Consider the following 56686-nt stretch of genomic DNA (forward strand, 5'->3'; position numbering starts at 1 on the left):
CACTGGTTGCGTATGTTCACGTGTGTGCCTTGTCGTCGGTTCTCGAGAACACCCGGAGCATGTCCCTGGCTCCGGGGCACGGCTCCCCGGCGGCCGCGGTCACAGGCCCCGGGGTTCCAGCGGGTACGTCAGCCGCTCACGCCCCGCCCGAGCTCCCACAGCTGGAGCGTCGACGCGGAGTTGAGCGCGTAGGCGGTACCCGTGATGTCGTCGCGCGCGGCGACGTACTGCTTGCCCTGCCACAGCGGCAGCACCGGCACGTCGGAGGCGACGATGTCCTGAATGTCCGTCAGGCTGGTGGAGGCGGACAACCGGTCCGCCTCGCGGCGGGACTCCGGGATGAGGGTGTTGCGGATCTGCCTGTTGTCATAGGGCGAGCCAAGGGTGTTGTCCCGGTCGAGGAACGGCGCGAGGAAGTTGTCGGCGTCCGGGAAGTCCGGGAACCAGCCCATGCCGTAGACGTCGTACTCACCCTTCTTCTCGGCCGGGCGGAAGGTGTCCCACGGCGTTCCCTTGATAGCTACGTCGAACAGGCCGCTGGAGTTCAGCTGGTCGCGCAGGACCTCGAACTCCTTCTTGGTGGCCGGACCGTAGTGGTCGGTCGTGTAGTGCAGCGTCAGCTTCACCGGCGTGGTGATGTTCGCCTGGTTCAGCAGGGAGCGGGCCTTGGTGACGTTCGCGTCGCCGTACTTGTTGAAGAACGAGTTGGAGTGGCCCGTGACGCTGGCCGGGACCAGCGAGTACAGCGGCTCGGCCTGGGAGCCGTAGACCTTGGAGACCAGCGCGCTGCGGTTGACGACCTGGGCCATCGCCTGGCGCACGGCCTTGGACTCGACGGTCGGGGCATCGGTGTTGAAGCCCAGGTAGCGGATTTCCAGGCCGGGCATCTCGACGAGGTCGATGCCGGTGTCCGCGTCGCCCGAGAGCTTGCGGATCTGGTCCGGCGACATGGCGCGGGTCATCAGGTCGATGTCGCCCTTGTCGAGCGCCTCGCCCATGGCGTCGGCGTCCTTGAAGGACACCATGTCGATCTTGTCGTTGTTCACCTTCAGGTTCCCCTGGTAGTCGGGGTTCCGGGTGAACTCGGCCCTGACCAGTTCGTTGTTCTCGACGTCGGCCTTGAGGGTGTACGGGCCGGAGCCTTCGAGGTCGAAGCCGTCGCGCAGCTTGTTCTTCGGGTAGTCGTCGGGGTCGACGATGCCGGCGACCGGGGTCGACAGCTTGTACGGGAAGGTGGCGTCGGCGGTCTTCAGGTGGAAGACGACGTCGTGTTCGCCCTGCGTCTCGACGGTGTCGATGGTGGACAGCAGCGCGAACACGCCGCTGTCGGCCTTGAGGGAGCGGGCGCGGTCGATGGAGTACTTCACGTCGGACGCGGTGACGGGGTCGCCGTTCGCGAACTTCAGGCCGTCGCGCAGGGTGCAGGCGTAGCGCTCGTTGCCGGTGTCGGTGAAGCCGCACCTCTCGGCGGCCTCCGGTACCGGCTCGCCCTCGCCGCGCGGCTGGATCATCAGGGTCTGCACGGTCTGACGCAGGATGTTCCAGGTGCCGACGTCGTAGGCGTACGCGGGGTCCAGGGGCGCGGGGGCGTCCTTCGAGGCGGTGAACCGGTCCGTGGTGCCGACGACGATCGCGCCGCCGTCGTCGCTCCCGCTGTCGGACCCGCCACAGGCGGCGAGCACCGGCGCGAGCAGGCCGATGACGGCCGGCAGCACCAAAGTCTTGCGGTTCATGCTCGAGTTTCTCCAGAGCTGTCTACTCCGTGTACCCGGCATGCAGGGGTGGCGCAGCGGATCACGGGGGTGGGGCGATGTTCTCGCGACGAGGTTAGTCGGGGCCGACAGGAAGGTTCGCAGCGACCGGAGTTGAGCCCTCATCACGCTGCGGAACCGGGCGTGGACACACCGAAAACCCGATGGCGGAAGCTTTGGTACAGCGGTTCATCAATCAGGACACAAGGGCACGTCAGCAGCCCCTCAAAGCACACGCGGGAGCCGCTGTCGACCCCCGGCTGCGTGGGGAACGTCACACTGCAAATGGGTTCCGGAGTACGGTAATTCGACGGACCGGAGAACGCCCGGAGATCATCCGGGAGGTGGTCGAATTCAGCTGTGGAATTACCGCCTTAACCGCACTGCACGCTGGGTGAACAGCTAGCGCATTTCCGTCATCAGCCCGTGCAGAAATGTCAGGTCGACCTCTTCGAGGGAGGTGACGACCGTCCGGCGGAGGGCCGGGGTGATGGGGGCGACGGAGGGCACCGCCACGACGTGGCAGCCCGCGGCCTCGGCAGCGGCGACCCCGGTCGCGGTGTCCTCGATGACGGCGCACCGGGCCGGTTCCGCGCCGAGTCCGGCGGCGGCAGCCAGGTACGGGTCGGGGTGGGGCTTGGTGCGCGGCACCTCGTCCCCGGCCACCGTCAGCCGGAAGTGGTGCGCGCCCAGCGAGGTCAGCACCCGGTCGATGATGCGCCGGTGCGAGGCGGAGACCAGGGCCGTCGGGATCTCGTACTCGTACAACTCGGCCAGCAGCCGGCCGGCGCCCGGCATCAGCGGCAGGGCGCGGTCGATGCGGTCCTCGAAGCCGTCGTTGAGCAGGACGGTGAGCTCGTCGAGGGTGATGTCGGCGCCGGTGGCCTCGATCAGGAAGCCCGCGCTGCGGGTCATGGGGCCGCCGACCACGACATGGCGCCAGGTCTCGTCGAGGGTGTGGCCGAGGGAGGCGAAGACCTCGCACTCGACGTCCCACCAGAAGCCCTCGGTGTCCACCAGGGTGCCGTCCATGTCGAGGAGCACGGCCTGCAGGGCCGATCCGTCGGCCGTGCGGGCGCCGAGTGCGGGGACCGTACTGGTCATCCACGTACCTCCTTGAGGGACGATCAGGCCGGCTCCCACGAGGGAGCCGGCCTGCGGTGGACCGACCAGTCTACGTCGTGCGTGGTGGAAACGCTCGTTGAACCGGTGTGACCCGGCTCATCGGGCGTTGAAGTACTTCGCCTCCGGGTGGTGGATCACGATGGCGTCCGTGGACTGCTCGGGGTGCAGCTGGAACTCCTCGGACAGGTGGACGCCGATGCGCTCCGGCTGGAGCAGTTCGGCGATCTTGGCGCGGTCCTCCAGGTTGGGGCAGGCGCCGTAGCCGAGGGAGAAGCGGGCGCCCCGGTACTTCAGCTCGAACATGCCCTGCATCTCGTCCGGGTCCTCGCCGGCGTAGCCGAGTTCGGAACGCACGCGCGCGTGCCAGTACTCGGCCAGGGCCTCGGCCAGCTGCACGGACAGCCCGTGCAGTTCGAGGTAGTCGCGGTAGGCGTTGGCCTCGAACATCCGGGCGGTCTCCTCGCCGATGCGCGAGCCGACGGTGACGATCTGAAGGCCCACGACGTCGGTCTCGCCGGACTCCTCCGGGCGGAAGAAGTCGGCCAGGCACAGGCGGCGGCCCCGGCGCTGGCGGGGGAAGGTGAAGCGGGTGCGCTCGTTGCCCCGGTCGTCCAGGAGGATCAGGTCGTCGTCCTTGGAGACGCACGGGAAGTAGCCGTACACCACGGCCGCCTCCAGCAGGTTCTCCGTCTGGAGCCGGTCCAGCAGGCCGCGCAGCCGGGGCCGGCCCTCGGTCTCGACGAGTTCCTCGTACGAGGGGCCGTCGCCGGCGCGGTTCTGCTTCAGGCCCCACTGGCCCTTGAACAGGGCGCCCTCGTCGAGCCAGCTCGCGTACTCCTTGAGCTGGATGCCCTTGATCACGCGGGTGCCCCGGAAGGGCGGCTCGGGGACGGGGTTGTCGGTGGCGACGTCGGAGCGGACGTGCCCCTCCTCCGGGCGCTCCTCGACCACGGCCGCGGCGCCGGCCCGGACGCGGCGTTGCTTGAGTTCGGGCAGCTTCGCCCCGGGTACGCCTCGTTTGACGCCGATCAGGGCGTCCATCAGGCGCAGGCCCTCGAAGGCGTCGCGGGCGTAGCGGACCTCGCCCTGGTAGATCTCGTGCAGGTCCTGCTCGACGTAGGCGCGGGTGAGGGCGGCGCCGCCGAGGATGACGGGGTAGTCGGCCGCCATGCCGCGCGTGTTCAGCTCCTCCAGGTTCTCCTTCATGATCACGGTGGATTTGACCAGGAGGCCGGACATGCCGATGACGTCGGCCTTGTGCTCCTCGGCGGCGTCCAGGATCGCGGAGACCGGCTGCTTGATGCCGAGGTTGACGACGTTGTAGCCGTTGTTGGACAGGATGATGTCGACGAGGTTCTTGCCGATGTCGTGCACGTCGCCGCGCACGGTGGCCAGGACGATGGTGCCCTTGCCTGCCTCGTCGCTCTTCTCCATGTGCGGTTCGAGGTGGGCGACGGCCGTCTTCATCACCTCGGCCGACTGCAGGACGAAAGGCAGCTGCATCTGCCCGGAGCCGAACAGCTCACCGACGACCTTCATGCCGTCCAGCAGGGTCGCGTTGACGATGTCGAGCGCGGAGCGCTCCTGGAGAGCGTCGTCCAGGTCCGCTTCCAGGCCGTTGCGCTCGCCGTCGATGATGCGCCGCTTGAGGCGCTCGTCCAGCGGCAGGGCCGCCAGCTCCTCGGCCTTGCCGGCCTTGAGGGACTTGGCGGTGGCGCCCTCGAAGAGCTGCATGAGCTTCTGGAGGGGGTCGTAGCCCTCGGCGCGGCGGTCGTGGATGAGGTCCAGGGCCGTGGCGACCTCTTCCTCGCTGAAGCGGGCGATCGGCAGAATCTTCGAGGCGTGCACGATCGCCGAGTCCAGGCCGGCCTTGACGCACTCGTCGAGGAAGACGGAGTTGAGCAGGATCCGGGCGGCCGGGTTGAGACCGAAGGAGATGTTGGACAGGCCCAGGGTGGTCTGCACCTTCGGGTGGCGCCGCTTCAGCTCGCGGATGCCCTCGATGGTGGCGATACCGTCCTTGCGGGACTCCTCCTGGCCGGTGCAGATGGTGAAGGTCAGGCAGTCGACGAGGATGTCCTCCTCGTGGATGCCCCAGTTCCCGGTCAGGTCGTCGATGAGCCGTTCGGCGATCTCGACCTTCTTCTCCGCGGTGCGGGCCTGGCCCTCCTCGTCGATGGTCAGCGCGATGAGGGCGGCCCCGTGCTCCTTGGCAAGGGCCGTGACCTTCGCGAAGCGGGACTCGGGGCCGTCGCCGTCCTCGTAGTTCACCGAGTTGATCACCGCGCGGCCGCCGAGCTTCTCCAGGCCGGCCTGGATGACGTCGATCTCGGTGGAGTCCAGCACGATCGGCAGGGTGGAGGCGGTGGCGAAGCGGCCGGCCAGTTCCTCCATGTCGGCGGCGCCGTCCCGGCCGACGTAGTCGACGCACAGGTCGAGCATGTGCGCGCCCTCGCGGATCTGCTCCCGGGCGATCTCCACGCAGTCGTCCCAGCGGGCGTCCAGCATGGCCTCGCGGAACTTCTTCGACCCGTTGGCGTTGGTGCGCTCGCCGATGGCCAGGTAGGAGGTGTCCTGCCGGAACGGCACACTCTGGTAGAGGGAGGCGGCGCCCGGCTCGGGCTGCGGGCTGCGCTCGCCCGGGGTGATGTCGCGGACGCGCTCCACCAGCTGGCGCAGGTGCTCGGGGGTGGTGCCGCAGCAGCCACCCACCAGGGACAGCCCGTAGTCCTGGACGAAGTTCTGCTGGGCGTCGGCCAGGCCCTCGGCGTCGAGCGGGAAGTGCGCGCCGTCCTTGGTCAGGATCGGCAGACCCGCGTTCGGCATGCACAACAGCGGAATGCGCGAGTGGCGCGTCAGATAGCGCAGATGCTCGCTCATCTCGGCCGGACCGGTCGAGCAGTTCAGCCCGATCATGTCGATACCCAGGGGCTCCAGCGCGGTCAGCGCCGCGCCGATCTCGGAGCCGAGCAGCATGGTGCCGGTCGTCTCGAAGGCCATCGAACACAGCAGGGGCACATCGACGCCGGTGGCCTCCATGGCCCGGCGGGCGCCCAGGATGGACGCCTTCGTCTGGAGCAGGTCCTGCGTGGTCTCCACCAGCAGCGCGTCCGCGCCGCCGGCGAGCATGCCCTCGGCGTTGGCCTGGTAGCCGTCGCGGATGGTGGCGTAGGCGACGTGACCGAGCGTGGGCAGCTTGGTGCCGGGGCCGACGGAGCCGAGCACCCAGCGCGGCCGGCCGTCCCGGGCCGCGTACTCGTCGGCCACCTCGCGGGCGATCCGGGCACCCGCCTCGGACAGCTCGTGCACACGGTCGGAGATCTCGTACTCCGCCGCGGCCGTGTGGTTGGCGCCGAAGGTATTGGTCTCGACGCAGTCCACACCCACCGCGAAGTACGCGTCATGGACCGAACGGACGATGTCCGGCCGCGTCAGGTTCAGGATCTCGTTGCAGCCCTCGAGATTCTCGAAGTCCTCAAGGGTCGGGTCCTGCGCCTGGAGCATGGTGCCCATGGCTCCGTCGGCCACCACCACTCGGGTGGCCAGGGCCTCTCGGAGCGCGGACACACGGGTCCGGCTGTCTGCGGAAGGGGTCAGCGGCAACGAGGCCATGTAAAGGGCTCCCTCGGATGCGACGGCTGTCGGCTTTGCGGCTTCCCGGACATCCGGAGGGCATCCGGGGAAGGGCGCACCGCGCCAGCGTAACCGGGAGTCGGGATGGATGGGCAGCGCGTCCACGGGCCGGACGCCGATGGCGCCGGGGCGGCCGTCGCCCGTCCCATGAACCTGAGCCCGAGCCGCCTGTGATCGCCCGTGACGCAACAAATGGCGTCCGGCCATTAGCGAGAGGTCGGCAACGACCGGTAGTGTTCGACATTGCCGAACAAGGGCTGTGGTGCCGCTTGTCGGCGGTCGAAGGGGACGGAGGCAGTACGGCGATGGCACGGAACATCCAGTCGCTCGAGCGGGCGGCCGCGATGCTGCGGCTGCTCGGGGGCGGCGAGCGACGGCTCGGCCTGTCGGACATCGCCTCGTCGCTGGGCCTGGCCAAAGGCACCGCCCACGGCATACTGCGGACCCTCCAGCAGGAGGGGTTCGTGGAGCAGGACGACACCTCCGGGCGCTATCAGCTGGGCGCGGAGCTGCTGCGCCTGGGCACCACCTACCTCGATGTGCACGAGCTGCGGGCGCGTGCCCTGGTGTGGGCCGACGACCTGGCCCGCTCCAGCGGCGAGAGCGTCTACCTGGGCGTCCTGCACCAGCAGGGCGTGCTGATCGTTCACCACGTCTTCCGGCCCGACGACAGCCGGCAGGTCCTGGAGATCGGGGCCATGCAGCCGCTGCACTCCACGGCCCTGGGCAAGGTGCTGTCCGCCTACGACCCGGTGGCGCACAGCGAGGCCCTGGAGAACGACCGCAAGGCCTTCACCGACCGGACCGTGTGCGAGCCGGAGGACTTCGAGCATCTCCTCGACCTCACGCGCGCGCGGGGCTACGCGGCGGACGTCGAGGAGACCTGGGAGGGCGTCGCCTCCCTGGCCGCGCCCATCCACGACCGGCGGCGCATGCCCGTCGGCGCGGTCGGCATCACCGGCGCCGTGGAGCGGCTGTGCCGGCCCGACGAGGAGGGCGTGGTGCGGCCGGAGCTGATCGCGGCCGTCCGGGACTGTGCCCGGGCGGTGTCGCGGGACCTGGGCGCCGGGCGGTTCTGACGGGACACAGCGGGACCGGGGCGTCGTAAGGCGTTCCGGTCCTCGGCATGTCCGCGATCACGGGCGTCGGAGATCCGCGGAACGGGCAGCGATCAGTAACGATCGTATTTTCGACAACAGAGCCCTTGACGTGCTCGTAACCCCGAAGCAAGACTCCCGTCCATCGGTCGACATTGTCGAACAGCTACCGGCAATACGCGCTAGAGTGGGACAACGCCAGGCCGGTATCGAACTTCACCCCTGGACGAAGGACAAAGGAGTCGCGGGTGTCCAGCTCCGACATCTTCATCGGCGAGACCATCGGTACCGCCATACTCATCCTCCTCGGCGGCGGCGTCTGCGCCGCCGTCACACTGAAGGCTTCCAAGGCCCGCAACGCCGGCTGGCTCGCCATCACCTTCGGGTGGGGCTTCGCGGTGCTCACGGCGGTCTACACCACGGCGCCGCTCTCCGGCGCCCATCTGAACCCGGCCGTGACGCTGGCCATCGCCATCAAGGACGGCGACTGGAAGAACGTCCCGGTCTACTGGGCCGGACAGGTGCTCGGCGCCATGATCGGCGCGGGCCTGGTCTGGATCGCCTACTACGGTCAGTTCCACGCCCACCTCACCGACCGCGAGATCGTCGGCGGTCCGGGTGCGCAGGACACCGCCACGGCCAAGGCCGTCGAGGCGCGGGAGAAGGGCGCCGGCCCCGTGCTGGGCGTCTTCTCCACCGGGCCCGAGGTCCGGGTCGCCTGGCAGAACCTGGCCACGGAGATCATCGGCACGATCGTGCTGGTGCTCGCCGTGCTCACCCAGGGCCTGAACGACAAGGGCAACGGACTGGGCACCCTGGGTGCCCTGATCACCGCGCTCGTGGTGGTCTCCATCGGCCTGTCCCTGGGCGGCCCGACGGGGTACGCGATCAACCCGGCCCGTGACCTCGGTCCGCGTATCGTGCACGCCCTGCTGCCGCTGCCCAACAAGGGCGGCTCCGACTGGGGCTACGCCTGGATCCCGGTGGCCGGTCCGCTCATCGGCGGGGCCATCGCCGCAGGCATCTACAACGTCGCATTCGCCTAGAGCTCTCCTCCTCGCGAAACTCTCAGCAAGCGCCGTACGTAAAGCCCCATAAACACGGAACTTCCAGGAGCACACAGTGACCGACGCGCACACCGCCGGCCCCTTCATCGCCGCCATCGACCAGGGCACGACCTCCTCCCGCTGCATCGTCTTCGACCGCGACGGCCGGATCGTCTCCGTCGACCAGAAGGAGCACGAGCAGATCTTCCCGAAGCCGGGCTGGGTCGAGCACAACGCGACCGAGATCTGGACCAACGTCCAGGAGGTCGTCGCCGGGGCCGTCGCGAAGGCCGGCATCACCCGCGACGACATCAAGGCCATCGGCATCACCAACCAGCGCGAGACCACTCTGCTCTGGGACAAGAACACCGGTGAGCCCGTCCACAACGCCATCGTCTGGCAGGACACCCGCACCGACGCCCTCTGCAAGGAGCTCGGCCGCAACGTCGGCCAGGACCGCTTCCGCCGCGAGACCGGCCTTCCGCTGGCCTCGTACTTCGCCGGCCCCAAGGCCCGCTGGCTCCTCGACAACGTCGAGGGCCTGCGCGAGCGCGCCGAGGCGGGCGACATCCTCTTCGGCACCATGGACAGCTGGGTCATCTGGAACCTGACCGGCGGTGTCAACGGCGGCAAGCACGTCACCGACGTGACCAACGCGTCCCGCACCATGCTGATGAACCTGCACACCATGCAGTGGGACGAGAAGATCGCCGAGTCCATCGGCGTCCCGCTGGCCATGCTGCCCGAGATCCGCTCCTCCGCCGAGGTCTACGGCGCGATCACCGGCGGCAAGCTCGGTGACCTGCTCGGCGGCATCCCGGTCGCCTCCGCGCTCGGCGACCAGCAGGCGGCCCTGTTCGGCCAGACCTGTTTCGCCGAGGGCGAGGCCAAGTCGACGTACGGCACCGGCACCTTCCTGCTGATGAACACCGGTGAGAAGCCGGTCAACTCGTACAACGGGCTGCTGACCACGGTCGGCTACCGGATCGGCGACGAGAAGGCGGTCTACGCCCTGGAGGGCTCGATCGCCGTCACCGGTTCGCTGGTGCAGTGGATGCGCGACCAGATGGGCCTGATCTCCACCGCCGCCGAGATCGAGACGCTCGCGCTCTCGGTCGAGGACAACGGCGGCGCCTACTTCGTGCCGGCCTTCTCCGGCCTGTTCGCCCCGTACTGGCGCTCCGACGCCCGCGGTGTGATCGCCGGCCTCACCCGGTACGTCACCAAGGCGCACCTCGCGCGCGCCGTCCTGGAGGCCACGGCCTGGCAGACCCGTGAGATCACCGACGCCATGACGAAGGACTCCGGCGTCGAGCTCGCGGCGATCAAGGTCGACGGCGGCATGACCTCCAACAACCTGCTGATGCAGACGCTCTCGGACTTCGCGGACGCCCCCGTGGTGCGCCCGATGGTCGCCGAGACCACCTGCCTCGGCGCCGCCTACGCCGCCGGCCTCGCCGTCGGCTTCTGGAACAGCACCGACGACCTGCGCGCCAACTGGCGCCGGGCCGCCGAGTGGACCCCCCGCATGGACGCGGAGCACCGCGACCGTGAGTACAAGAGCTGGCTCAAGGCCGTCGAGCGGACCATGGGCTGGCTCGAGGACGAGGAGTAAGAAACAGCATGACCACTCAGTCCACCCTGCAGTCCGTGCCTGCCCTGGGGACGCACCCGGCCTCCGGCTCGAACCCGAGCCGAGCCGAGACCAGGGAGCAGCTCGCCAAGGCGTCGTACGACCTTCTCGTGATCGGCGGCGGCATCCTGGGCATCTCCACCGCCTGGCACGCCGCGCAGTCCGGCCTCAGGGTGGCTCTGGTCGACGCCGGCGACTTCGCCGGTGCCACGTCCTCCGCCTCCTCCAAGCTGCTCCACGGCGGTCTGCGCTACCTGCAGACCGGCGCGGTGAAGCTGGTGGCGGAGAACCACTTCGAGCGCCGTGCGGTCTCCCGCCAGGTGGCCCCTCACCTGGCGAACCCGCTCACCTTCTACCTCCCGGTGTACAAGGGCGGACCGCACGGCGCGGCGAAGCTCGGGGCGGGCGTCTTCGCCTACTCCGCGCTCTCCGCGTTCGGTGACGGCGTCGGGCACCTCCTGTCCCCCGCCAAGGCGGCGCAGGACGTGCCCGAGCTGCGCACCGAGAACCTCAAGGCCGTGGCCGTCTACGGCGACGACCAGATGAACGACGCGCGCATGGCGCTGATGACGGTCCGCGGCGCCGTGGAGGCGGGCGCGGTCGTCCTCAACCACGCCGAGGTGACGGGCCTGCGCTTCACCCAGGGCCGGGTCACGGGCGCCGAGCTGAAGGACCGGCTGTCCGGCGACGAGTTCGGCGTCAGCGCCCGGCTGGTGCTCAACGCGACCGGCCCGTGGGTCGACCACCTGCGGAAGATGGAGGACGCGAACGCGGCGCCGTCCATCCGCCTTTCGAAGGGCGCGCACCTGGTCCTGAAGCGCACCTCCCCCTGGAAGGCCGCGCTCGCCACCCCGATCGACAAGTACCGCATCACGTTCGCCCTCCCCTGGGAGGACATGCTGCTGCTCGGCACCACCGACGAGGAGTTCGAGGGTGACCCGGCGGATGTCTCGGTCACCGAGAAGGACATATCCCAGATCCTCGACGAGGCCGCCTTCTCTGTCCGCGACCAGCAGCTGAGCCGCGACCTCATCACCTACTCCTTCGCCGGCCTGCGGGTGCTGCCGGGCGGCCCCGGCGACACCTCCAAGGCCAAGCGCGAGACGGTCGTGACCGAGGGCAGGGGCGGCATGCTGTCCGTCGCCGGCGGCAAGTGGACCACCTTCCGGCACATCGGCCGGACGATCATGCAGAAGCTGGAGTCGCTGCCGGGCCACCCCCTGGGCGACGACTTCGAGCCGATCAGCTCGCTGCCGAAGAAGCTGCCGCTGCCCGGCATCGCCAACCCGCGCGCGGTCGCCCACCGGCTGCTCACCGACCGCCCGGCGCCCGGCCCCCGCATGGGAGCCGACACCGCCAAGCACCTGGCCACCCACTACGGCTCGCTGGCGTTCGACATCGCCCGCATGGCCAACGACAACCCGGAGCTCGCCGAGCGCGTGCACCCGGACGCCCCGGAGATCTGGGCGCAGGTCGCCTGGGCCCGGGACCACGAGTGGGCCGAGACGCAGGACGACGTGCTGCGCCGCCGGACGACGCTGACGATCCGCGGCCTGGCCACGGACGACGTCCGCGCCAAGGTCCAGGACCTGCTCGACAAGAAGTAGGCGCGATACGGGCCCCGTGCACGAAGGGGCGGCTCCCCGCCGACGGAGCCGCCCCTTCCTCGTGTCCGTGGCCGCATAATGACGTGATACGTCGGAGGTCTTAAGCGACAGGAGGCCGGCCATGGCAGTCACCGACGAGGCGATCGAGAAGATCAAGGGAATGATCGTCTCCGGCGCGCTGCGCCCGGGCGACCGGCTGCCCAAGGAGAGCGAACTCGCCGCCGACCTCGGCCTGTCCCGCAACTCCCTGCGGGAGGCCGTGCGCGCGCTGTCCCTCATCCGCATCCTGGACGTCCGGCAGGGCGACGGCACCTATGTGACGAGCCTCGACCCGCAACTCCTGCTGGAGGCGATGAGCTTCGTCGTGGACTTCCACCGCGACGACACGGTCCTGGAGTTCCTCGCCGTACGCCGCATCCTGGAGCCGGCCGCGACGGCCATGGCGGCGCTGCGGATCAGCGAACAGCAGCTGGACGCGCTCACCGCCCAGCTGGACAGGCTCGGCGACACCCCGTCCGTGGAGGATCTCGTCGCCTGCGACCTGGAGTTCCACCGGGGCATCGTGCACAGCTCGGGCAACTCCGTGCTGTGCTCGCTGCTCGACGGCCTGTCCGGCCCCACCACCCGGGCGCGGATCTGGCGCGGCCTGACCCAGGAGGACGCCGTCGCACGCACCCTGCGCGAGCACCGGGCGATCCTCGCCGCCCTGCGCGACCGGGACGCCGAGGCGGCGCGCTCGTGGGCGACCGTGCACATCGCGAGCGTGGAGCAGTGGCTGCGCTCCACGCTGTGACCGTGGCCTCACGGACAGCTCGGATGAATCCGGGGTGTTCAGGGGCGGATCGCGGGGCAGTGATGGGGTCACTCCCTCTCAGAGGGGGCTGCGGGCGCCCCCTTGGCACGCCGTAAGGTTGGGACGTTCGCGAGGGTACGTCGGAAGGAGGCACTGGGTGATCGAGCTCGAGGGGGTTCCCGAGCTGGTCGACCCGGTCATGGTGGCCGCGTTCGAGGGCTGGAACGATGCCGGCGACGCCGCCTCCACCGCGGTCGCGCATCTGGACAGGGAGTGGAAGGGCGAGGTGTTCGCGGCGCTGGACGCCGAGGACTACTACGACTTCCAGGTGAACCGCCCCACGGTGTTCATGGAAGCGGGCGTCCGCAAGATCACCTGGCCGACGACACGGCTGTCGGTGGTCCGGGTCGGCGGGGACAAGCCGCGCGATCTCGTCCTCGTCCGGGGCATCGAACCGTCCATGCGGTGGCGCTCGTTCTGCAACGAACTGCTGGGCTTCGCGCACGAACTGGGCGTGGAGCTGGTGGTCGTCCTGGGCGCCCTGCTCGGCGACACCCCGCACACCCGGCCGGTCCCGATCAGCGGGACGACGTCCGACGCGGACCTGGCCCGCCGGATGGACCTGGAGGAGACCAAGTACGAGGGCCCCACGGGCATCGTGGGCGTCCTCCAGGAGGCCTGCACACACGCGGGCGTACCCGCCGTCTCGCTGTGGGCGGCGGTACCGCACTACGTGTCGCAGCCGCCCAACCCGAAGGCCACACTGGCTCTCCTGAACCGCCTGGAGGACCTGATCGACGTGCGCATCCCGCTGGGCGAGCTGCCCGAGGACGCGCGCGCCTGGCAGGTGGGCGTGGACCAGCTGGCCGCCGAGGACAGCGAGGTCGCCGAATACGTCCAGTCGCTGGAGGAGGCCCGGGACACCGCCGAGCTGCCGGAGGCCTCGGGCGAGGCCATCGCGCGCGAGTTCGAGCGCTATCTGAGACGCCGGGACGGCGGCGGACCGACCGCCGCCGGCGGACACGCGACGGCCGACGGCAGCGACAGCACGTCGTACCTGCGCGACAGCCCCAGCGGGCGCACCCGACCGCCGAAGCCGCCCAGGGCGGGCACGGACGACGGGGAGTCCTCGGCCCAGCCCAAGCCGGGCACGGACGACGAGGAGTCGTCGGAGGACTGAGGCACAGCACGAAGGGGCGCTTCCCGGCCGGGAAGCGCCCCTTCTTCTCGATCTGCGGGTTACAGCGCTACACCCAGCAGCGCGTCCACCGCTCGGGAGACGACACCGGGCGCGCCGATGTCCGTACCGCCGCTCTCCTCCTGGAGGGCGGCCCAGCGGTCGACCGCGGCGAGCGCGGCCGGGGCGTCCAGATCGTTCGCGAGGGCCTCGCGGATCTCCTCCACGAGCGCCTCCGCGGGCGGGCCGTCGGGCCGGGACACGGCGGCACGCCAGCGGCCGAGCCGGGCGACGGCGTCCTGGAGGACCTGGTCGGTCCACTCCCAGTCGGCGCGGTAGTGGTGGGCGAGCAGCGCGAGCCGGATGGCGGCCGGGTCGACGCCGTCGTGCCGGAGCTTGGAGACGAAGACCAGGTTGCCCTTGGACTTGGACATCTTCTCGCCGTCGAGGGCGACCATGCCGGCGTGCACATACGCCTTGGCCATGGGGAACTCGCCGGTGAGGGTCTGGGCGTGCGAGGCGCCCATCTCGTGGTGCGGGAAGGCGAGGTCGGAGCCGCCGCCCTGGATGTCGAAGCCCATGCCGAGGTGGTCGAGGGCGATGGCCACGCACTCGATGTGCCAGCCGGGGCGTCCGCGCCCGAGCGATCCGCCGTCCCAGCTGGGCTCGCCCTCGCGGGCCGCCATCCAGAGCATCGGGTCGAGGGGGTTCTTCTTGCCCGGCCGGTCGGGGTCGCCGCCGCGCTCGGCGGACAGCAGCCGCATCGCCTCGGCGTCGAGGTTGGAGACCTTGCCGAAGTGCGGGTCGGACTCGACGGAGAAGTAGACGTCCCCTTCGAGTTCGTACGCGGCGCCCGCGTCCCGCAGCCGCTCGACGAGCGGGACGATGCCCGGTATCGCCTCGACGGCGCCTATGTACTGCCGCGGCGGCAGCATCCGCAGGGCCGTCATGTCCTCGCGGAAGAGGACCGTCTCCTTCTCGGCGAGGGCGGCCCAGTCGATGCCGTCGCGCTGCGCCCGCTCCAGGAGCGGGTCGTCGACGTCGGTGACGTTCTGGACGTAGTGAACCTGCCGCTTGGTGTCGAGCCACACGCGCTGCACGAGGTCGAACGCGTTGTACGTCGCCGCGTGTCCCAGGTGGGTGGCGTCGTACGGGGTGATGCCGCAGACGTAGATACGGGCGACGGGACCGGGGTCGAGGGTGACGAGGCCGCCGGTCGCGGTGTCGTGGATCCTCAGGTCGCGGCCCTGACCAGGCAGGGCGGGGACCTCGGAAGCGGGCCAGGCATGCATGTCATGAGCGTAACCGGACTGAAGTTCCAGATACGAATGGGAGCGGTCCGGACGGCCGAGAAGGCGTTCTTGCGCGATCTCGGCCTCTGTGCTCCTACACGGGCGGCCAGGGAATCGCCGGCCACTCGCCGCTCGGCTCGGGATGCTTCCCCGAGGCGAGCAGCGCACCGACACGCGCGCGTACGGCGTCGATCTCGGCGGCGGTGATCAGCGGTTCGAGCCGGGCGGTGAGGGCGCCGCCCTCGGCCAGCCCCTTCCTGAGCCCTTCGAGGACGTCGGCGGCCTCCGGCGTGAAGGGCTCCCCCGCCCAGCCCCACAGCAGGGTCCGCAGCTTGTTCTCCGCGTTGAAGGTCACCCCGTGGTCGATCCCGTACAACCGCCCCTCGCCGGTGGGCAGCAGGTGCCCGCCCTTGCGGTCGGCGTTGTTGATCACGGCGTCCAGCACCGCGAGCCGCCGCAGCCGCTCGTCGTCGGCGTGCACGAGCAGCGCGGTCCGTCCCTCCCCGACCTCGGCGAACCCGATCGCCTTCCAGCCCGGTTCGGGTTCCTCCCCGTCGACCAGCGCGAGCAGCTCGGCGTCCGGCGCCGCCTCGATCCACAGCTGGCACATGCCCTCGCCGTAGGGGCCGTCGCGCAGCACGGTGGGCGGGACGAGGCCCCAGCCGGTGGCCTCGGAGACCTCGTACGCGGCGACCTCGCGCTGGGCGAGCGTCCCGTCGGGGAAGTCCCACAGGGGCCGCTCCCCGGCGACCGGCTTGTAGACGCAGGCCGCCTCCTGGCCGTCGTACGACACCGTGCAGTACAGGGCGGCGTTGGAGGCGTCACGGATGCGTCCGCGTACGGTGAGTTCGCCCCGGGCGAGCAGCTCGGCGGGGTCCTCGGGAGGTGTCACGCTCCGCGGCGGTATCCGTTCTGGCGCGGACATACGTGTCCTTCCGGGTCGAGCGGGAGGCTGCACAGCGGGCACGGCGGCCGCCCGGCGTTGACGACGTCGAGGGCGCGCTTGGCGAAGGCCCTCGCCTGCGCGCCGGTGAGCCGCACCCTCAGCATCGGCGGCCCGTTCTCCTCGTCCTGGAGCAGCCGCTCCTCGGCCTCGGCGAGGTCCTCCTCGGAGTCGGCGTCGAGCTCGACGAGCGCCTGCGCCTCGACGATCATGAGCTGCTCGTCGCCGTCCCAGGCGAGCGCCATGGTGCCGACCCGGAACTCCTCCTCGACGGGGGTCTCCAGCGGAGCGCTGTCGTTGATCTCCGTCGGTGCGACGGCGGGGACGGAGGCGCTGCCACCGCTACGGCGTACGACCTCGTCGAGCAGTTCGTCCATGCGCTCGGCGAGCGCCGCGACCTGGGTCTTCTCCAGGGCCACGCTGGTCACCCGGGAGCCGGCGGTGGCCTGGAGGAAGAACGAACGACGCCCGGGCAGCCCGACCGTACCGGCCACGAAACGCTCCGGATGGTCGTAGAGGAACACCTGACGGGACACGTCCTGTCTCCATTGGAATCGTGGGGGCCGTGTGACCACGGCACTGCTGCGACCGCTTCACCCTACTGCGGCCGACGATCACGGTGCGCCCGCACCACCCCCGACTTGGGCCTCGTCGCCCGGCGGTTCCTCGCGCGGCACCAGGGACGTGAGGTCACCGGTGTCGCCGAGGCGGACGAGAAACGGTCGCAGTCGGGTGTAACGGATCGCGGTGATGGAACACGGTTCAACGGAAATCCGCTGGAAGAGGTCCAGATGAAGTCCGAGTGCCTCGGCGACGAGCGACTTGATGATGTCGCCGTGCGAGCACATGAGGTAGACGGCGTCGGCGCCGTGGTCGCGCTCCACGCGCGCGTTCCACTCGCGCACGGCCTCGGCGGCACGCGTCTGCATGGCCCGCATCGACTCGCCGCCGGGGAAGGCCGCCGCCGACGGGTGCGCCTGCACCACCTCCATCAGGGGCTCGTCCTTGAGCTCGGCGAGCTTGCGCCCGGACCAGTCGCCGTAATGGCACTCGCCGATGCGCTCGTCGGTGTGCGGGCTCAGTTCCGGCCGGGCCTCCAGCAGGGGCCTGATCGTCTCCTGGCAGCGCTGGAGCGGGCTGGCGACGATCTCGGCGAGGGGCAGTTCGGCGAGCCGTCCGGGCAGCGCGGCGGCCTGCGCGGCACCGCGTTCGTCGAGGGCGACACCGGGCGTCCAGCCGGCGAGCAGCCCCTCGGTGTTGGCGGTGGATCGTCCGTGCCTGACGAGGATCAACGTGGGCATGCGATCCAGCGTAGGCGCACGCGCGCGTACGGTGTCGTTCGAGTGACGGGAGACTCGCTTCGTGATCGTCGACTGTGCCGTCTACCGCGACGGACACCGCAGGGAGGGGCCGGAGGACTTCTCCGACGCCCTGGATGAGGCCCGCACGGCGGGAGGTTTCGTCTGGATCGGGCTGCATGAGCCGACGGAGCGCGAATTCGACCATGTCGCCCGGGAGTTCGGCCTGCACCCGCTGGCCGTCGAGGACGCCCTCAAAGCCCATCAGCGGCCCAAGCTGGAGGTGTACGACGACTCGCTCTTCGTGGTCCTGAAGCCGGTGGTGTACGAGCCGCGGAGCGACACCGTCTCCACGGGCGAGATCATGATCTTCCTGGGCGACTCGTTCGCGGTCACCGTACGGCACGGCGAGGGCGCCCCGCTCAAGGCCGTGCGCAACCGGCTGGAGCAGGAGCCGGAGCTGCTGGGCAACGGCCCCACGTCCGTGCTGTACGCGATCGCGGACGCCACCGTCGACCACTATCTGGACGTCGCGATCGAGCTGCAGGCCGACCTGGAGGGGCTGGAGACGGAGGTGTTCTCGCCGCTGGACGGCGGCTCACGGAACACCGCGTCCCGGATCTACGCCTTCAAGCGCCAGGTCCTGGAGTTCCGCCGGGCGACCGGGCCGCTGGCCCTGCCGGTGAGCCGGCTGGCGGGCACGGCGCAGTCCGGTGCGACGGTGCCGTTCGTGGACGACCGGGCCCGGCCCTTCTTCCGGGACGTCGGCGACCACCTCACGCGGGTGAACGAGTCGGTGGAGAACCTGGACCGGCTGGTGTCGGACATCCTCTCGGCGCATCTGGCGCAGATGAGCGTCCGGCAGAACGACGACATGCGGAAGATCTCCGCCTGGGCGGCCATGGCCGCGATCCCCACGATGGTCGCGGGGATCTACGGCATGAACTTCGAGCACATGCCCGAGCTGCGCTGGGAGTGGTCCTACCCGGTTCTCATCGTGCTGATGGTCGTCCTGGAGGTGCTGGTGTTCCGCCTGTTCAAGCGCCGGGGATGGCTGTAGACCGGGCGGGCTCAGGCGAACTCGGGTGCCGTGGAGGCCGGACCGCCGAGCGCGTCGCGGCGCTCGGGCATCTCCAGGGACACCATCCGGCGCCAGCCGCCCAGCCGTTCGTAGGCGTACATCGCGTGGATGCCCGCCGCGAGCACCGCCGACTTGGCCTTCGACCAGCCCAGGATGCGGCCCATGTTCGCCATGACCGCGAGGCTGACGTCCCGGTAGACGCGGATCTCGGCGAGCGCGCACTCGCGCAGGGTCCGCTGGATGGCACGGCCGTGCCCGGCGTAGGCGAGGCGCAGCAGTTCCTCGTGGCAGTAGGCGAGGTGGTTGTCCTCGTCGTTGGAGATCTGCTTGACCGCGCGGCCGATGTCCGGGTCGTCCGCGAAGTGCTTGCGGAGCAGGTCCATCTGCTCGGAGGCGCGCTGTTCGGTGACCCTGCTGTGCGAGAGGTAGGTGACGATGTCCTGGACCGCCAGCCGCTCGTCGCGCCCCAGTTGCTCGTGCGCGAGGCCGATGCCGTTCTTCTCCAGGAGCATCGTGTAGTCGGTCTCCGGCGGGACCGGGACGGGGTCGAGGCCGCGCTTCTTCAGCAGGGCGTTGAAGATCCGCCCGTGCTTGTCCTCGTCGGCACCGTGGCGGGTGATCTTGGGGGCGAGTTCCCGCTCGCTCTCCGGGACGAGCGCGGCGATCCGGGCGTTCTCCCAGCCGCCCTGGGACTCGCCGCTCGCGGCGATGGAGCAGAACAGGGCGAAGGACTCGTCGTTGGCGAGGATCTCCTGGAACAGACTCTTGGCCGAAAGCATCGTGGGCACCTCTCCCGCGCGCGAGCGCGTGCTGCAGGATTCCGCAGTTTCCGCAAAGAACGAGTCAAGTGCGGGCGGGGCGGTGCTGCAACAGGTGCGACGGACAACTCCGCCAAATGGAGGACGTAACCGTCGGCGGCTTCCGGCGTTGTTCTGCGTGACGGCCGTGGCGGGGAAGACCCCCGAGCCCCCACCACGGCCGCAGAACCTCCGTCGGGCTCAGCCGTGTCAGGCGAGCCCGGCGCGCTCCAGGGCCTCCGTGCCGGCGCGGAGGGAGGCGAGCCGCTCGTCGAGCGTGAAGCCCGCCGGGGCCAGGGTCAGGGTGGTGACGCCGGCCTCCGCGTAGGCCTTCATCCGGTCCGCGATGCGCTCCACGGAACCGAGCAGGGTCGTCTTGTCGATCAGGTCGTGCGGGACGGCGGCCGCGGCGCCCTGCTTGTCGCCGGACAGGTACTTGTCCTGGATCTCGGCGGCTTCCTTCTCGTAGCCCATGCGCTGGGCGAGCTGGTTGTAGAAGTTCTGCTTGCGGCTGCCCATGCCGCCGACGTACAGCGCGGTGTAGGGGCGGAAGGTGTCGGCGAGCGTGGTCACGTCCTTGTCGTCGCCGACGGCCAGAGGGAGGGTCGGGCAGATGTCGAAGCCGTCGAGGGTCTTGCCCGCCTTCTCCCGGCCGGCCCGCAGGTACTGGATCGCCGTGTCCTCCAGGTGGTCGGCGGAGGGGAAGATCAGCAGGGCGCCGTCGGCGATCTCGCCGGTCTGTTCGAGGTTCTTCGGGCCGATCGCGGCGATGTAGAGCGGGATGTGCTCGCGCTGCGGGTGCACGGTCAGCTTGATGGGCTTGCCGGGACCGCCGGGCAGCGGCAGCGTCCAGTGCTGACCCTCGTACGACAGGCGCTCGCGCGTCATGGCCTTGCGGATGATCTCGACGTACTCACGCGTGCGTGCCAGCGGCTTGTCGAACTTGACGCCGTACCAGCCCTCGGAGACCTGGGGGCCGGAGACGCCGAGACCCAGCCGGAAGCGGCCGCCGGAGAGCGAGTCGAGGGTGGCGGCCGTCATGGCGGTCATCGCGGGCTGGCGGGCCGGGATCTGGAAGATGGCGGAGCCGACGTCGATCCGTTCGGTCTGGGCGGCGACCCAGGTCAGTACGGTGGCGGCGTCGGATCCATAGGCTTCGGCGGCCCAGCAGACGGCGTATCCGAGCCGGTCGGCCTCCTGGGCGACGGCCAGATTGTCCGCGTCCATGCCGGCACCCCAGTAGCCGAGGTTGATACCGAGCTGCATCCCGATTCCCCTTACCCATCAGTAACGTGCCTTGTCCGCAGACCATAGCGCGCGGAAATCGGTCGTCCACAGCCCCCCACACCGTAGGTCATGGCCAGTAATCTCGGCGTTCATGGAGCAGAGGCATCTCGGCCGCACCGGCCTTCGTGTGTCCCGGATCGGGCTCGGCACCCTGACCTGGGGGCGGGACACCGACGAGCACGACGCCGCGGACCTGATGAAGACGTTCTGGGAAGCGGGCGGGACCCTCGTCGACACCGCGGACGTGTACGGCGACGGAGAGGCCGAGTACCTGCTCGGCAGGCTCATAGACGGCCTGGTGCCCCGCCGGGACCTGGTCATCTCGACCAAGGCCGGCAGCGTACCGGACCCCGACCGCCGCTTCGACGGCTCCCGTGGCCATCTGCTCTCCGCGCTGGACGCCTCGCTCGCCCGGCTCGGCACCGACCACGTCGACCTGTGGCACGTACACGCCTTCGACCCGGACACCCCGTTGGAGGAGACCCTCCAGGCCCTGGATCTCGCGGTCGCGAGCGGCCGTGCCCGCTACGCCGCCGTCTCCAACTTCTGCGGCTGGCAGCTGGCCAAGGCCGCCACCTGGCAGCTCGCCTCTCCCGGCACCCGGACCCGGCTGGCGGGCACGCAGCTGGAGTACTCGCTGCTCCAGCGCGGCGTCGAGCGCGAGGTGCTGCCGGCCGCGCTGGACCTGGGCATCGGGCTGCTGCCGTCCTCGCCGCTGGGGCGTGGGGTGCTGACGGGCAAGTACCGGGGCGACACGACTCCGTCGGACTCACGCGGCGCCTCGGAGCACCTCGCCCCGTTCGTCGCGCCGTACCTCGACGACACGGCGAGCCGCATCGTGGACGCCGTGACGACCGCCGCCGACGGCCTCGCGGTGACGCCGCTCCAGGTGGCCCTGGCATGGGTCCGCGACCGGCCGGGAGTGGCCGCTCCCGTCGTCGGCGCGCGCAACGCGCAGCAGCTCACGGCCGCGTTGTCAGTGGAGGCCCTTAGTCTTCCTGACGAGATCTGCCGGGCGCTCGACGATGTTTCGGCGCCCGTGCACCGCTATCCCGATCACGACTGGAGCACGCTGTGAGCACGGAGCCGGAGACCACGGAGGACGCCGAGCCGGGGAAGCCGACCGGTGGTGCGGAGACCGAGGAGGCCCAGGGGGACGCGGCCGATGCCGGTCAGGTGTCCGAGGCCGAGGCCGAGCTGCGGGCCCAGCAGGCCGAGCGGGAGCGCATCGAGCAGCGGAAGGCCGAGAAGAAGGCGCCGATCGAGAGCGGCACCAAGCTGAGCGGCAAGGCCGCCGATCTGCTCGCCGCCGTACGGGCCGTGGAGGGCGGTGAGAAGCCGGCCGCCACGGTGTTCGAAGAGCCCGCGCCCGCACCCCGCCGCTCCGCTCCGGAACCGGAGCGGCGACCGCGGCCGGTGCCGGCCGAGACCGTCGCCGCGTCGTCGGCTCCCACGTCGTCGGCTCCCGCACCGGAGGCGGTGCGGGCCGTACTGCGGGTGCTCGGCGAGGGCGGCGCCCCCGAGACGCTCGCGCCGCAGGTGGCCGAGGCACTCGGCGACGGCGCGGACGAGCGGCTGCGCGCGGACCCCTGGCAGTTGCTGCGGGTCCCCGGTGTGCGGCCCGAGCAGGCCGACGGATTCGCGCAGGCGCTGCTCGGCGCCGAGTGCGGCCCGGACGACGAGCGACGGGGCCGGGCCGTCACCGTCTGGCTCCTGGAGCAGGCCGCCCTGGCCGGGCACACCGCCCTGGAGATGCCGGCGCTTCTCGCGGCCCTGGCGCAGCGGGGCGTGCCGGAGCCCGACAGCGCGGTGCAGGACGCGATCGCGGAGGGCGACGCGCTGGTCTTCCAGGACGCCCTGGAGGAGACCGGTGCCCCGGCCCGGGCGAAGCAGGATGACGCGGCGGAGGACGGCTCGGCGGAGGACGAGGAGCGGCCGGTCCGGGTGCTGGTCGGACTCGAGCGGTACGCCCTCGCGGAGGAGAGCCTGGCCGACGGTCTGGCCCGGCTGGTCAACTCGGCACCCAAGCAGGACGGTTCGGCCGAGGAGTGGGAGCGGGTCGCCGCCGCGGCCCAGGGGTCGGCGGGTGAGCTGCTCCGCGCGGTCGCCGCTCATGGCCTCGTCCTGCACACCGGCGGAGAGGCGTCCCTGGCCGAACCGGCCGCGCTGCTGACCGCCGCGCACTCCCTCGGGCTGCGCGCCTGGGCCGCCACGCACGGCCCGATCGGCCGCGGCCGCTTCGCCACCCTGCTGCGCTCCGGCCCGGACGGCCCGGCGGATCGGGACCACTCCCCCGTCGCCACCGTCTCCGGGCTGCTCGCCGGCCTCGAAGGGCCCGGCCGGGATGCCGAGGGGGCGCTGGATCTCGATCTGCTCGTCGTGCTCGACGCGCCGCAGCTGGACGTCGAGACGGCGGCGCTGCTGACTGAGTCGCTGCCCGACGGGGCGCGTCTGGTGCTGGCCGGGGACCCGGCGGTGCTGTGGTCCGTGGGGCCGGGGCGGGTGTTCGCGGATCTGCTCGCGGCGCGGATCTGCCCGCAGATCGCCTCGCGGCGGCCCGATCCCGGGCCGCTCGGCGAGCTGGTCTCGGGTATCGGCATCGGCGAGCTGAACCAGGTCGAGGCGCCCGGCAAGGAGGTCGTGATCGTCCCCGTGCGGGACGCGGGCGAGGCGGTGCACCGTGCGGTGCAGCTCGTCGTCGACTCGGTGCCGCGAGCGATCGGCGTACCGGCCGAGGAGACGCAGGTGATCACACCGGGCCACGGCGGCGCCGTCGGCACCCGCGCGCTCAACACCGCGTTGAAGGAGCGGCTCAACCCGGGCCCGGGCCGCTTCGGCGGCTTCGACCCCGGTGACCGGATCGCCTACTCCCCCGTGCCGGGCCGCGTGCTGCCGGGCCGTGTGGTGAAGGCGGACGCCGAGGGGCTCCACCTCGCGTGCGAGGGCGAGGCCGTCGTCGTGCCGAAGGAGCGGGTGGAGCAGTCCGTACGGCACGGGTGGGCGCTGACCGCGCACCAGGCGGCGGGAAGCCGGTGGCCCGCGGTGGTCGTGGTGCTGCCCGGCGACGCGGCGCAGGCGCTCAGCCGGCCGTGGGTGTACACGGCGTTCGGGCGGGCCGACCGCCATCTGTCCGTGGTGCACGGCGTGGAACAGGCGTTGCCCAGGGCCGTGGCCGAGGTTCCGGCGAAGCCCCGGACGACCCGGCTTCCGGTGCTGCTCGCGCCGCAGGTCGACGGAAGCTGACGACGGCGGTGGTCACGGGGCCGTCCCCGTGACCACCGCCGTCGGGTGGCCGGCGTGTCCGCTCAGCGGCGGTCCGCTTCCAGGCGCTCCAGGTCCTCGTCATCGTCCAGGTCGGTGTCGAGGACCTCCTCCAGGTCCTCCCCGTCGTCGTCTTCCTCGTCGTCGTCCTCGACGTCGTCGAAGACGGCGCTGACGTCGAAGCGGCAGACCACCTGCTGCGGATCGACCTGCTCGAACGGGGCCTCCAGCCACTCTCCGGGGTCGGCCGGTTCGTCCGCCGCCATCACCCAGAGTGTGGAGTCGCCCTCCTCGAGCCCGAACTCCTTGTGCCGGGAGGCGATCTCGTCGGGCTCGAACTCGCCGAACAGCAGGCCGAGCGCGCCATGGGTCGTCCCGGAGGCGGCTGGGCCGTCCTCGCCTTCGGCGGCCTCGATCCGCTGTGCCTGCGCCAGGAGACGCTGCGGTTCCGCCACCGCGTAGTCACGGCGGATCAGTACGCTCAGCGCGTGCGGTTCCTCGGGGCCCGCGTACGGGGGCAGCGCGTCCTCCGCACCGGGGATCTCGAAGGGAGTGACCTCGTCGTATCGGTCGTAGAGCAGTTCGTCGTACACCTCTGCGGCCGCGGCCAGCTGGTTGAACGCCTCGTAGACGGCCGGGTCGTCCTCTCCCGACCTGCCTTCGACCGCGGCCAGGTGGCGGTCGAGCGCGGTCTTGACCGCCTCGGCGGCGGCGCGTACCTCGGCAGCGGTGGGCTGCGCAGCATCAGACATAGTGCAGACGCTATCCGTACCAGGCCCCAGCCCGCACAATAGATGCGATGCCGGAATACGAATTTGTCGACGTGTACGTACCGCGCGGGGTCTCCCGCAAGGAAACGGCACGTCTGCTGACGGACCACGCCGAGTACGGACACTGGGAGTTGCACCGTCTGAGCCTGCTGCGCGACGGCAGCCGCAAGGTGCGGTTGCGCCGGCGGATCATCCGCCAGGTGCGGGCCACGTGGTGAGCTGGGACGGCGCACCGGGAGAAGGCATACACGGGAGCGGGCCCCGCATCGGCGGGGCCCGCTCCGTCTGCCGTGGGGGTCAGGCCGAGGCGCGCGCCTTGCGGTAGAGGACCGCGCCCGCCAGCAGCGCGCCCGCGCCGGCCGGCAGGGTGAGGCCGAGCGGCAGGCCGCTGCCGGTCTCCGCGAGCTGGGCGTCGCCCTCGGGCTGGGTGACGAACTGACCGCCCGGCTTGTTTCCGGGGTTCTCGGGGTTGCCCGGGTTACCGGGTTCACCGGGGTTGCCGGGCTCACCCGGGTTACCGGGCTGGCCAGGTTCCCCGGGGTTACCGGGCTCACCCGGTTCGCCGGGATTTCCGGGCTCACCCGGCTCGCCGGGCTCCCCCGGGTTGCCGGGCTCACCCGGTTCGCCGGGGTTACCGGGCTCACCCGGCTCACCCGGCTGCCCGGGCGGCGTCTCGTATCCGCCGCCGGGCGGGTCGGTGTGACGCCCGCCGGAGCCGTTCGCGCAGTTGTTGCCCGTGGTGGAGTTGCCGACGCCGATGACATCGACGCTGTTGCCGCAGGCGTTCACCGGCACGTGGACCGGCACCTGAACGTGGTTGCCCGAGCCGACGCCGGGCGAGTCACTGGCACGGCCGCCGGCGTGCGAGCCGCCGTGGCCGCCCGAAGCGGATCCACCGCCCTTGTTGGCACACGAGTTGCCCACCGACGGGTTGAGGACGCCGATGACGTTGACCGTGTTCCCGCAGACGTTGACCGGCACGTGCACCGGCGCCTGCACCGTGTTCCCGGAGAGCACACCGGGTGAGCCCGAACTGGAGCCCTGCGCGCCCGAGTCGGCGTAGGCGGAGCCGCCCGCGGCGGCGATCACACCGGTCGCGGCCGCCACGGTCATCAGACCCTTGCGGGTGACCTGTCGCATTGCTGAATACCTACCTTCGGCCCTGTCTCGAATTCTTCTCGAATTACTCGAAAGAAGCGTTCGGTCCCGGAGCGCATGGCACGCGCTCCGGGACCGATGGCTTTTGAGGTCCCCTCAGAGAGGGGAGAGCATCACTTGTTGATGCAGGTGTTGCCGAAGGCGGGGTTCAGCAGTCCGATCACGGAGACCGTGTTGCCGCAGGCGTTCACCGGGACGTGAACGGGCACCTGAACAACGTTGCCGGACAGGACACCCGGGGAGTGCACGGCGGCACCCTGGGCACCCGAGTCGGCGACGGCCAGGCCCGCGCCCGCGAGAACCAGCCCACCGGTGGCAGCCGCAGCAGCGACGACCTTCTTGATCATTATTCCTCCTAGTTGGCAAAGCGATCCATCTTGCGATCGCATTACCTGTAACGAGGAGGGAGTAATGAGGCTACGAGCTTATGGTCGCATTCACTCTTCCCAGTCAGTTCCGTACGGGCGAGCGAATATCTCCGTATCGGAGGGCGGATTCAGGACGCGTCGATGAACCGGTCGAGCACCCGCACTCCGAACTTCAGGCCGTCCACCGGCACTCGCTCGTCGACACCGTGGAACATGCCCGCGAAGTCCAGCTCCGGGGGCAGCTTCAGCGGCACGAAGCCGAAGCCCCGGATGCCCAGGTCGTCGAAGGACTTCGCGTCCGTCCCGCCGGAGAGCATGTAGGGGACGGCCTTGGCCGTCGGGTCCTCGGCGAGCAGCGAGGACTGCATCGCCTCCACGAGCGCCCCGTCGAAGGTGGTCTCGACGGCCTTGTCGGCGTGGACGTCCTCGCGCCGCACCTTCGGGCCGAGGATCCGGTCGAGGTCGGCGAGGAACTCCTCCTCGTGCCCGGGCAGGAACCGTCCGTCGACATGGGCGGTCGCCTCGCCCGGGATGACGTTGACCTTGTAGCCCGCACCGAGCTGCGTCGGGTTGGCCGTGTTGCTCAGGGTCGCGCCGATGAGCTTGGCGATGCCGCCGAGCCTGGCGAGGGTCGACTCCATGTCCTCCGGGTCGAGCTCGGTTCCGAACGCGTCGCCGAGTTCGTCGAGGAAGGCGCGGGTGGTCTTGGTGACCCGCACCGGGAACTTGTGCCGGCCCAGCCGCGCGACGGCCTCCGACAGCTCGGTGATCGCGTTGTCCTTGTGGATCATCGACCCGTGCCCGGCGGTGCCGGCCACGGTGAGCTTCATCCAGTGCATGCCCTTCTCGGCCGTCTGGATCAGGTACAGCCGCCGCTGCTCGCTCACGGTGAAGGAGAATCCGCCCACCTCGCTGATCGCCTCGGTGACGCCCTCGAACAGGTCGGGGTGGTTGCGCACGAGGTGCTTGGCGCCGTACGTGCCGCCCGCCTCCTCGTCCGCGAGGAACGCGAGGACGATGTCGCGCGGCGGCTTACGGCCGCTGCGCAGCCGGTCGCGGACGACCGCGAGGGTCATCGCGTCCATGTCCTTCATGTCGACGGCGCCACGCCCCCACACACAGCCGTCGGCGACCTCGCCGGAGAAGGGGTGGTGGGTCCAGTCGTCCGCGTTGGCCGGTACGACGTCGGTGTGGCCGTGGATGAGGAGCGCGGGCCGGGAGGGGTCCTCGCCCTCGATCCGGGCCACCGTGGAGGCGCGGCCCGGGTGCGACTCGAAGATCTGCGGTTCGAGCCCGACCTCCGCGAGCTTCTCGGCGACGTACTCGGCCGCCTTGCGCTCGCCCGGACCCGAGTGGTCGCCGTAGTTGCTGGTGTCGATCTGGATCAGCTCGCGGCAGAGGTCCACGACCTCGTCCTCGCCGGTGACGCTCCTGGCCGTGTCCGTCTCGCTCACGTGCTTCCTCCCGCTGTCACTGCTGGTGGGTCCCTCTCATCCTCTCTCTCCGCGGCCCGCTCCCCAAGACCGCTCGCGGCCCGTCACGCGCCGTTCACACCTCGCCGGGCCCGGGGCGGGGGTGATCGGCCACCCCTGAAAGCCTGGTAATGTTTACGTCGTCGCCGCGGGGAGAACCCACGCGACAGACACCTTGTCCGGGTGGCGGAATGGCAGACGCGCTAGCTTGAGGTGCTAGTGCCCTTTATCGGGCGTGGGGGTTCAAGTCCCCCCTCGGACACAGATCGAAAGGCCCCTCTTCCCGAGGGGCCTTTCGTCGTTTTCCCCCGGGATGCGAGGAATGTGGGCGACATCTCGCCCTGCCGGAAGAAGCCCAGGTGGGAGGGGGCGGCGACGCGCCGAAGCGGTGCCTCGCGTTTGCCTCCGAGTGGCGGACATGACAGGACGAAGTAACCCGACCACTAGAGTATTGGGCTTGTTCGCGCCGGATCGGAACATCCCCAGGCAGACCTGCGGGCCCGTCGGCGCCCCGGACCGTCCGGGCTGGAGACGCGAGGATCCGATGGCCGCCCTGCACGAAAGCCCCGACCTCACTCTGCTGGACCGGGAGCTGAGCCCAGGACTCCACGACGTGGCCCGCTTCTCAGCGGGTCCCGCGGCCCCGCCCCGCACCCTCGTCGACATCTTCGAGGCGTCCGTACGGTCGTATCCCGACGAGCCCGCGCTCGACGACGGCCATCGGCTGCTCAGCTACCGCGCGCTGGCCGTCGAGGTGGAGCACCTGCGGCGGAAGCTGGCCGCCGCGAAGGTCGGGCTCGGGGACCGCGTCGGGGTGCGGGTCCCGTCGGGCACCAACGACCTGTACGTGGCGATCCTCGCCGTGCTGGCCGCGGGTGCCGCGTACGTGCCCGTGGACGCCGAGGATCCCGACGAGCGGGCCGCGCTGGTCTTCGGCGAGGCCGGGGTGCGGGCGGTCATCGGGGCCGGTCACGAGCTGACCGTGGGCGATGCCGCCGGGCATTCCGCCGCCCGGCCCGGTACCGACCATGACGCGTGGATCATCTTCACCTCCGGCTCCACCGGGAAGCCCAAGGGGGTGGCCGTGAGCCACCGCAGCGCCGCCGCCTTCGTGGACGCGGAGGCCTCGCTGTTCCTGGCCGACGAGCCGATCGGGCCCGGTGACCGGGTCATGGCGGGGCTGTCCGTCGCGTTCGACGCGTCCTGTGAGGAGATGTGGCTGGCGTGGCGGCACGGGGCCTGTCTGGTGCCGGTGCCGCGCTCACAGGTCAGGAGCGGTGCCGATCTCGGGCCCTGGCTGGTCGAGCAGGAGATCACCGTCGTGTCCACCGTGCCGACGCTGGCCGCGCTCTGGGAGCCCGAGACGCTCAACGACGTACGTCTCCTGATCTTCGGCGGCGAGGCGTGCCCTCCCGAGCTGGCGCAGCGTCTGGTGACCGAGGGGCGCGAGGTGTGGAACACCTACGGGCCGACCGAGGCGACCGTCGTGGCGTGCGCGTCGCTGATGAGCGGCGCGGAGCCGATCCGGATCGGGCTGCCGCTGGACGGCTGGGAGCTGGCCGTCGTGGACGAGGCCGGGGAGCCGGTGCCGATGGGCGACAGCGGTCAGCTGGTGATCGGCGGGGTCGGACTCGCCCGGTATCTCGACGCCGGGAAGGACGCGGAGAAGTACGCGCCACTCGAGTCGCTGGGCTGGGAGCGGGCGTACCGCAGTGGTGACCTGGTGCGGGCCGAGCCGGAAGGGCTGGTCTTCCTCGGGCGGGCCGACGAGCAGATCAAGCTCGGCGGGCGCCGTATCGAACTCGGTGAGGTGGACGCGGCGCTCCAGGCGCTGCCCGGGGTGGCCGGCGCCGCCGCCGCGGTGCGCACGGCCCGCAGCGGCAACCAGCTCCTCGTGGGCTACGTCGTCATCCAGGACGGGTGGGACCACTCGGCCGCCGTCGAGCGGCTGCGTGCCGAGCTGCCCGCGGCCCTGGTGCCGTTGCTCGCGCCGGTCGACGAGCTGCCGACTCGTACGTCGGGCAAGGTGGACCGCAACGCGCTGCCCTGGCCGCTGGAGGGGCTGGAGACGGGCGGCCCGGCCGAGCCGCTGTACGGCACCGAGGCCTGGCTCGCCGAGCAGTGGACGGACGTGCTCGGCATTCCGGTGACGTCGGCCTCCGACGACTTCTTCGCGATAGGCGGCGGCAGTCTGGCCGCCGCCCAGCTGACGACGAGGCTGCGCACGCGCTACCCGAGCGCCGCCGTCCTCGACATCTACCAGCGGCCCGTCCTGCGGAAGCTGGCCCGGCATCTGGAGGAGTCGGCACAGGACGACAACGCCCGGCGGGTCGTGGCACCGGTGTCGAGGCGGGCCCAGCTCGTCCAGCTCCTGCTGCTGGTTCCCCTGTTCACCCTGCTGGGGCTGCGCTGGACCGTGCTGCTCGCCGTGCTCGGAAACGTGCTGCCCGCCTACTCCTGGCTGCCGACCGCACCCTGGTGGCTGGTCGCGGCCGGCGTCGTGCTGCTCTTCAGCCCGCCCGGGCGCCTGGCGGTCGCCGCGGGCGGGGCCCGGTTGCTGCTGCGGGGGGTGCGGCCGGGCCGTTACCCGCGCGGGGGGAGCGTCCATCTGCGGCTGTGGGCGGCCGAGCGGCTGGCCGAGTTCAGCGGGGCGACCTCACTGACCGGCTCCTGGCTGGAACGGTACGCGCGAGCGCTGGGCGCCAAGGTCGGGCAGGACGTGGACCTGCACTCGCTGCCGCCGGTCACCGGCATGCTCAAGCTGGGCCGGGGCGCGGCCGTCGAGTCCGAGGTGGACCTGTCCGGGTACTGGCTGGACGGCGACCGGCTGGAGGTCGGGACGGTGAAGGTGGGCGCGCACGCCGTCGTCGGCACGCGCAGTCTGCTCTTCCCGGGCGCGCGGGTGGGCAAGCGGGCCGAGGTGGCGCCGGGGTCGGCGGTCTCCGGACAGGTTCCCACCGGGCAGCGGTGGGCGGGCGCGCCCGCGGTCAAGCTGGGCCGGGCCAAGCGCAACTGGCCGAAGGACCGGCCCGGGCGGGGCGCGTTCTGGCGGGTGATGTACGGCGTGACGGGTTTCGGGCTGACCGCGTTGCCGGTGGTCGCGGCGGCTGCCGCGCTGCTGGTCGCGGGGCTGTTCGTCGCTCCGGACGCCGGGCTCGGCACGGCCCTGCGGGGTGCCGTGCTCGCGCTGGTGCCGGCGACGCTCGCGTTCGGTCTCGCGTACGCGCTGCTGATCGTGATCGCCGTACGGCTGCTGAGCCTCGGGCTGCGGGAGGGCACGCACGCCACGCACAGCCGGGTGGGCTGGCAGGCCTGGACCGTGACGCAGCTGATGGACCGGGCGCGGGACGTGCTGTTCCCCCTGTACGCGGGGCTGGTCACGCCGGTGTGGCTGCGGCTGCTCGGGATGCGGATCGGGCGGCGGGCCGAGGTGTCCACCGTGCTGGCCCTGCCCAGTCTGACCACGGTCGGCGAGGGCGCGTTCCTGGCGGACGACACCCTGACCGCGCCCTACGAGCTCGGCGGCGGCTGGCTGCGCATCGGGCGGGCGGAGATCGGCCGGCGCGCGTTCCTCGGCAACTCGGGGATGACCGGGCCGGGGCGCAGCGTGCCGGACGGCGGTCTGGTGGGTGTGCTGTCGGCGACGCCGAAGAAGGCCAAGAAGGGCAGCTCGTATCTGGGGCTGCCGCCGGTGAAGCTGCCTCGGGCCGCGTCCGACGGCGACCAGAGCCGGACGTACGAGCCGCCCGCGCGGCTGCTGTGGGCGCGCGGTCTCGTGGAGCTCTGCCGGATCGTGCCGGTGTTCTGCTCGGCGGCGGTGGCGGTGGCCACGGGAGCGGCGCTGTGCGCGCTCGGCGTGTGGGCTCCCCTGCTGTCCGGTCTGGTGCTGCTCGGGGCGGGCTGTGCGGCGGGGCTCGTCTCGATCGCGGCGAAGTGGCTGCTCGTGGGGCGGCATCGCCGGGCCGAGCATCCCCTGTGGAGTTCCTTCGTGTGGCGCAACGAGCTGGCGGACACCTTCGTCGAGGTGCTGGCCGTGCCGTGGCTGGCCGGCGCCGTGCCGGGTACACCGCTGCTGTCGGCGTGGCTGCGCGGCCTCGGTGCGCACATCGGCAGGGGCGTGTGGGTCGAGAGCTACTGGCTGCCGGAGACGGATCTGGTGACGCTCGGGGACGCGGCGACCGTGAACCGGGGCTGTGTGCTCCAGACGCACCTCTTCCACGACCGGATCTTGCGGACGGATACTGTGGTCCTCCGTGAGGGCGCCACTCTGGGCCCGGGCGGAATCATCCTGCCCGGCAGCGCCGTCGGGGCCCGCGCCACGCTGGGTCCGGCGTCCCTGGTGATGGCCGCGGAGTCCGTGCCCGACGACACGCGCTGGCTGGGCAACCCGATCGAGGCATGGCGTCGCTAGGCACAACCCCACGCGGGGCCGGTGGACGTCGTACGAGCGCAGTGCAGGGAGCAGACGCAACAGTGGCGGTTCAGCAGTCAGTGGGTCAGGACCCGTATTTCCCGGGCAACGGTGACCTCCGGTACCGGGTGCACCGGTACGAGCTCACGCTGGACTACCGCCCCGCGCCGAACCGGCTGTCGGGGACCGCGCGGATCAACGCGATCGCGGGCCGCGGCCAGCTCACGGAGTTCCAGCTGAACCTCGCGGACTTCCGGGTGGGCCGGGTGAAGGTCGACGGCCGTACGCCGCACTACACGCACCGGGGCGGCAAGCTGCGTGTGCGTCCCGCGAAGCCGGTGCGCGCCGGTGCGGCCTTCACGGTCGAGGTGCAGTGGTCGGGCAACCCCCGGCCGGTGAACAGTCCCTGGGGCGGCCTCGGCTGGGAGGAGCTGGAGGACGGGGCGCTGGTGGCGAGCCAGCCGGTCGGGGCGCCGTCGTGGTACCCGTGCAACGACCGGCCCGCCGACAAGGCCTCGTACCACATCTCGGTCACGACGCCGTCGGCCTACGCGGTGGTGGCCGGCGGTCGCCTGCTCACCCGCACGACGAAGGCCTCGACGACGACGTGGGTGTACGAGCAGGCGGCGCCGACGTCCAGCTACCTGGTGGGGCTGTCGATCGGGAAGTACCAGACGGTGCTGCTGGGCGACCCGGGCCCGGGCGGGGTTCCGCAGCACGGGCACATCCCGGCGCATCTGCTCCCCCGGTTCGCCCGGGACTTCGCGCGGCAGCCCGCGATGATGGAGCTGTTCCAGGAGCTTTTCGGGCCGTACCCGTTCGACGAGTACGCGGTCGTGGTGACCGAGGAGGAGCTCGACGTCCCCGTCGAGGCGCAGGGGTTGTCGCTGTTCGGGTCCAACCACGTGGACGGGGAGCGGGGGTCGGAGCGGCTGGTGGCGCACGAGCTGGCGCACCAGTGGTTCGGCAACAGCGTGTCCATCGCCGACTGGCGGCAGATCTGGCTGAACGAGGGGTTCGCGAAGTACGCCGAGTGGCTGTGGTCGGAGCGCTCGGGAGGGCGAACCGCCCAGCAACTGGCCGCCGCCGCACACCGGTTGCTGTTCTCGCTGCCCCAGGATCTCCGGCTGGCCGATCCGGGGCGCAAGTCGATGTTCGACGACCGTCTCTACCAGCGGGGCGGGCTCGTCCTGCACGCGGTGCGGTGCGCCCTGGGCGACGACGCGTTCTTCCGCATGCTGCGCGGGTGGGCGGCACAGCACCGGGGCGGGGCCGTGACGACGGCGAACTTCACCGCGCACGTGGGACGGTTCACGGACGAGCCGCTGGACACGCTGTTCGATATGTGGCTGTACGGGACGACGCTGCCGCCGCTGCCCCGTTCAGGAGAATGAGCGGCATGACGACGCGTTCCTGCCCGTGCGGGCTGTCCCAGACCTACGAGACGTGCTGCGGCCGGTTTCACTCCGGTGCCGCTGCCGCTCCGACCGCCGAGGCACTGATGCGGTCGCGGTACAGCGCCTTCGTCAAGGGGGACGCCGGGTATCTGCTGCGGACCTGGCATCCGCGGACGCGGCCCGGACGGCTGGACCTCGATCCCGGGATGCGGTGGACCGGGCTGGAGATCCTGGACAAGAGTGCCGGGACCGCGTTCCACACCACCGGGACCGTGACGTTCCGGGCCTCGTACCGGGGCGGATCGCTGCACGAGCGGAGCCGGTTCGAGCGGGTGGACGGGGCCTGGGTGTACGTCGACGGAGAGATCCTCGACTGAGCGTCAGGGCGCCAGGATGTCCAGTTCCTGGAGGGCGCCGACCGTGATCTCCCGGGTCAGTTCCTCCGCGCGGACCGCGTCGCCCGCGCGGATCGCCTCGGCGACCTGGACGTGCAGGGTGACGGCGGCCGGGTCGGGGTCCTCGAACATCACGTCGTGGTGGGTGCGGCCGGCCAGGACCTCGGCGACGACATCGCCGAGGCGGGCGAACATCTCGTTGCCGGAGGCGGCCAGGACGGCGCGGTGGAAGGCGACGTCGTGGACGAGGTACTCCTCCAGCTTGTGACCGCGCGAATTGGCGACCATGCCGAGGGCGCACTCGGTGAGCTCGGCGCACTGCTCGGCGGTGGCGTGCCGGGCGGCGAGGCCCGCCGCGACCGGTTCGACCGCCGAGCGCAGCACCGTGAGGGACCGCAGCTGCTGTGGTCGGTCCGCGCCGGCCAGGCGCCAGCGGATGACCTCGGGGTCGTAGACGTTCCACTCGGACTTGGGGCGGACCGTCACGCCCACGCGGCGGCGGGACTCGACCAGGTGCATGGACTCCAGGACGCGGACCGCCTCGCGCATCACGGAGCGCGACACGTCGAAACGCTGGGCCAGCTCGTCCGTGCGCAGCACACTGCCCGGCGGGTACTCGCCCGCCGTGATCTCGGGGCCGAGGGTGTCCAGTACATGGCCGTGCAGCCCTCGACCCGGTGTGCTCATGCACTCAGCGTACGGGGTAGATCACGGAGACAAAAAGTCAGACTTATTTGTCACGGCCTCTTGAATTAGTCGTACCTAATGGGTTTCAGTTGCGTCGACATCACGTGTCGACGAAGACAGCAGACAGTGAGGCAGCGATGAACACCCCCCACGTCGTCGTGGTCATGGGCGTCGCGGGCACCGGCAAGACCACCATCGGTCCCCTGCTCGCGGCCCGGCTCGGCGTTCCCTACGCCGAGGGCGACGACTTCCACCCGCAGGCCAACATCGCCAAGATGTCGGCCGGTACGCCACTCACCGACGAGGACCGCCGGCCCTGGCTGGACGCCATCGGCGCGTGGGGGCACGGGCAGGCCGGGCTCGGCGGGGTGGTCAGCTGCTCGGCACTGAAGCGGTCGTACCGCGACCGGCTGCGGGCCGCCGCGCCCGGCGTGGTCTTCGTGCACCTCGCGGGCGACCGCGCGCTGATCGAGGACCGGATGTCGCACCGGGAGGGGCACTTCATGCCCACGGCGCTGCTCGACTCCCAGTTCGCCACGCTCCAGCCGCTGGAGAGCGACGAGGCGGGGGTCAGTGTGGACGTCCTGGGCAGCCCGGAGGAGATCACCGAACGGGCGGCGAGCGCGCTCGAGGATCTCCCCGAGCCCGTCCAGTAGCCCCTTCCTCCTCCTTCGAGTCCCCTCAAACCCAAGGACACCTCCCCCGTGACCAGACTCAGCGTCGAGATGCTGGCAGCGGACGCACCCGAGCCGATCACCTCGGCCGGGCACGCTCAGCTGGGCATCGCCGTGCTGGCGGGCATCGCCGTCATCGTCCTGCTCATCACCAAGTTCAAGCTGCACGCGTTCCTCGCGCTGACCATCGGGTCACTGGCGCTCGGCGCGATCGCCGGGGCTCCGCTCGACAAGGTCCTCACCAGCTTCAGCGCCGGCCTCGGCACCACGGTCGCCGGTGTCGGCGTGCTGATCGCCCTCGGCGCGATCCTCGGCAAGATGCTCGCCGACTCCGGGGGCGCCGACCAGATCGTCGACACCATCCTGGAGAAGGCCGGCGGGCGGTCGATGCCGTGGGCGATGGTGCTGATCGCCTCCGTGATCGGACTGCCGCTCTTCTTCGAGGTCGGCATCGTGCTGCTGATCCCGGTGGTGCTGATGGTCGCCAAGCGCGGCAACTACTCGCTGATGCGCATCGGCATCCCGGCGCTCGCGGGCCTGTCCGTGATGCACGGCCTGGTCCCGCCGCACCCCGGTCCGCTGGTCGCGATCGAGGCGGTCAATGCCGACCTCGGTGTGACGCTGGCCCTCGGTGTCCTGGTCGCCGTACCCACGGTGATCATCGCCGGTCCGGTGTTCTCGAAGTACGCCGCCCGCTGGGTGGACGTGCCGGCCCCGGAGAAGATGATTCCGCAGCGCGCCTCCGAGGACCTGGACAAGCGCCCCGGCTTCGGCGCCACCCTCTTCACGATTCTGCTGCCGGTGATCCTGATGCTGGCCAAGGCGCTGGTCGACATCGTCATCGACGACCCGGAGAACCTCGTCCAGCGGGTCTTCGACGTCATCGGCGCTCCGATGATCGCGCTGCTCGCCTCGGTGCTGGTCGGCATCTTCACGCTGCTGCGGCCCGCCGGGTTCTCCAAGGAGCGGATATCGCCGCTCGTCGAGAAGAGCCTGATGCCGATCGCGGGCATCCTGCTGATCGTCGGCGCGGGCGGCGGCTTCAAGCAGACGCTGATCGACACCGGGGTGGGCCAGATGGTCCTGGACATCTCGAAGGACTGGGCGATCCCGGCGCTGCTGCTGGCCTGGCTGATCGCGGTGGTGATCCGGCTGGCGACCGGTTCGGCGACGGTGGCGACGGTCTCGGCCGCCGGTCTGGTGGCCCCGCTGGCGGCCGACATGTCGACCACGCACGCCGCTCTCCTCGTCCTGGCCATCGGCGCCGGCTCGCTCTTCTTCAGCCATGTGAACGACGCCGGGTTCTGGATGGTGAAGGAGTACTTCGGGCTGAGTGTCGGCCAGAACATCAAGACCTGGTCCGTCATGGAGACGATCATCTCGGTGGTCGCCGGCGGAATCGTCCTGCTGTTGTCCTTGGTGATCTAGGAGAGGTACGGCCATGACCGCTCACCCCCTGTTCGACATCGGCGGCCGTACGGCCCTGGTGACCGGCTCCAGCCGGGGCATCGGACTCGCCCTCGCCCGTGGTCTGGCGGAAGCCGGCTGCACGGTCGTCCTCAACGGCCGCGACAAGGACCGCCTCGCCGAGGCCGCCGCCGGGCTGCCCGGCGACAAGGTGCACACGGCCGCGTTCGACGTGACCGACGGATCGTCCGTGGCGGACGGGATCGCCGAGGTCGAGGAGCGGGTGGGCCCGCTCGACATCCTCGTCAACAACGCGGGCATGCAACTGCGCGCCCCGCTGCTGGAGTTCACCGACTCCGACTGGCACCGGATCCTGGACACCAACCTGACCAGTGCCTTCCTGACCGGCCGTGAGGCCGCGCGCCGGATGACGGAACGCGGCCACGGCAAGATCATCAACATCTGCTCGCTGCAGAGCGAGGTCGTGCGGCCCGGGATCGCGCCGTACGCCGCCACCAAGGGCGCGCTGAAGATGCTCACCAAGGGCATGTGCGCGGACTGGGGCCCGAGCGGTGTGCAGGTCAACGGGCTCGGCCCGGGCTACATCGAGACCGAACTGACCAAGCCCCTCGTCGACGACGAGGAGTTCAGCGCCTGGGTGCGGCGGCGTACCCCGGCCGGGCGCTGGGGCCGCACGCAGGACCTGGTGGGCGGGGTGCTGTTCCTCGCCTCCCCGGCCGCCGACTTCATCAGCGGGCAGGTGCTGTACGTCGACGGCGGTATGACGAGCGTGCTGTGACATCGCTGTTGCCACGGCTGGGGCCGATGCCGTGACCGTTGCTGTGACCATTCAGGAGGTTTCGATGCTGGGTTGTGTGATTCACGGTCAGGACGACCTCCGGGTCGCGCAGTTGCCCGTTCCGGAGCCCGGGCCGGGGCAGGCGCTGGTCGCCGTCCGGTACGGCGGGGTGTGCGGGTCCGATCTGCACTACTGGCGGCACGGCGGCGTCGGGGACTTCCGGCTCCGCGAGCCGATGGTGCTCGGGCACGAGGTCGTCGGGACGGTGCTGGAGTACGGGGCCGGTGCCTCGGGTCCGGCTCCGGGTACGGCCGTGGCCGTGCACCCGGCGACCCCGTGCGGGGTGTGCCCGGAGTGCTCGGCGGGGCGGCGGAACGTGTGCCGGGACACCAGCTATCTGGGCAGTGCGGCGCGGTTCCCGCATGTGCAGGGCGGGTTCGCGGCGCGGGTGGTCGTGCCGTGTGAGCAGTTGCGGGCGCTGCCGGACGGTCTGGAGTTGCGCCGGGCCGCGCTCGCCGAGCCGCTGTCCGTCGCGTTGCACGCGGTGCGGCGGGCCGGGGACGTGGCCGGGCGGCATGTCCTGGTGACCGGGGCCGGGCCGATCGGGTGTCTGGTGGTCGCGGCGGCGAAGGCGGCGGGGGCGGCGCGGGTCACTGTGACGGATCTGCTGCCCGAGGCGTTGGAGTATGCGCGGGTCGCCGGTGCGGAGACGGTGGTGCGGGCCGATGACCCGGATGACGCCGGGTGGCCCGACGAGGTCGATGTGGCGATCGAGGCGTCCGGAGTCGCCGCGGGGCTTGACGCGTGTCTGCGACGGGTGCGGCGGGGTGGGGTTGTCGTGCAGCTGGGGATGTTGCCGCCGGGGCAGAGTCCGTTCGCGGGGAACCTTGTGGTGAGCCGGGAGATCGAGCTTCGGGGGGCGTTCCGGTTCGATACGGAGTTTGACGCGGCGTTGGAGTTGTTGGCTGTGGAGCCGGCGTTCGATGGGCTGGTGAGTGCGGTGGTTCCGGCCTGGGAGGCCGAGTCTGCGTTTGCGCTGGCCGCTGACCGGACTCGGTCCTGCAAGGTGCTGTTGGATTTCGCCGTCGCGCCGTAGGTGGTTGATGTCGTCCGGGGGCTGCGGGTGCGTTGTGGCTTGTCGCGCAGTTCCCCGCGCCCCTGGAGTCGGACAACTTGCCGCGCCATAGGGGGTGTCGGCGAGCGGCTGCGGGTGCGTCGTGGCTTGTCGCGCAGTTCCCCGCGCCCCTGGAGTCGGACAACTTGCGGCGCCATAGGGGGTGTCGGCGAACGGCTGCGGGTGCGTTGTGGTTGTTCGCGCAGCTCCCCGCGCCCCTGGGGGCAACACCTACAAGCGCCATAGGGAGTGCTGGCGGGTTGCCCAGTCTCTGCTCACCCTGCCCGTTCTCATTCCTCTGCGTGCCTCCGGGTCGGCCAGGGCCATGCCGATGTGGCCGGCCAGGACGATTCCGATGGTGAGGGCCAGCCAGTCGTGGACGAAGGTCGCGCTGGTGCGCCAGAGCAAGGGGGTGAGGTGGGTGAACCACATCATCAGGCCGGTCGCGAGCATGACGAGGGTGGCGCCGGCGATCCAGGACGCGTAGATCTTCTGGCCGGCGTTGAACTTGGCGGCGGGGCGGGAGTCGGGGCGCTTGTCGCGATGCAGGGCGGCGCGCAGCCAGGCGCGGTCGTGGGGGCCGAAGCGGTTGAGCCGGCCGAGGTCGGCTCGGAAGGCTCGGGAGGCGAGGCCCGCCAGGACCGGGAGGGGCAGGGCGAGGCCTGACCACTGGTGCAGGGTGACGACCAGGGCGCGGCGGCCCACGAGTTCGGCGAGCTGGGGGACGTAGAGGCAGGCCGCCGTCAGGACGCAGAGGCCCATCAGGGCGGCCGTCGTGCGGTGGATCCAGCGCTCGGTCGGGGTGAAGCGGCTGACCTCGGCCGCGGCGGTGTCAGCTGGTGGGTGCATCGTCGCGTCCGTTCGAGCGGCCCACCCAGGCGTCGATGTCGTAGCCGCGCTCCTCCCAGTAGCCCGGGTCGACCTCGTCGGTGAGGGTGATGCCGGAGAGCCACTTGGCGGACTTGTAGAAGTACATGGGCGCCACGTAGAGGCGGACCGGGCCGCCGTGGGAGTGGCTGAGGTCCTTGTCCTGCATGCGCAGGGCGACCAGGACGTCCGCGCGGCGGGCCTGGGTGAGGGTGAGGCTCTCGGTGTAGGTGCCGTCGAAGCAGGTGAAGCGGATCGCCTTCGCGGTGGGGCGGACGCCGGCCGCGTCGAGGAGCCGGGAGAGGCGTACGCCTTCGAACGGCGTGTCCGGGACCCGCCAGCCGGTGACGCACTGGACGTCGCGGACCATGCGGGTCTGCGGCAGGGCCTTCAGGGCGTCCAGGGTGTAGGTCGTGGGGCGGTCGACCAAGCCGTCGATCTTGAGGCGGTAGGTGTCGGCGTTCTTGCGCGGGACGGACGAGGCGACCGAGTAGTAGCGGAAGCCGCCGCCGTTCGGGAGCAGTCCGGTCAGGCCGGTGGGGTCTTTGTCGGCGGCGCCGCCGAGGAAGCCCTCCAGGCCGCGCTGCAGCTTGGGCGCGGCGGCGACGCCGAGGGCGCCCAGGGCGAGAGTGCCGAGGAAGACGCGGCGGCCGACCGGGGTGCCCCGCTCCTCGGGGTGTCCGTCGTTCACGCCGTCCTGTACGTCCTCGTGCACGCCCCCATTCACATCCTCGTCGCCCCTGTTCGCGTTCACGTTCTCATTCGAGCACCCGCGGCCCCGGCAGGACAGGGATCGCGGGTGCTCGTCAGACTTCCGTAACCACTTCTTACGTGGGCACCCTCAGGACGAGGCCGCCTTTTCCAGCTGGAACGCCTCGTTGCCGAGGCCGATCCGGGCGTGCTTCTCGGGGGCGCGGGCGCGCAGCACCAGGCCCAGGACCAGGCCGGCGACGAGGGCGAGGCCGATGACGCCGGGCAGCACCCAGCTCAGCGAGGAGTCCGGGCCGACGCCGACCAGCACCTCGAAGTCCTTCACGGTGTAGCCGGCGATCACGAGCAGGGCGAGGCCCGACAGCGTGGCGGTGACCAGCCGCCAGGCCTGGGCCCCGGCGGCGCCGCGGCGGACGAAGAAGACGACGACGGACAGGGAGGCCGCCGCCATCAGGACGATCACGCCGAGGGCGCCGATGTTGCCGAGCCAGGTGAACAGTTGCAGGACGGGCGCGGTCGGGTCGCCGACCGGCTTGTCGTCGGCGATCGCGAAGGCGGCCACGACCACCACGGCCACGACGGTCTGCAGCAGCGAGCCGGTGCCGGGGGCGCCGCTGGTGCCGCTGGTGCGGCCGAAGGCGGCGGGCAGCAGGCCCTCGCGGCCCATGGCGAAGGCGTACCGGGCGACGACGTTGTGGAAGCTGAGCAGGGCGGCGAACATGCCGGTGACGAACAGGACGTGCAGGACGTCCGTGAAGGTGCCGCCGAGGCGGGACTCGGTGAGGAAGAACAGCAGGCCGGCGCTCTGCTTCTGGGCCGTGCCGACGATCGCGGAGGGGCCGGTGGCGACGGTGAGGGCCCAGCTGCTCAGCGCGAAGAAGACGGCGACCCCGCCGACGGCGAAGAACATCACGCGCGGCACCAGGACGTGCGGGCGGCTGGTCTCCTCGGCGTAGACGGGGGCCTGCTCGAAGCCGAGGAACGCGGCGACGCAGAAGCACAGCGCGGTGCCGACGCCCGCGCCGGTGAGTGTGTCGGGGTTGAAGGCGTGCAGCGACAGGCCTTCCTTGCCGGGGTCGGCGAGGGCGGCCACGTCGAAGATCACGACGAGGAGCACCTCGATGACCAGCAGCACACCGAGCACCCGCGCGTTGACGTCGATCTTGAGCCAGCCGAGCAGTCCGACGGCGAGGGCGGCCACCAGGGCCGGTATCCACCAGGCGATCTCCACGTCGGCGTAGGTGGCGAGGAGCCCGGAGACCTCGAAGCCGAAGATGCCGTAGATGCCGATCTGGAGCGCGTTGTAGGCGACGAGGGCGACCAGGGCGGCGCCCGCGCCGGCGGTGCCGCCGAGGCCGCGGGCGATGTACGCGTAGAAGGCGCCCGCGTTGTGGACGTGGCGGCTCATCTCGGCGTAGCCCACGCTGAACAGGATCAGGACGACGCCGAGGGCGACGAAGAGCAGCGGCTGGCCGACGATGCCCATCACCGCGAATGTGGTGGGCATGACACCCGCGACCACCATGAGCGGGGCGGTCGCGGCGAGGACGGAGAGCAGCAGTCCCCCGGTGCCGAGGCGGTCGGCGCGCAGGGCGCGCTCCTGTCCCTTAAACGTACTGATGCCGCCGCCTGCGGCGGACGTGCTCGTGCTCGAACTGTCCGTGGTCATCGGGAGAGCGTCCTCACTTCGGGGGGTGGCGGGTCAGGTCGCGCCGAGCGCGCCGGCGCGGGCGGTGGCGAAGGCGGTGTGCGGGTCGCGGTCCGGGTACGACCAGGGCGCCGGGGTGGCGTACCGGCCGATCCGGTGGAACAGGGCGGCGGCCTCGGCGCCCCGCCCCTCGCAGAACTTGGCGTGGGCGAGGAAGTTCAGGTCGATCAGCCGGCGCGGGTGGCCCTCCAGCTCCCACTCCAGCCACCAGTCGAAGGCCGTCTTCATCACCTGCCGGGCCCGGCGGCCGGCCCAGTGGCCCGAGGCGGCCGGATCGGCGGGCTCGTACCCGGCGGCCGCCAGCACGCGGTAGCGCTCGGCGTGTGCGATGACGGGCAGGATCGCGAGCGGGGAGTCGGCCGGTGCCTGTTCGGCGGCCCAGTTGGCGAAGTCGTAGACCTCGTGCAGTGGGTCCGGGCCGGCCTCGGTGCGGCGTGCGGCGAGCCGGGCGACCATCAGGTGATGGGCGTGGTGGTGGTCGGCGTACCGGCCGCGCACCGCCTCGAAGCGCCGGACCACGTCCATGTCGGTGCCGGTCGCGCACTCCAGCATGAGCAGGCCGAGCCAGGGGGTGGGGTCGGCCGGAGCGCGGGCGACGGCGGTCTCGCAGGCCTCGCGGGCGCGGACCGGCTTGCCCTTGCCGCTCAGCACCCGCCGGACCTCGGCGAGAGCGAGCAGGACGGAGGCGTCGGCGGACTCGGGTTCGGCGAGCAGCCATTCACGGGCCCAGGCGGCGCAGTAGGACTCGGCCGCGAGGACCGTGATCCGGTGGCCGCGGCGGTCCCAGTCGTCCCCGGTCCGGACCAGCAGGGAACGGACGTGCTGCCAGCGGCCCTGCGCCAGCGCGGCGCGCGCGGCCACGAGGTCGGCGTCGTCGAGGGCCTCGTCGAAGGCCTGTGACGCACGTCTGCGGCCACGGCCGAGGGGAGGCGGGGGTGGGGACACCGCGGGACTTCCTCACGCGCTCTTCTGGTGTTTCGGCTCACGGCGGTCGAGGCGGCGCGGGTGTGCGCTATGCCATGAACTGATCACGCACAGCCAACCCCCCGCCAATGGTTGACGTCAAGGGCCGTCTTCGCGTTACACGCGTCAAGTGGCGTTACTTGTGAGGTTTCTGTGATCAACGAGGAGCGGGGGAAGCGTGAGACCGGCATCCGATTTTTCCGTTTCGCCCTTTGTGACGTACGTCATAGCGTTCGCCGGTTTCGACCCGGACCATGGCAGGACGTACGGGCGCGCCGGGCGGAGCCGGCCGGTACAGTCGGCCCCTACGCAACCGTGAACCCGACCTGATGATCGAGGTACACCGCGTGTCGGTTCTAGTTCTCGTGCTCGCCCTGAGCGCCGCCTGCTGTCTGGGCTTCGGCTTCGTCCTGCAGCAGAACGCGGCCCAGCGGGCACCGCTGAGCGACTTCCTCTCCTTCCGACTGCTGATCGACCTGGTGAAGGTGCCGCGCTGGCTCGGCGGCATCGCGCTGATGGTGGCCGGCATGGCGCTGGGCGCCGCCGCCCTCGGACAGGGCGAGCTGTCCCTGGTGGAGCCACTGCTGGCGACCAACCTGCTGTTCGCGCTGGCCCTGTCCCGCAGGCAGACCAAGCAGCCACTGGGCCGTCAGGGCTGGGCGGGCCTGCTGCTGCTGGCGGGCGGGGTGACCGCGTTCATCGTGGCGGGCCAGCCGCAGGGCGGAGCCGCGACGGCCGATCCGGTGCGGCAGTGGCTGATCATCGGCGCCATGGTCGGTCTCGCCCTGCTCCTCACGACCCACGCCAAGCGTTCGCGGCTCAGCTCAGGACCGGTGCTCCTGGCCTTGGCCGCCGGGCTGCTCTACGGCGTGCAGGACGCGCTGACCCGGGTGAGCGGACAGAAGTTCTCCGAGGGTGGCTTCGCCGAGCTGCTGACCGGCTGGCAGCCGTACGCGGTCCTCGCGCTGGGCGTCACGGGGCTGGTCCTTGTGCAGAGCGCCTTCGAGACCGCCTCCCTGCGCAAGTCGCTGCCCGCCCTGACCGCGGCCCAGCCGCTCGCCGGGATCATCTGCGGCGTCGGCTTCCTGGGCGACCGGCTGCGGACCGACGCGGTGGCCCTGAGCTGGGAGGCCGGCGGTCTGCTGGCCGTGGTCGCCGGGATCGTGCTGCTGGGGCTGCACCCGGCGATGCCGCACGGACTGGCGGAGCGTGCCCGAGTGGGGAAGCTGCAGGCACAGCCGCAGCCCCAGTGATTCCGGCGCCGCCCCTGCTTGGATGAGGGCATGAGCGCTGCTGACGAGATCCTCGACATCGTCGACGAGAACGACCAGGTCATCGGGCAGTTGCCCCGAGGCGAGGTCTACGCCGGCGGTCTGCGGCACCGCTGCGTGTTCATCCAGGCCCGGGACGCCGGGGGACGGATCTTCGTGCACCGGCGGACACCGACCAAGCTGGTCTTCCCCTCCCTCTACGACATGTTCGTCGGCGGAGTCGTCGGCGCGGGCGAGGCCTACGACACGGCGGCCCTGCGCGAGGCCGAGGAGGAGCTGGGCGTGACCGGCCTTCCCGAGCCGCGGTACCTCTTCAAGTTCCTCTACGACGACGGCGACGGCCGGAGCTGGTGGTCGGCGGTGTACGAGGTCCGCTGCGAGCTTCCCGTACGGCCGCAGGCCGAGGAGGTGGCCTGGCACGACTTCCTGCCCGAGGACGAGGTGGAGCGGCGCCTCGGGGACTGGGAGTGGGTGCCGGACGGGCTGGCGGCGTACCAGCGGCTCAAGGCGTTCCGGTCGAGGCCGTAGCGGGCGGCAGCGCCCGGCCAGAAACTCCCAGGTAGGGTCGCGCAGGTGATCGAGTTCGTACGGAACGTCCGGTTGTGGTTCGCGCCCGCGGAGGTCCGGAAGGACGGCGAGACGCCCGACTACCGGTTCTCGCTGGCGAATGAACGCACCTTCCTGGCCTGGCTGCGCACCGCGCTCGCGCTGATCGGCGGCGGCTTCGCCGTGGACCAGTTCCTGCCGGACCTGCGCTGGGGCTGGCGGGTGGGGCTGGCGCTCGCGCTGCTGGCCGCGGGGGTGCTGTGCTCGCTGCGGGCGGTCAACCACTGGGTCCGCTGCGAGCGGGCCATGCGCCGGGGTGAGGATCTGCCGGTGTCCCGGTTCCCGGCGTTGCTGAGTCTCGTCGTCGCGGTCGTGGCTGTCGCGATGGTGCTCGTGGTGCTCGTGGGGTGGGAGGGGTGAGCGCGGCGCCCGGCGCGCCCCGGACCCCTGACCGCGACCCCGGGCTCCAGCCCGAGCGGACCCGGCTCGCCTGGCGGCGCACGACGCTCTCGGGCACGGTCGCCGCCGTGCTCGCCGTGAAGACCGCGCTGCACGGCGGCGCGTCGGTGGCCGGAGTCGTCGGATGCGCCCTGTGCTGTGTCCTGTGGCTGGGCTTCCTCGGCGTCGCCCACCGCCGCATCCGCACGCTCTCCGCTCCCGGCAGCCCCGCGGCCTTCGCGTCCCGGCACGCCACGGCCGCGGCGCTGTGCACGGTCGCGATGGCGGTGTGCGGGGCGGCCCTCGTTCTCTAGACCGCGTCCGCGGGCCGGGGGGGTTACCCGCTCTCCGTCTCCCAGTCCACCGTCACGACGATCTTGCCGCGGGTCCGGCCCTCCTGGTTCAGCCGGTGCGCGTCCGCCGCCCGCTCCAGCGGGAACGTCTCGGAGACGTGCACGCTCACCACGCCCTGTTCCGCCAGTTCGGACAACCGCTGGAGATCCTCGGCGTCGGGGCGCACGAAGTAGTAGCGGCCGCCGAAGTTCACGACGTCGCCGTCGGCGATCGACACCACGCGCCCCTCGGGGGCCAGCAGGTTCGCCGAGACCTTCAGCGCGTCACCACCGACCGTGTCGAAAACGGCGTCCACTCCCTCGGGAGCCAGCCCCCGCACCCGCTCGCCCAGGCCCTCGCCGTACGTCACCGGCTCACCGCCGAGGCCCCGCACGAAGTCGTGGTTGGGCTCGCTCGCCGTACCGATCACCCGGGCGCCGAGGTGGGTGCCGAGCTGTACGGCGATCGAGCCGACGCCACCGGCCGCCGCGTGCACCAGCACGGTCTCGCCCCGCCTCACCTGGAGCACCTTGGTCAGCACCTGGTAGGCGGTCAGCCCGACCAGCGGCAGCCCGGCCGCCTCCTCGAAGGAGAGGTTGCGCGGCTTGCGGGCGAGGGTGCGCAGGGGCGCGGCCACGTACTCGGCGAAGGTGCCCCGGGAGAGGAAGTCCTCGCGTACGTACCCGATGACCTCGTCCCCGACGTCGAATTCCGAGACGGCCACGCCGGGCCGTACGACGACGCCCGAGACGTCCCAGCCGGGCACCACGGGGAAGGCGGGTTCGAGGATGGCGTCGAGATAGCCCTCGCGGGCCTTCCAGTCGACGGGGTTCACTGCCGCAGCCCGCACCTTCACCAGCACCGCGTCCGGGCCGACCTTGGGATCGCGGACCTCCCCGAACGCCAGCACCTCGGGTCCGCCGTACCGTGAGTAGCTGATGGCCTTCATGGCTCCGACCTTCCGGGCTCCCCGGGCGGCACGCAAGCCGGATGGCCTGAACGTAGCGGTCCGGGGTTCTTCCGACCGGTCCCTGGGCCTCCCCGGCGTCCCATGGGCGGAGCGGTCGGCCTATCGTGGCTCCGATCACGTTTCGGCCCCCCTCTGGACGACATACCGACCGGTCGGCATCATGAGTCGGGAACCGTCCATCTCCCCGTAGGAGCGACGCATGAGCCCCGACCACCCGCCCGGACTCGATCTCGACCGGCTGCGCGGCCTGCTCGACCGGGAGCGCCCCGGCCTGGTGAACGGCCCGCTGTCCGGCCGGCTGATCGAGGGCGGACGGTCGAACCTCACGTACGCGGTCTCCGACGGCACCGCGCGCTGGGTCGTACGGCGGCCTCCGCTCGGCCACGTCCTGGCCACCGCGCACGACATGAAGCGCGAGCACCGGGTGATCAGCGGTCTGTATCCGACCGCCGTGCCGGTTCCCCGGCCGGTGCTGCTGTGCGAGGACGAGGAGGTGCTCGGGTCGCCCTTCTATGTCATGGAGTTCGTCGAGGGCACTCCCTACCGCACCGCCGACCAGCTCGTGCCGCTCGGTCCGGAGCGGACCCGGGGCGCGGTGCTGAACCTGGTGGACACGCTGGTGGAGCTGCACGCGGTGGACCCGGGCGAGGCGGGTCTCGCGGACTTCGGGCGGCCCGAGGGCTTCCTGGACCGGCAGCTGCGGCGCTGGGGCAAGCAGCTGGACGCCTCCCGCAACCGCGATCTGGACGGCATCGACGAACTGCACGCAGCCCTCGGCCGGGACCTGCCCCGCTCCCCCGCCCCGGCCGTCGTGCACGGCGACTACCGGCTCGACAACGTCCTCATCGGCGAGGACGACCAGATCAAGGCCATCCTCGACTGGGAGATGTCGACGCTGGGCGACCCGCTCACCGACCTCGGCCTGCTGGTCATGTACAGCATGCCGCTGGGCATGCCGGACTCCCCCGTCTCCACGACCGCCGAGGCCCCCGGGCATCCGGCGCCGTCGGAACTCATCGAGCGGTACGCCGCGCGCTCGGGGCGCGACGTCTCCGCGGTCTCCTGGTACACGGCGTTCGCCTGGTTCAAGCTCGCCGTGATTCTCGAGGGCATCCACTACCGCTACACACTCGGCCAGACGGTCGGGGCCGGGTTCGACCGCATCGGCGACCTCGTGCCCGTCTTCGTCCGGCACGGGCTGACCACGCTTCACGAGGGCCTTCAGGAGGGCTGATCCGTATGGACTTCGCGTTCGACGCACGCACCGAGGAGCTGCGCGGCAAGCTGCTCGCCTTCATGGACGAGTACGTCTATCCGGCCGAGGCGGTGGCGGAGGAGCAGCGCGCTCAGCTCTCCTCGCCGTGGGACACGCCGGCCGTGGTGGAGGAGCTGAAGGCCGAGGCGCGCAGGCAGGGCCTGTGGAACCTCTTCCTGCCGGGCTCCGAGTACGGGGCCGGGCTCACCAATCTCCAGTACGCGCCCCTCGCCGAGATCATGGGCCGGTCCCCGCACCTGGCGCCGACGGCGACGAACTGCGCGGCGCCCGACACCGGGAACATGGAGGTGCTCACCCAGTTCGGTGACGAGCAGCAGCGCAAGCAGTGGCTGGAGCCGCTGCTGGCCGGTGAGATCCGCTCGGCGTTCGCGATGACCGAGCCGGAGGTGGCCTCCTCGGACGCCACCAACATCACCACGCACATCAAGCGGGCCCCCGACGGCACGGACGAGTACGTCGTCACCGGCCGCAAGTGGTACATCTCCGGGGCGATGAACCCGGACTGCAAGATCTTCATCGTGATGGGCAAGACGGACCCGGACGGGGACGACATCCGCCGTCAGCAGTCCATGGTGCTGGTTCCCCGCGACACGCCTGGCGTGACCGTCAAGCGCGCGATGCGGGTCTTCGGCTACGAGGACCACTCCCACGGCGGCCACGCCGAGGTGATCTTCGACGACGCGCGCGTTCCCGCGTCGAACCTGATCGGCGAGGAGGGCGGCGGCTTCGCCATCGCCCAGGCCCGGCTCGGTCCGGGCCGGATCCACCACTGCATGCGGCTGATCGGCATGGCGGAGCGGGCGATCGAGCTGATGTGCAGGCGGGCGGCGTCCCGTACGGCCTTCGGCAAGGCGCTGGCGCAGCAGGGTGTGGTGCACAACTGGATCGCGGACGCGCGGGTGACGGTGGAGCAGCTGCGGCTGCTGGTGCTGAAGACGGCCTGGCTGATGGACACGGTCGGCAACAGGGGGGCGCACACCGAGATCCAGTCGATCAAGATCGCTACGCCTCGGGCGGTGGTGGACATTCTCGACCGGGCGATCCAGTTGCACGGGGCGGGGGGTGTCAGTCAGGACTTCCCGCTGGCGGAGCTGTACGCGGCGGCGCGGACGCTGATGATCGCGGACGGGCCTGATGAGGTGCATCAGCGGTCGCTGGCTCGGCGGGAGTTGAAGAAGTACGTGTGAGGTGGTGCGGCGGGGGTTTCAGGCCCCCGCCGCCCCTACCCGTCCCATCTCCAGGGGCTCCGCCCCTGCGGCCCCGCTGGGGGCTGCGCCCCCAGACCCCGCTTCGGCCTGAACGGCCTCGTCCTCAAGCGCCGGACAGGCTGGTGGGTGCGAGCCCGGCCTCTTGGCTCGCCGTGTCGGGTGGTGGGTGGGCGTAGGCCCGGGGGTCCAGGGGGCGGAGCCCCCTGGCCGGGTCAGGGGCGCAGCGCCCGCATGAGCAGGTCGGCCAGGTGGTCGGCTACCTGTTGCGGGCTCATGGGACCATCCGGCCGGTACCACGTCGACAGGTGGTGGACCGAGCCGAAGTGGTAGTCGACGACCAGGTCCGCCGGAGTCGCCGTGGAGAAGACGCCCGCCTCCTGGCCCTCCTCGACCAGCGCGCGGAAGCGCTCGTGGTAGCGGCGGCGCTCGGAGCGGACCTGCTTGTTCTTCTCGGGGCTGAGATGGTGCATCGACCGCCAGAAGATCATCGCGTCGTCGAGGTTGTCGATCGTCGTCACCACGACGTCCGCGGCCGCCGACCGCAGTCTCTTCTCGACCGGCTCGTCGGCTCCCGCGACGGCGTCCAGCCGCTCCTGCTGGATACGCAGCACGCGCGCGTACACCTCGTGCAGCAGATCGTCCTTGGAGCCGAAGTAGTGGTACAGCGCCCCCTTGGTGACGCCGGCCGCCTCGACGATCTCCTGCACCGAGGTGCGGTCGTAGCCCTGCTCCGCGAAGAGCCGGGTGGCGGCGGCCAGGAGCCGCTGAGGCACGGGGGTGCCGTCCGAGTCCGTGGTCCTGGGCACTGCCGCCACCTGCCTTTCCGTACTGCTGGTCAATTGCCTTGCGTCCGGGAACGCAGTTCCCGACGGAGGATCTTCCCACTGGCCGTCTTCGGCAAGTCGGGCAGGATCTCCACCTGGCGCGGGTACTTGTAGGCGGCCAGTCTCTCCTTGCAGTAGTCGGCGAGCGCATCCGGGTCCGTCTCGGCGTCCGGCCGCAGGCTGATGTACGCCTTGACAGTCTCCCCGCGATAGCCGTCGGGCACCCCGACCACGGCGGCCTCGCGCACCGCCGGGTGTGTGTAGAGCACGTCCTCGACCTCGCGCGGCCACACCTTGAAGCCGGACGCGTTGATCATGTCCTTCTTGCGGTCGACGACGTACAGCCAGCCCTGCTCGTCCATGAAGCCGATGTCGCCGGTGCGCAGTTCGGCCCCGGGAAAGGTCTCCGCGGTGGCGTCGGCGCGCCGCCAGTAGCCGGGCACGACCTGCGGGCCGCGTACGGCGATCTCGCCCTGCTCGCCGAAGGGCACCTCGTCGCCGTTGTCGTCGACGATCCGTACGACCGTGTCGGGGCCGGGCAGGCCCACGGCGAGCGTCCCGGAGGCCGGATCGACGGGCGCCTCCAGACCGGGCGGCACGGAGGCGCAGGGCGCGGTGCACTCGGTCAGCCCGTAGCCGTTGCGGATGTACGGCCCGAAGCCCGCCCGGAACTTCTCCACCAGCGCGGGCGGCAGCGGGGCGCCGCCGGAGGAGATCACCCGGAAGGAGGAGAAGTGGTCGCGGGTGACGGAGGGGTGGGCGGCCAGCGCCATGAAGGCCGTGGAGGGGCCGACCGTGTAGTGCGGCGCGTGCTCGGCGAACGCGTCCAGCACCGTGCCCGCCTCGAAGCGGTAGGCCAGCACGAGCGTGCCCCCGCTGTTCAGGCAGGCGCCGAACTGGCAGACCATGCCCGTGATGTGGAACAGGGGCGCCATCGCGAAGTACACGGGCCGCTCGGGCAGCCCCAGGCCGGTCCGCTGCCGCTCGGCGTTGTACATGATGTTGCCGTGCGTGTTGGTGGCGCCCTTCGGCGTGCCGCTCGTGCCGGAGGTGTAGCTGATCAGCGCGATGTCGGAGGGGCCGGGCGCACGGTCCGCCGGTGCCTTGTTCCCGGCGCGCGCCACCGTCACCAGGTCATCGGCGTCGGAGGCCTGCGGCAGCCGCTCGAAGGTCAGCACGCGCGCGTCGTCACGCGTCTGGAAGTCCAGCTCGCATCCGGTGAGCACGATCCGCACGGGCGAGTCGGCCGCCGTCTCGCGCAGATACGACTCCCACGCCCGGTCCGAGCAGATCAGCGCGGCCACCTCGCCGTCCCGCAGGACGTGGGTCACCTCGCCCGACTTGTACATCGGGTTGACGGGCACGACGACCGCGCCCGCCTTCCACGCGCCGAGCACGGCGAGCACGAAGTGCGGGGAGTTCTGCAGCAGCACCGCGACCCGGTCGCCGCGTTCCAGGCCGCGTGCCGCGAGGTGCCCGGCGACGGAGTCGCTGAGCTCGTCGACCTCCCGGTAGGTCAGCCGGCCGTCGAAGTAGGCCAGGAAGTCGCTGTCCGGCGTTTCGGCCGTCACCCGCCGCAGGGCGTGCACGAGGGAGCCGGCGGGGCTTATCGGGCCCTTCTGGGCCTCGTCGAGCAGGTCGAGCCAAGGCTTGGCGGCGTAGCGGGACTGGGTCACCGGGTCTCCTCCCACTGCTGCTGGATGCGGTTCATGCCGGTCAGCCACCGGTCGGGGTCACCGGCCCGGGCCTGATGGTAGGCGGCGACCTCCGGGTGCGGCAGGATCAGGAACCGGTCCTCCTCGATGCCCTTGAACAGGGCGTCCGCGACGGCCTCCGGCTCGATCGCGGTCGGCTGCAGCACCAGGTCGCCCGCGCTGCCGGTGGCGGCGAGCATGTCGGTGCGGACGCCCTGCGGGCAGATGGCGTGGACCTTCACGCCCCGGTGCCGGTAGGTCAGCGACAGCCACTCGGCGAACGCGAGGGCGCCGTGCTTGGTGACGGCGTAGGGGGCGGCGCCGATCATGGTGAGCAGCCCGGCGGCGGACACGGTGGACACGAACCGGCCGCTGCCGCGCTCCAGCCAGGCCGGCAGCAGTTCCTCGGCGGCCCGGACGTGCGCCATGACGTTCACGTCCCAGGACGTCGCCCATGCCTTCTCGTCCAAGGCCTGACCGGAACCGACGCCGTCGAAGGCGACACCGGCGTTGGCGCAGTACACGTCGACGGTCCCGCCGAGCGCGTCCCGGGCGTCCCCGACGATCGCCGAGGCGTCACCGGGCACGGCGATCCCGCCGACCTCCTCCGCGATGTGCTCGGCCCGCTCGGCGTCCAGGTCGTTGACGACGACCCGGGCCCCTTCGGCGGCGAACCGCCGGGCGAGCGCGGCCCCGATCCCGCCACCGGCCCCCGTGACAACGACTCCGGCCCCTTGAAAGGCTCCCACCATCGGTCTCCTCATTCGCGGCTCAGCAATGGCGCCAGACTAACCGGTCGGTATGTACCACGGAAGGGGGTCGGACCACGCCCTCAAGGGGCGCGGGGCTGTCTTGATATGCGGCTCCGCCGCGCGGGCGCGATCAACCACGGACAGCCCGCAGCCTCCCCACAGCCCGCGGAAGCGCATACCGTGCCCATGCCGACCGTCCCCCGCTCAAGGAGGTCACCGCATGCGCCCTTCCAGACGAGCCGTCATCACCACCGCCACGGCGGCAGCCGTATCAGCCACCTCCACCGCATCCGCAGCCCAGCGCCGCAGGCACCCGCGCACTGGCTTCGAACGACTCGCCCAGGACGGCTACACCCTGCTCGACGCACAAAAAGTCGGCATCGTCACCAACCCCACCGGCATCACCCGCGACGCCCGCCACATCGTCGACGTCATGCACGAAGACGACCGCGTCGATCTCACCGCCGTCTTCGGCCCCGAGCACGGCTTCCGGGGCACCGCCCAGGCCGGCGGCTCCGAGGGCCGCTACGACGACCCGGCGACCGGCCTGCCCGTCTACGACACGTACCTCAAGAGCGGCCGGCCCCTCGCCGACATCTTCACCGCGTCCGGCGTGGACACGGTCGTCTTCGACATCCAGGACGTCGGCGCCCGCTTCTACACGTACATCTGGACCCTGTACGACTGTATGGAGGCCGCGCAGCTCGCCGGCAAGCGGTTCGTGGTGCTGGACCGGCCCAACCCGGTGACCGGCCGGACGGCCCTCGGGCCCGTGCTGCACAAGGAGTTCGCCACGTTCGTCGGACGGCAGCCCATTTCCCAGGCCCACGGGATGACCGTCGCGGAGCTGGCGCGGCTGTTCAACGGCGAGTTCCTGACCGCCCCCGTGCGGCTGGAGACCGTGCCGATGTCGGGCTGGAGGCGCTCGGAGTTCTACGACGCCTCCGGCCTGCCCTGGGTGCCGCCGAGCCCGAACATGCCGACGCCGGAGACGGCCCTGGTGTACTCGGGGACGTGTCTGTTCGAGGGCACGAACCTGTCGGAGGGGCGTGGCACGACCCGGCCGTTCGAACTGCTCGGCGCGGAGGGCATCGACCGGCGCTGGGCGGACGCGGCGAACGAACTCGGCCTGCCCGGCGTGCGGTTCAGGGAGGCGTACTTCGCGCCCACCTTCTCGAAGTTCCAGGGCAAGACGGTCGGCGGCGTACAGGTCCATGTGCACGACCGCGCCGCGTTCGACCCCGTGCGCACGGGAATCGCCCTGCTCGTGACCGCCAAGCGGGTCTGGAGCGGTTTCGCCTGGCGTCCCGACAACTGGATCGACAAGCTCACCGGCTCGACGCGCGTGCGCACGATGATCGACGCGGGCGCGGACACGGACGAGGTCGTGGCGGGGTGGCAGCAGGACCTGGCGGCGTTCCGGCGGATGCGGCGGGAGTACCTCGTCTACCGCTGAGCCAGGCATACGGCCCTCAATGCGCCCGTGACGTATGGCCAACCGGCCCCGTTGGCAGGACGATGCGCCCAGATCGCGGCGTCACCCGGGGGCTAGGGGGCCTGTCATGGCGGATCCGGCGATGAGTGTGACTCCCTACTGGGAGCTGACCTTCGACGCGGACGGGGACCCGGCGGGCCGACAGCGGGACCGGTTGCTCGCCGGGGTGAGCGAACGGAAGGTGCGCGATCTGATCGTCTTCGCGCACGGCTGGAACAACGACCGCTCGGGCGCGACCCGGCTCTACGACCGTTTCTTCGCGCCCTTCCCGCGGCTGGTCCCGACGGCCAGGGTCGGGTACGCCGGGGTGCTGTGGCCGGCGATGCGGTTCTCCGACGAGCCGATCCCGGACCTGCCGCGGGCCGTGGCGGCCGAGGCCCCCGGGCGTCCCGTGCTCGACAAGGACACGCGGCACGCACTGCTGGAGACCTTCCCGGGCCGGGCGATCCTGGTCGACCAGATCGCGCGGCTGCTGGAGCAGCAGCCGTGCGAGGAGTCCGAGCTGGAGGAGTTCGGGCGGCTGGTGCGGCTCCTGGTGGAGGTGGTGGCGCCCGGGCCTCAGGAGTTGTTCTCGGCGGACACGGTGGCGGAGGGGGTGCCGCAGAGCGAGCCGGAGATGTTCACCGGTTCCTCGGCGGCGGCCTGCGAGGAGTTCGCGCAGGCGCTCGCGGAACTCGAAGCGTCCGGCGGGCGGCGGGACTTCAGGCTCCCGAATCCCTGGGACGGTGCGCACGAACTGCTGCGGCAGGCGACGTACTACGCGATGAAGCGGCGCGCGGGAACCGTCGGGGAGCGCGGTCTCGGCCGGGTCGTCGGGCAGCTCGGGGCGGCGGCGCCGGGCGTGCGCGTGCACCTGGTGGGGCACAGCTTCGGCGCGCGGCTGGTGTCGTTCGCGCTGCGCGGGCTCCCCGAGGGCGTGCGCACGGTGAAGTCCGTGACGCTGCTCCAAGGGGCTTTCTCGCACTACGCGTTCGCGGCCCGGCTGCCGCACGACCCGCGTGCGGGAGGGGTGCTCCAGGGGCAGCAGAACCGCATCGACGGCCCGCTGGTGTGCTGCCACTCCCGGCACGACTCGGCCCTCGGCACGATCTATCCGCTGGCGTCGCGGATGGCGGGCGACAGCCGCTCGGTCGCGGGCCTCGACCTGAGCCGTGCCCTGGGCGAGAAATGGGGCGCGATGGGCTGCGGCGGGGTGCGGGCGGTGCCGGGCACGCGCGCGTACACCCTCGCCAAGGCCCTGACGGCGAAACTGCCCGCCTCGGGGTGCGTGAACGTCGACGTGGCGGCGGTGGTCAGACGCGGCGGGCCGCCCGCCGGGGCGCACAGCGACATCCTGCACGAGGAACTGGCCCGCCTGGTACTGGCGGCGGGCCGCGTCCGCTGACCCGCCGCCGGTCACACAGACCCTCGCGTCACCGGTGCGAGGTGAACTCCACGACCTGCTGGTAGGTCGGCCGGTTCTGCCAGCTGATCTTGCCGTGCTTGATGCCGCCGAGAGTGCGGTGGATGACCGAGTCGGCGCACCACTGGTCGCCCGCCGAGCACTGGTCGTCGCCGGGGTAGACCTGGGCAGCGGTCTTGCCGGCCGCCTCCTTCAGGGTGCTGATGAGGGTGTCGCGGCAGGCGCCGAGGCTGCCGTCGCCGCAGTACGTCCTGGCGAGCGGACCCCGCACCTGCTCGCCGAGCACGGCCCGGATGTCCTTGTCCACATAGCTCCACCAGCCGTACTGGAACGAGCTTCCGGCATGCGCGCCGGTCGCTCCGTGGGCCGCCGACGGGGACTCGTCCACGGGCAGGTTGGCGGTCATGGCCGCGTACAGCTCGCTGCCCAGGCCCGGTTCGAACTCGGCCTTGACCAGCAGCGGCCACCAGGCGTCCAGGATGCGGATCGCGTCGGCGTCGGCGTACTTCCTGGAGCCGGCCGAGGTCTCCGTGCGCTTGCCGCCGGCCGCGGCCCAGGCCTGGAGCTTGCTGACGGCAGCGGCGGTGGCGGAGTCGGTGACCGGTGAACTGGTGACGACCTTCAGCAGCTTGGGCAGGACGCCCTCCGCCCGCAGATCGGCGACCCCGGCGTCCGCCATGGCCTTGACCAGCGAGGCCCGAGTCACCCCGCCCTGCCGGACCAGCTTCTTCACCCGGTCCTCCAGGAGGTTGCCGCGGTGCACGGACCCGTTGCCCCAGGGCGCGGTCGTGTAGTCCTTGGCCTGCTTGTTGTTCCAGGAGATGTAGTAGTCCTGGTCGATCGAGTTGGGATGGGCGGAGGGCGGGGTGTAGTCGGCGGTGTTGGCCGCCGGGTCCCAGCCCCGCCACTCGTACGCCGGCCGCGCCCACACCGGGAACTCGGCGTCGACGCCGTTCGCGCGCACCGGGTTGTCGCCGCTGTTGTAGTACGCGGTGTGCTCGGAGTCGGCGTAGAACCAGTTGAAGGTGTAGTTGATGTGCTGCACCGCCTGCTGGAAGGACTCCGGGCCCTTGACATAGCCGGGGTCGTTCAGCATCTGGAAGCCGATGATGGAGTCGGCCTCGTGCATGAAGGACGAGCGCAGGGTGGTGTAGGCGACCTTCTTGCCGCCGACCGTGGCGCGGTACTCCACCGGCCCGTACTTCGTACGCCACACCCGCATCGTGTACGAACCGGCCGCGGTGCCGTCGGCCGTGGTCGGCTTCCAGGCGTTCTTCTGCTCGATCTTCTCCATCGGCGTGCAGGTGCCGCGGTACAGGTAGTGGTGGTCGTCCTGGCACAGTTCGACGGCGTAGGTGTCGATGATGTCCTGGCCTGAGGTCGTGGCGCTCCACGCGTAGTCCTGGCCGCGGCCGAGCTCGACGTACATGCTCAGGCCCGCGAAGGAGGCACCCCGGGCGCTGATCCCCGGGCCCTGGATCTCCTGGAGCAGCAGCAGCTGGGGGGCGAAGTAGCCGGTCTGCGGCCCGAACACGGCGACGGGGTGCCCGCTCGCGGTGTGCTCGCCGCCGACCACGAGGGCGTTGGACATACCGCGTTTGGCGGACGACAGGGCCGCCTTGGCCGCCTCACCGGACGCGCCGGTGGCACCGGCCGTCGCGGCGCTGCCGGTGCGGTCGTACACGAGCGGCTCCGGCTCCACGGAACCGGCGTCGGGCAGGGCCCTGCCCTGCGGATCCTCCGGCCTGGTCGCGT

The 56686-nt window shown here is 71.2% G+C and carries 49 protein-coding genes and 1 tRNA gene (2 of these 50 cut by a window edge); 26 read left to right on the top strand and 24 right to left on the bottom strand.

The annotated features are described in order from the left end of the window. The 4 genes from ACFZBT_RS24395 to metH form a co-directional block, all read right to left on the bottom strand. Positions 1–20 carry the 5' end (the start) of an ABC transporter substrate-binding protein gene (locus tag ACFZBT_RS24395; protein ID WP_391106888.1) on the bottom strand. The gene continues 1564 nt to the left of window position 1, outside the view, so 20 of the gene's 1584 nt are visible here — the first part of the coding sequence; the start codon lies at positions 18–20; its stop codon lies beyond the left edge, outside the window. 108 nt (positions 21–128) lie between these two features. After that, on the bottom strand, positions 129–1733 hold the full coding sequence (locus ACFZBT_RS24400; RefSeq protein WP_391106891.1) for an ABC transporter substrate-binding protein: 1605 nt from the start codon (positions 1731–1733) through the stop codon (positions 129–131). 420 nt (positions 1734–2153) lie between these two features. Continuing rightward, positions 2154–2855 (bottom strand): HAD-IA family hydrolase, encoded by a 702-nt coding sequence (locus ACFZBT_RS24405; protein WP_391106894.1) that lies wholly within the window; start codon positions 2853–2855, stop codon positions 2154–2156. Between the two features lie 117 nt (positions 2856–2972). Continuing rightward, positions 2973–6488 (bottom strand): methionine synthase, encoded by a 3516-nt coding sequence (metH, locus tag ACFZBT_RS24410; protein ID WP_391106897.1) that lies wholly within the window; start codon positions 6486–6488, stop codon positions 2973–2975. A gap of 326 nt (positions 6489–6814) precedes the next feature. Here metH and ACFZBT_RS24415 point away from each other — a divergent pair, with 326 nt between their 5' ends. The 6 genes from ACFZBT_RS24415 (at position 6815) to ACFZBT_RS24440 (ending at position 13865) form a co-directional block, all read left to right on the top strand. After that, positions 6815–7588 carry an IclR family transcriptional regulator C-terminal domain-containing protein gene (locus tag ACFZBT_RS24415; protein ID WP_391106900.1) on the top strand — a complete coding sequence of 258 codons (774 nt, stop codon included), beginning with the start codon at positions 6815–6817 and terminating at the stop codon, positions 7586–7588. A 266-nt stretch (positions 7589–7854) separates the two neighbouring features. Beyond that, a complete protein-coding gene (locus tag ACFZBT_RS24420) occupies positions 7855–8652 on the top strand; it encodes an MIP family channel protein (RefSeq protein WP_391106903.1) in 798 nt (265 codons plus the stop codon). Positions 8653–8728: 76 nt separating this feature from the next. Then, on the top strand, positions 8729–10267 hold the full coding sequence (glpK, locus tag ACFZBT_RS24425; RefSeq protein WP_391106906.1) for a glycerol kinase GlpK: 1539 nt from the start codon (positions 8729–8731) through the stop codon (positions 10265–10267). Positions 10268–10275: 8 nt separating this feature from the next. Continuing rightward, positions 10276–11892 carry an FAD-dependent oxidoreductase gene (locus tag ACFZBT_RS24430; RefSeq protein ID WP_391106909.1) on the top strand — a complete coding sequence of 539 codons (1617 nt, stop codon included), beginning with the start codon at positions 10276–10278 and terminating at the stop codon, positions 11890–11892. A 121-nt stretch (positions 11893–12013) separates the two neighbouring features. Further along, complete coding sequence (locus tag ACFZBT_RS24435; RefSeq protein ID WP_391106912.1) at positions 12014–12685, top strand: FCD domain-containing protein; 672 nt, start codon at positions 12014–12016, stop codon at positions 12683–12685. Between the two features lie 157 nt (positions 12686–12842). After that, positions 12843–13865 (top strand): PAC2 family protein, encoded by a 1023-nt coding sequence (locus ACFZBT_RS24440; RefSeq protein WP_391106915.1) that lies wholly within the window; start codon positions 12843–12845, stop codon positions 13863–13865. A 59-nt stretch (positions 13866–13924) separates the two neighbouring features. On the opposite strand, the gene mshC is transcribed toward ACFZBT_RS24440, so the two are convergent. The 4 genes from mshC to ACFZBT_RS24460 form a co-directional block, all read right to left on the bottom strand. Next, positions 13925–15154, bottom strand: coding sequence for a cysteine--1-D-myo-inosityl 2-amino-2-deoxy-alpha-D-glucopyranoside ligase (mshC, locus tag ACFZBT_RS24445; protein ID WP_391106918.1), 1230 nt, complete (start codon positions 15152–15154; stop codon positions 13925–13927). 94 nt (positions 15155–15248) lie between these two features. Further along, a complete protein-coding gene (locus ACFZBT_RS24450) occupies positions 15249–16079 on the bottom strand; it encodes an SCO1664 family protein (protein WP_391106920.1) in 831 nt (276 codons plus the stop codon). Continuing rightward, a complete protein-coding gene (locus ACFZBT_RS24455; RefSeq protein ID WP_391106923.1) occupies positions 16043–16633 on the bottom strand; it encodes a DUF3090 family protein in 591 nt (196 codons plus the stop codon). The genes ACFZBT_RS24450 and ACFZBT_RS24455 overlap by 37 nt, the downstream gene beginning before the upstream one ends. Positions 16634–16711: 78 nt before the next feature. Then, entirely contained in the window at positions 16712–17398 is a 687-nt protein-coding gene (locus ACFZBT_RS24460; RefSeq protein WP_391106926.1) for an MSMEG_4193 family putative phosphomutase, read from the bottom strand. 61 nt (positions 17399–17459) lie between these two features. Here ACFZBT_RS24460 and corA point away from each other — a divergent pair, with 61 nt between their 5' ends. Then, entirely contained in the window at positions 17460–18455 is a 996-nt protein-coding gene (corA, locus tag ACFZBT_RS24465) for a magnesium/cobalt transporter CorA (protein WP_391106929.1), read from the top strand. Positions 18456–18466: 11 nt separating this feature from the next. Here the strand turns inward: corA and ACFZBT_RS24470 are convergent, their stop codons facing one another. Both ACFZBT_RS24470 and ACFZBT_RS24475 read right to left on the bottom strand, forming a co-directional pair. Next, a complete protein-coding gene (locus ACFZBT_RS24470; RefSeq protein WP_391106932.1) occupies positions 18467–19255 on the bottom strand; it encodes a ferritin-like domain-containing protein in 789 nt (262 codons plus the stop codon). Between the two features lie 228 nt (positions 19256–19483). Further along, positions 19484–20539 carry an LLM class F420-dependent oxidoreductase gene (locus tag ACFZBT_RS24475; RefSeq protein WP_391106935.1) on the bottom strand — a complete coding sequence of 352 codons (1056 nt, stop codon included), beginning with the start codon at positions 20537–20539 and terminating at the stop codon, positions 19484–19486. Positions 20540–20651: 112 nt separating this feature from the next. Between ACFZBT_RS24475 and ACFZBT_RS24480 the strand changes: the two genes are divergently transcribed. Both ACFZBT_RS24480 and ACFZBT_RS24485 read left to right on the top strand, forming a co-directional pair. Continuing rightward, the gene (locus tag ACFZBT_RS24480) at positions 20652–21638 is read left to right on the top strand and encodes an aldo/keto reductase (protein WP_391106936.1); all 987 of its coding nucleotides are present in this window, start codon (positions 20652–20654) and stop codon (positions 21636–21638) included. Next, positions 21635–23803: a helix-hairpin-helix domain-containing protein gene (locus ACFZBT_RS24485; protein WP_391106938.1), complete on the top strand. Its 2169-nt coding sequence runs from the start codon at positions 21635–21637 to the stop codon at positions 23801–23803. Before ACFZBT_RS24480 ends, ACFZBT_RS24485 begins: the two co-directional genes overlap by 4 nt. Before the next feature lie 62 nt (positions 23804–23865). On the opposite strand, the gene ACFZBT_RS24490 is transcribed toward ACFZBT_RS24485, so the two are convergent. Further along, complete coding sequence (locus tag ACFZBT_RS24490) at positions 23866–24573, bottom strand: hypothetical protein (protein ID WP_391106941.1); 708 nt, start codon at positions 24571–24573, stop codon at positions 23866–23868. A gap of 47 nt (positions 24574–24620) precedes the next feature. Here ACFZBT_RS24490 and ACFZBT_RS24495 point away from each other — a divergent pair, with 47 nt between their 5' ends. Beyond that, positions 24621–24809 (top strand): DUF5703 family protein, encoded by a 189-nt coding sequence (locus ACFZBT_RS24495; protein WP_010045410.1) that lies wholly within the window; start codon positions 24621–24623, stop codon positions 24807–24809. A gap of 79 nt (positions 24810–24888) precedes the next feature. Here ACFZBT_RS24495 and ACFZBT_RS24500 read toward each other — a convergent pair whose 3' ends face one another. The 3 genes from ACFZBT_RS24500 to ACFZBT_RS24510 all read right to left on the bottom strand — a co-directional run bounded on the left by ACFZBT_RS24500 (position 24889) and on the right by ACFZBT_RS24510 (position 27571). Beyond that, positions 24889–25731 (bottom strand): chaplin family protein, encoded by an 843-nt coding sequence (locus ACFZBT_RS24500; protein ID WP_391106944.1) that lies wholly within the window; start codon positions 25729–25731, stop codon positions 24889–24891. Positions 25732–25862: 131 nt separating this feature from the next. Then, positions 25863–26096 (bottom strand): chaplin ChpH, encoded by a 234-nt coding sequence (chpH, locus tag ACFZBT_RS24505; protein WP_356656790.1) that lies wholly within the window; start codon positions 26094–26096, stop codon positions 25863–25865. Between the two features lie 149 nt (positions 26097–26245). Beyond that, on the bottom strand, positions 26246–27571 hold the full coding sequence (locus ACFZBT_RS24510; RefSeq protein WP_391106947.1) for a M20/M25/M40 family metallo-hydrolase: 1326 nt from the start codon (positions 27569–27571) through the stop codon (positions 26246–26248). A gap of 195 nt (positions 27572–27766) precedes the next feature. Between ACFZBT_RS24510 and ACFZBT_RS24515 the strand changes: the two genes are divergently transcribed. From ACFZBT_RS24515 to ACFZBT_RS24530, 4 genes are all read left to right on the top strand, one after another. Further along, positions 27767–27851 (top strand) — tRNA-Leu (locus ACFZBT_RS24515). 282 nt (positions 27852–28133) lie between these two features. Beyond that, positions 28134–32000 (top strand): Pls/PosA family non-ribosomal peptide synthetase, encoded by a 3867-nt coding sequence (locus tag ACFZBT_RS24520; protein ID WP_391107064.1) that lies wholly within the window; start codon positions 28134–28136, stop codon positions 31998–32000. A gap of 62 nt (positions 32001–32062) precedes the next feature. Further along, a complete protein-coding gene (locus tag ACFZBT_RS24525) occupies positions 32063–33394 on the top strand; it encodes a M1 family aminopeptidase (protein WP_391106950.1) in 1332 nt (443 codons plus the stop codon). Between the two features lie 5 nt (positions 33395–33399). After that, positions 33400–33774, top strand: coding sequence for a YchJ family metal-binding protein (locus ACFZBT_RS24530; RefSeq protein WP_391106953.1), 375 nt, complete (start codon positions 33400–33402; stop codon positions 33772–33774). 3 nt (positions 33775–33777) lie between these two features. Here ACFZBT_RS24530 and ACFZBT_RS24535 read toward each other — a convergent pair whose 3' ends face one another. Next, a complete protein-coding gene (locus ACFZBT_RS24535; RefSeq protein ID WP_391106956.1) occupies positions 33778–34479 on the bottom strand; it encodes an FCD domain-containing protein in 702 nt (233 codons plus the stop codon). A 137-nt stretch (positions 34480–34616) separates the two neighbouring features. On the opposite strand from ACFZBT_RS24535, the gene ACFZBT_RS24540 reads away from it, so the two are divergent. The 4 genes from ACFZBT_RS24540 to ACFZBT_RS24555 all read left to right on the top strand — a co-directional run bounded on the left by ACFZBT_RS24540 (position 34617) and on the right by ACFZBT_RS24555 (position 38455). Further along, entirely contained in the window at positions 34617–35135 is a 519-nt protein-coding gene (locus tag ACFZBT_RS24540; RefSeq protein WP_391106959.1) for a gluconokinase, GntK/IdnK-type, read from the top strand. Positions 35136–35183: 48 nt separating this feature from the next. Then, the gene (locus tag ACFZBT_RS24545) at positions 35184–36581 is read left to right on the top strand and encodes a gluconate:H+ symporter (protein WP_391106962.1); all 1398 of its coding nucleotides are present in this window, start codon (positions 35184–35186) and stop codon (positions 36579–36581) included. Between the two features lie 13 nt (positions 36582–36594). Beyond that, on the top strand, positions 36595–37359 hold the full coding sequence (locus ACFZBT_RS24550; RefSeq protein WP_193480350.1) for an SDR family oxidoreductase: 765 nt from the start codon (positions 36595–36597) through the stop codon (positions 37357–37359). A gap of 64 nt (positions 37360–37423) precedes the next feature. After that, on the top strand, positions 37424–38455 hold the full coding sequence (locus ACFZBT_RS24555) for an alcohol dehydrogenase catalytic domain-containing protein (protein ID WP_391106967.1): 1032 nt from the start codon (positions 37424–37426) through the stop codon (positions 38453–38455). A gap of 249 nt (positions 38456–38704) precedes the next feature. Here ACFZBT_RS24555 and ACFZBT_RS24560 read toward each other — a convergent pair whose 3' ends face one another. The 4 genes from ACFZBT_RS24560 to ACFZBT_RS24575 form a co-directional block, all read right to left on the bottom strand. After that, on the bottom strand, positions 38705–39322 hold the full coding sequence (locus ACFZBT_RS24560) for a cytochrome b/b6 domain-containing protein (RefSeq protein ID WP_391106970.1): 618 nt from the start codon (positions 39320–39322) through the stop codon (positions 38705–38707). Next, positions 39306–40031, bottom strand: a complete 726-nt coding sequence (locus ACFZBT_RS24565) for a molybdopterin-dependent oxidoreductase (protein ID WP_391107067.1) — start codon at positions 40029–40031, stop codon at positions 39306–39308. The genes ACFZBT_RS24560 and ACFZBT_RS24565 overlap by 17 nt, the downstream gene beginning before the upstream one ends. A gap of 150 nt (positions 40032–40181) precedes the next feature. Then, entirely contained in the window at positions 40182–41720 is a 1539-nt protein-coding gene (locus ACFZBT_RS24570) for an APC family permease (RefSeq protein WP_391106973.1), read from the bottom strand. A 33-nt stretch (positions 41721–41753) separates the two neighbouring features. Further along, a complete protein-coding gene (locus ACFZBT_RS24575; RefSeq protein ID WP_391106976.1) occupies positions 41754–42704 on the bottom strand; it encodes a hypothetical protein in 951 nt (316 codons plus the stop codon). Positions 42705–43051: 347 nt separating this feature from the next. Here ACFZBT_RS24575 and ACFZBT_RS24580 point away from each other — a divergent pair, with 347 nt between their 5' ends. From ACFZBT_RS24580 to ACFZBT_RS24595, 4 genes are read left to right on the top strand one after another with little or no spacing between them, the layout of a single operon-like run. Beyond that, positions 43052–43975, top strand: coding sequence for a DMT family transporter (locus ACFZBT_RS24580; RefSeq protein ID WP_391106979.1), 924 nt, complete (start codon positions 43052–43054; stop codon positions 43973–43975). Between the two features lie 30 nt (positions 43976–44005). Further along, a complete protein-coding gene (locus ACFZBT_RS24585) occupies positions 44006–44521 on the top strand; it encodes an NUDIX domain-containing protein (protein ID WP_391106982.1) in 516 nt (171 codons plus the stop codon). A gap of 45 nt (positions 44522–44566) precedes the next feature. After that, positions 44567–44959, top strand: a complete 393-nt coding sequence (locus tag ACFZBT_RS24590) for a DUF202 domain-containing protein (protein ID WP_391106985.1) — start codon at positions 44567–44569, stop codon at positions 44957–44959. Next, positions 44947–45291 (top strand): DUF202 domain-containing protein, encoded by a 345-nt coding sequence (locus tag ACFZBT_RS24595; protein ID WP_391106988.1) that lies wholly within the window; start codon positions 44947–44949, stop codon positions 45289–45291. The genes ACFZBT_RS24590 and ACFZBT_RS24595 overlap by 13 nt, the downstream gene beginning before the upstream one ends. Positions 45292–45314: 23 nt before the next feature. Here ACFZBT_RS24595 and ACFZBT_RS24600 read toward each other — a convergent pair whose 3' ends face one another. Then, complete coding sequence (locus tag ACFZBT_RS24600) at positions 45315–46259, bottom strand: zinc-binding dehydrogenase (protein ID WP_391106991.1); 945 nt, start codon at positions 46257–46259, stop codon at positions 45315–45317. Between the two features lie 220 nt (positions 46260–46479). On the opposite strand from ACFZBT_RS24600, the gene ACFZBT_RS24605 reads away from it, so the two are divergent. Further along, complete coding sequence (locus tag ACFZBT_RS24605; protein WP_391106994.1) at positions 46480–47514, top strand: phosphotransferase; 1035 nt, start codon at positions 46480–46482, stop codon at positions 47512–47514. 5 nt (positions 47515–47519) lie between these two features. Then, the gene (locus tag ACFZBT_RS24610) at positions 47520–48743 is read left to right on the top strand and encodes an acyl-CoA dehydrogenase family protein (RefSeq protein WP_391106997.1); all 1224 of its coding nucleotides are present in this window, start codon (positions 47520–47522) and stop codon (positions 48741–48743) included. Between the two features lie 233 nt (positions 48744–48976). On the opposite strand, the gene ACFZBT_RS24615 is transcribed toward ACFZBT_RS24610, so the two are convergent. The 3 genes from ACFZBT_RS24615 to ACFZBT_RS24625 are packed head-to-tail and all read right to left on the bottom strand — an operon-like array spanning position 48977 to position 52034. After that, positions 48977–49570, bottom strand: coding sequence for a TetR family transcriptional regulator (locus ACFZBT_RS24615; RefSeq protein ID WP_391107000.1), 594 nt, complete (start codon positions 49568–49570; stop codon positions 48977–48979). Positions 49571–49599: 29 nt separating this feature from the next. Beyond that, entirely contained in the window at positions 49600–51264 is a 1665-nt protein-coding gene (locus ACFZBT_RS24620) for an AMP-binding protein (RefSeq protein ID WP_391107002.1), read from the bottom strand. Next, on the bottom strand, positions 51261–52034 hold the full coding sequence (locus tag ACFZBT_RS24625) for an SDR family NAD(P)-dependent oxidoreductase (protein ID WP_391107005.1): 774 nt from the start codon (positions 52032–52034) through the stop codon (positions 51261–51263). Before ACFZBT_RS24625 ends, ACFZBT_RS24620 begins: the two co-directional genes overlap by 4 nt. Positions 52035–52254: 220 nt before the next feature. Between ACFZBT_RS24625 and ACFZBT_RS24630 the strand changes: the two genes are divergently transcribed. Further along, a complete protein-coding gene (locus ACFZBT_RS24630; RefSeq protein WP_391107008.1) occupies positions 52255–53490 on the top strand; it encodes an exo-beta-N-acetylmuramidase NamZ domain-containing protein in 1236 nt (411 codons plus the stop codon). 106 nt (positions 53491–53596) lie between these two features. Further along, on the top strand, positions 53597–54913 hold the full coding sequence (locus ACFZBT_RS24635) for a serine-threonine protein kinase (protein ID WP_391107011.1): 1317 nt from the start codon (positions 53597–53599) through the stop codon (positions 54911–54913). A 28-nt stretch (positions 54914–54941) separates the two neighbouring features. Here ACFZBT_RS24635 and ACFZBT_RS24640 read toward each other — a convergent pair whose 3' ends face one another. Then, positions 54942–56686: the 3' portion of a penicillin acylase family protein gene (locus ACFZBT_RS24640; protein WP_391107014.1), read on the bottom strand. It continues 1060 nt past the right edge of the window; 1745 of the gene's 2805 nt are visible here — the last part of the coding sequence; its start codon lies beyond the right edge, outside the window — the gene reads right to left on this strand; its stop codon occupies positions 54942–54944.

Origin of the sequence: Streptomyces sp. NPDC008137 (assembly GCF_042957035.1) — a bacterium.
GTDB lineage: Bacteria > Actinomycetota > Actinomycetes > Streptomycetales > Streptomycetaceae > Streptomyces.

What these genes read in the sequence shown, in the direction of transcription:
- ACFZBT_RS24580 (WP_391106979.1), top strand. Translation starts at nt 43,052, where the DNA reads ATGATCGAGGTACACCGCGTGTCGGTTCTAGTTCTCGTGCTCGCCCTG.
- ACFZBT_RS24605 (WP_391106994.1), top strand. Translation starts at nt 46,480, where the DNA reads ATGAGCCCCGACCACCCGCCCGGACTCGATCTCGACCGGCTGCGCGGC.
- ACFZBT_RS24520 (WP_391107064.1), top strand. Translation starts at nt 28,134, where the DNA reads ATGGCCGCCCTGCACGAAAGCCCCGACCTCACTCTGCTGGACCGGGAG.
- ACFZBT_RS24530 (WP_391106953.1), top strand. Translation starts at nt 33,400, where the DNA reads ATGACGACGCGTTCCTGCCCGTGCGGGCTGTCCCAGACCTACGAGACG.
- mshC (WP_391106918.1), bottom strand. Translation starts at nt 15,154, where the DNA reads ATGCATGCCTGGCCCGCTTCCGAGGTCCCCGCCCTGCCTGGTCAGGGC.
- ACFZBT_RS24480 (WP_391106936.1), top strand. Translation starts at nt 20,652, where the DNA reads ATGGAGCAGAGGCATCTCGGCCGCACCGGCCTTCGTGTGTCCCGGATC.
- ACFZBT_RS24415 (WP_391106900.1), top strand. Translation starts at nt 6,815, where the DNA reads ATGGCACGGAACATCCAGTCGCTCGAGCGGGCGGCCGCGATGCTGCGG.
- ACFZBT_RS24600 (WP_391106991.1), bottom strand. Translation starts at nt 46,259, where the DNA reads ATGAAGGCCATCAGCTACTCACGGTACGGCGGACCCGAGGTGCTGGCG.
- ACFZBT_RS24460 (WP_391106926.1), bottom strand. Translation starts at nt 17,398, where the DNA reads ATGCCCACGTTGATCCTCGTCAGGCACGGACGATCCACCGCCAACACC.
- ACFZBT_RS24625 (WP_391107005.1), bottom strand. Translation starts at nt 52,034, where the DNA reads ATGGTGGGAGCCTTTCAAGGGGCCGGAGTCGTTGTCACGGGGGCCGGT.
- chpH (WP_356656790.1), bottom strand. Translation starts at nt 26,096, where the DNA reads ATGATCAAGAAGGTCGTCGCTGCTGCGGCTGCCACCGGTGGGCTGGTT.
- ACFZBT_RS24435 (WP_391106912.1), top strand. Translation starts at nt 12,014, where the DNA reads ATGGCAGTCACCGACGAGGCGATCGAGAAGATCAAGGGAATGATCGTC.
- ACFZBT_RS24610 (WP_391106997.1), top strand. Translation starts at nt 47,520, where the DNA reads ATGGACTTCGCGTTCGACGCACGCACCGAGGAGCTGCGCGGCAAGCTG.
- ACFZBT_RS24555 (WP_391106967.1), top strand. Translation starts at nt 37,424, where the DNA reads ATGCTGGGTTGTGTGATTCACGGTCAGGACGACCTCCGGGTCGCGCAG.
- ACFZBT_RS24470 (WP_391106932.1), bottom strand. Translation starts at nt 19,255, where the DNA reads ATGCTTTCGGCCAAGAGTCTGTTCCAGGAGATCCTCGCCAACGACGAG.
- ACFZBT_RS24635 (WP_391107011.1), top strand. Translation starts at nt 53,597, where the DNA reads ATGGCGGATCCGGCGATGAGTGTGACTCCCTACTGGGAGCTGACCTTC.
- ACFZBT_RS24490 (WP_391106941.1), bottom strand. Translation starts at nt 24,573, where the DNA reads ATGTCTGATGCTGCGCAGCCCACCGCTGCCGAGGTACGCGCCGCCGCC.
- ACFZBT_RS24570 (WP_391106973.1), bottom strand. Translation starts at nt 41,720, where the DNA reads ATGACCACGGACAGTTCGAGCACGAGCACGTCCGCCGCAGGCGGCGGC.
- ACFZBT_RS24630 (WP_391107008.1), top strand. Translation starts at nt 52,255, where the DNA reads ATGCGCCCTTCCAGACGAGCCGTCATCACCACCGCCACGGCGGCAGCC.
- ACFZBT_RS24495 (WP_010045410.1), top strand. Translation starts at nt 24,621, where the DNA reads ATGCCGGAATACGAATTTGTCGACGTGTACGTACCGCGCGGGGTCTCC.
- ACFZBT_RS24560 (WP_391106970.1), bottom strand. Translation starts at nt 39,322, where the DNA reads ATGCACCCACCAGCTGACACCGCCGCGGCCGAGGTCAGCCGCTTCACC.
- ACFZBT_RS24430 (WP_391106909.1), top strand. Translation starts at nt 10,276, where the DNA reads ATGACCACTCAGTCCACCCTGCAGTCCGTGCCTGCCCTGGGGACGCAC.
- ACFZBT_RS24585 (WP_391106982.1), top strand. Translation starts at nt 44,006, where the DNA reads ATGAGCGCTGCTGACGAGATCCTCGACATCGTCGACGAGAACGACCAG.
- ACFZBT_RS24475 (WP_391106935.1), bottom strand. Translation starts at nt 20,539, where the DNA reads ATGCAGCTCGGTATCAACCTCGGCTACTGGGGTGCCGGCATGGACGCG.
- ACFZBT_RS24450 (WP_391106920.1), bottom strand. Translation starts at nt 16,079, where the DNA reads ATGTCCGCGCCAGAACGGATACCGCCGCGGAGCGTGACACCTCCCGAG.
- metH (WP_391106897.1), bottom strand. Translation starts at nt 6,488, where the DNA reads ATGGCCTCGTTGCCGCTGACCCCTTCCGCAGACAGCCGGACCCGTGTG.
- ACFZBT_RS24400 (WP_391106891.1), bottom strand. Translation starts at nt 1,733, where the DNA reads ATGAACCGCAAGACTTTGGTGCTGCCGGCCGTCATCGGCCTGCTCGCG.
- ACFZBT_RS24535 (WP_391106956.1), bottom strand. Translation starts at nt 34,479, where the DNA reads ATGAGCACACCGGGTCGAGGGCTGCACGGCCATGTACTGGACACCCTC.
- ACFZBT_RS24405 (WP_391106894.1), bottom strand. Translation starts at nt 2,855, where the DNA reads ATGACCAGTACGGTCCCCGCACTCGGCGCCCGCACGGCCGACGGATCG.
- ACFZBT_RS24540 (WP_391106959.1), top strand. Translation starts at nt 34,617, where the DNA reads ATGAACACCCCCCACGTCGTCGTGGTCATGGGCGTCGCGGGCACCGGC.
- ACFZBT_RS24550 (WP_193480350.1), top strand. Translation starts at nt 36,595, where the DNA reads ATGACCGCTCACCCCCTGTTCGACATCGGCGGCCGTACGGCCCTGGTG.
- ACFZBT_RS24500 (WP_391106944.1), bottom strand. Translation starts at nt 25,731, where the DNA reads ATGCGACAGGTCACCCGCAAGGGTCTGATGACCGTGGCGGCCGCGACC.